This is a genomic window from Luteibacter sp. (genome assembly GCF_036499525.1).
GTDB lineage: Bacteria > Pseudomonadota > Gammaproteobacteria > Xanthomonadales > Rhodanobacteraceae > Luteibacter.
This window is the reverse complement of sequence record NZ_DASYDO010000067.1, coordinates 1-57,671: the sequence shown is the minus strand read 5'-3', so window position 1 is coordinate 57,671 and position 57,671 is coordinate 1. Positions and strand designations below refer to the sequence as shown.

Annotated in this window: 48 protein-coding genes, 1 tRNA gene and 1 pseudogene; 32 read left to right on the top strand and 18 right to left on the bottom strand. The window is 65.8% G+C overall.

The window, feature by feature from the left end; translation table 11 throughout:
* Positions 1-34: 34 nt before the first annotated feature.
* Positions 35-1,069 carry an aminopeptidase gene (locus VGM71_RS13435; protein WP_331545948.1) on the top strand — a complete coding sequence of 345 codons (1,035 nt, stop codon included), beginning with the start codon at positions 35-37 and terminating at the stop codon, positions 1,067-1,069.
* Between the two features lie 105 nt (positions 1,070-1,174).
* On the opposite strand, the gene VGM71_RS13430 is transcribed toward VGM71_RS13435, so the two are convergent.
* On the bottom strand, positions 1,175-1,981 hold the full coding sequence (locus VGM71_RS13430; protein ID WP_331545946.1) for a cytochrome c: 807 nt from the start codon (positions 1,979-1,981) through the stop codon (positions 1,175-1,177).
* Positions 1,982-2,086: 105 nt separating this feature from the next.
* Between VGM71_RS13430 and pncB the strand changes: the two genes are divergently transcribed.
* Positions 2,087-3,295, top strand: a complete 1,209-nt coding sequence (gene pncB / locus VGM71_RS13425; protein ID WP_331545944.1) for a nicotinate phosphoribosyltransferase — start codon at positions 2,087-2,089, stop codon at positions 3,293-3,295.
* Positions 3,296-3,367: 72 nt separating this feature from the next.
* Here the strand turns inward: pncB and VGM71_RS13420 are convergent, their stop codons facing one another.
* From VGM71_RS13420 to VGM71_RS13410, 3 genes are all read right to left on the bottom strand, one after another.
* The gene (locus tag VGM71_RS13420) at positions 3,368-3,817 is read right to left on the bottom strand and encodes a glycine zipper 2TM domain-containing protein (protein WP_331545942.1); all 450 of its coding nucleotides are present in this window, start codon (positions 3,815-3,817) and stop codon (positions 3,368-3,370) included.
* An 85-nt stretch (positions 3,818-3,902) separates the two neighbouring features.
* Positions 3,903-5,078: a cation:proton antiporter gene (locus tag VGM71_RS13415; protein WP_331545974.1), complete on the bottom strand. Its 1,176-nt coding sequence runs from the start codon at positions 5,076-5,078 to the stop codon at positions 3,903-3,905.
* 48 nt (positions 5,079-5,126) lie between these two features.
* Positions 5,127-6,587, bottom strand: coding sequence for an MFS transporter (locus tag VGM71_RS13410; RefSeq protein ID WP_331545940.1), 1,461 nt, complete (start codon positions 6,585-6,587; stop codon positions 5,127-5,129).
* A 99-nt stretch (positions 6,588-6,686) separates the two neighbouring features.
* On the opposite strand from VGM71_RS13410, the gene ligA reads away from it, so the two are divergent.
* The 3 genes from ligA to VGM71_RS13395 are packed head-to-tail and all read left to right on the top strand — an operon-like array spanning position 6,687 to position 10,416.
* Positions 6,687-9,077 carry an NAD-dependent DNA ligase LigA gene (gene ligA, locus VGM71_RS13405; protein WP_331545938.1) on the top strand — a complete coding sequence of 797 codons (2,391 nt, stop codon included), beginning with the start codon at positions 6,687-6,689 and terminating at the stop codon, positions 9,075-9,077.
* The gene (gene epmA, locus VGM71_RS13400; protein WP_331545936.1) at positions 9,074-10,024 is read left to right on the top strand and encodes an EF-P lysine aminoacylase EpmA; all 951 of its coding nucleotides are present in this window, start codon (positions 9,074-9,076) and stop codon (positions 10,022-10,024) included. Before ligA ends, epmA begins: the two co-directional genes overlap by 4 nt.
* Positions 10,025-10,026: 2 nt before the next feature.
* Entirely contained in the window at positions 10,027-10,416 is a 390-nt protein-coding gene (locus VGM71_RS13395; protein ID WP_414675133.1) for a VOC family protein, read from the top strand.
* Between the two features lie 118 nt (positions 10,417-10,534).
* On the opposite strand, the gene VGM71_RS13390 is transcribed toward VGM71_RS13395, so the two are convergent.
* On the bottom strand, positions 10,535-11,221 hold the full coding sequence (locus VGM71_RS13390; RefSeq protein WP_331545934.1) for a DUF2461 domain-containing protein: 687 nt from the start codon (positions 11,219-11,221) through the stop codon (positions 10,535-10,537).
* Positions 11,222-11,231: 10 nt separating this feature from the next.
* A complete protein-coding gene (sbcB, locus tag VGM71_RS13385; protein ID WP_331545932.1) occupies positions 11,232-12,656 on the bottom strand; it encodes an exodeoxyribonuclease I in 1,425 nt (474 codons plus the stop codon).
* 60 nt (positions 12,657-12,716) lie between these two features.
* On the opposite strand from sbcB, the gene orn reads away from it, so the two are divergent.
* The 4 genes from orn to VGM71_RS13365 all read left to right on the top strand — a co-directional run bounded on the left by orn (position 12,717) and on the right by VGM71_RS13365 (position 16,797).
* Positions 12,717-13,283 carry an oligoribonuclease gene (orn, locus tag VGM71_RS13380; RefSeq protein ID WP_331545930.1) on the top strand — a complete coding sequence of 189 codons (567 nt, stop codon included), beginning with the start codon at positions 12,717-12,719 and terminating at the stop codon, positions 13,281-13,283.
* Between the two features lie 4 nt (positions 13,284-13,287).
* Positions 13,288-14,193, top strand: a complete 906-nt coding sequence (gene folP, locus VGM71_RS13375; protein ID WP_331545928.1) for a dihydropteroate synthase — start codon at positions 13,288-13,290, stop codon at positions 14,191-14,193.
* Positions 14,194-14,439: 246 nt separating this feature from the next.
* The gene (gene glmM / locus VGM71_RS13370) at positions 14,440-15,843 is read left to right on the top strand and encodes a phosphoglucosamine mutase (protein ID WP_331545926.1); all 1,404 of its coding nucleotides are present in this window, start codon (positions 14,440-14,442) and stop codon (positions 15,841-15,843) included.
* Positions 15,844-15,861: 18 nt separating this feature from the next.
* Positions 15,862-16,797: an isopenicillin N synthase family dioxygenase gene (locus tag VGM71_RS13365; protein ID WP_331545924.1), complete on the top strand. Its 936-nt coding sequence runs from the start codon at positions 15,862-15,864 to the stop codon at positions 16,795-16,797.
* A 201-nt stretch (positions 16,798-16,998) separates the two neighbouring features.
* On the opposite strand, the gene VGM71_RS13360 is transcribed toward VGM71_RS13365, so the two are convergent.
* From VGM71_RS13360 to VGM71_RS13345, 4 genes are all read right to left on the bottom strand, one after another.
* Positions 16,999-17,895: a DMT family transporter gene (locus VGM71_RS13360; protein WP_331545922.1), complete on the bottom strand. Its 897-nt coding sequence runs from the start codon at positions 17,893-17,895 to the stop codon at positions 16,999-17,001.
* A gap of 177 nt (positions 17,896-18,072) precedes the next feature.
* Entirely contained in the window at positions 18,073-20,223 is a 2,151-nt protein-coding gene (locus VGM71_RS13355) for an AsmA family protein (protein WP_331545920.1), read from the bottom strand.
* A gap of 151 nt (positions 20,224-20,374) precedes the next feature.
* On the bottom strand, positions 20,375-20,977 hold the full coding sequence (locus VGM71_RS13350; protein ID WP_331545918.1) for a PadR family transcriptional regulator: 603 nt from the start codon (positions 20,975-20,977) through the stop codon (positions 20,375-20,377).
* 201 nt (positions 20,978-21,178) lie between these two features.
* A complete protein-coding gene (locus VGM71_RS13345; RefSeq protein WP_331545916.1) occupies positions 21,179-22,153 on the bottom strand; it encodes a thioredoxin family protein in 975 nt (324 codons plus the stop codon).
* 116 nt (positions 22,154-22,269) lie between these two features.
* Between VGM71_RS13345 and VGM71_RS13340 the strand changes: the two genes are divergently transcribed.
* Positions 22,270-23,787: a fumarate hydratase gene (locus VGM71_RS13340; RefSeq protein WP_331545970.1), complete on the top strand. Its 1,518-nt coding sequence runs from the start codon at positions 22,270-22,272 to the stop codon at positions 23,785-23,787.
* A 111-nt stretch (positions 23,788-23,898) separates the two neighbouring features.
* Here the strand turns inward: VGM71_RS13340 and VGM71_RS13335 are convergent, their stop codons facing one another.
* From VGM71_RS13335 to VGM71_RS13325, 3 genes are all read right to left on the bottom strand, one after another.
* Positions 23,899-24,981, bottom strand: a complete 1,083-nt coding sequence (locus VGM71_RS13335; RefSeq protein ID WP_331545914.1) for an acetate/propionate family kinase — start codon at positions 24,979-24,981, stop codon at positions 23,899-23,901.
* On the bottom strand, positions 24,978-27,344 hold the full coding sequence (locus VGM71_RS13330) for a phosphoketolase family protein (RefSeq protein WP_331545912.1): 2,367 nt from the start codon (positions 27,342-27,344) through the stop codon (positions 24,978-24,980). Before VGM71_RS13330 ends, VGM71_RS13335 begins: the two co-directional genes overlap by 4 nt.
* An 87-nt stretch (positions 27,345-27,431) precedes the next feature.
* The gene (locus tag VGM71_RS13325; protein ID WP_331545911.1) at positions 27,432-28,280 is read right to left on the bottom strand and encodes a restriction endonuclease; all 849 of its coding nucleotides are present in this window, start codon (positions 28,278-28,280) and stop codon (positions 27,432-27,434) included.
* Between the two features lie 147 nt (positions 28,281-28,427).
* On the opposite strand from VGM71_RS13325, the gene VGM71_RS13320 reads away from it, so the two are divergent.
* Positions 28,428-28,961 carry a hypothetical protein gene (locus tag VGM71_RS13320; RefSeq protein ID WP_331545909.1) on the top strand — a complete coding sequence of 178 codons (534 nt, stop codon included), beginning with the start codon at positions 28,428-28,430 and terminating at the stop codon, positions 28,959-28,961.
* Between the two features lie 7 nt (positions 28,962-28,968).
* Here VGM71_RS13320 and VGM71_RS13315 read toward each other — a convergent pair whose 3' ends face one another.
* Positions 28,969-30,006 (bottom strand): HDOD domain-containing protein, encoded by a 1,038-nt coding sequence (locus VGM71_RS13315; RefSeq protein WP_331545907.1) that lies wholly within the window; start codon positions 30,004-30,006, stop codon positions 28,969-28,971.
* Between the two features lie 209 nt (positions 30,007-30,215).
* Here VGM71_RS13315 and VGM71_RS13310 point away from each other — a divergent pair, with 209 nt between their 5' ends.
* Positions 30,216-31,082 carry a pseudouridine synthase gene (locus VGM71_RS13310; RefSeq protein WP_331545905.1) on the top strand — a complete coding sequence of 289 codons (867 nt, stop codon included), beginning with the start codon at positions 30,216-30,218 and terminating at the stop codon, positions 31,080-31,082.
* Positions 31,083-31,127: 45 nt separating this feature from the next.
* On the top strand, positions 31,128-32,525 hold the full coding sequence (locus VGM71_RS13305) for an MFS transporter (RefSeq protein ID WP_331545903.1): 1,398 nt from the start codon (positions 31,128-31,130) through the stop codon (positions 32,523-32,525).
* Between the two features lie 152 nt (positions 32,526-32,677).
* On the opposite strand, the gene aat is transcribed toward VGM71_RS13305, so the two are convergent.
* The 3 genes from aat to trxB are packed head-to-tail and all read right to left on the bottom strand — an operon-like array spanning position 32,678 to position 35,518.
* Positions 32,678-33,388: a leucyl/phenylalanyl-tRNA--protein transferase gene (gene aat, locus VGM71_RS13300; RefSeq protein ID WP_331545901.1), complete on the bottom strand. Its 711-nt coding sequence runs from the start codon at positions 33,386-33,388 to the stop codon at positions 32,678-32,680.
* Positions 33,385-34,518: a GNAT family N-acetyltransferase gene (locus VGM71_RS13295; RefSeq protein WP_331545899.1), complete on the bottom strand. Its 1,134-nt coding sequence runs from the start codon at positions 34,516-34,518 to the stop codon at positions 33,385-33,387. The genes aat and VGM71_RS13295 overlap by 4 nt, the downstream gene beginning before the upstream one ends.
* Before the next feature lie 37 nt (positions 34,519-34,555).
* Entirely contained in the window at positions 34,556-35,518 is a 963-nt protein-coding gene (trxB, locus tag VGM71_RS13290) for a thioredoxin-disulfide reductase (protein WP_331545897.1), read from the bottom strand.
* Between the two features lie 165 nt (positions 35,519-35,683).
* Between trxB and ald the strand changes: the two genes are divergently transcribed.
* The 3 genes from ald to lolA are packed head-to-tail and all read left to right on the top strand — an operon-like array spanning position 35,684 to position 39,783.
* Positions 35,684-36,748, top strand: coding sequence for an alanine dehydrogenase (gene ald, locus VGM71_RS13285; RefSeq protein ID WP_331545895.1), 1,065 nt, complete (start codon positions 35,684-35,686; stop codon positions 36,746-36,748).
* 31 nt (positions 36,749-36,779) lie between these two features.
* On the top strand, positions 36,780-39,125 hold the full coding sequence (locus VGM71_RS13280) for a DNA translocase FtsK (RefSeq protein ID WP_414675132.1): 2,346 nt from the start codon (positions 36,780-36,782) through the stop codon (positions 39,123-39,125).
* Positions 39,126-39,135: 10 nt separating this feature from the next.
* A complete protein-coding gene (lolA, locus tag VGM71_RS13275) occupies positions 39,136-39,783 on the top strand; it encodes an outer membrane lipoprotein chaperone LolA (RefSeq protein ID WP_331545893.1) in 648 nt (215 codons plus the stop codon).
* Positions 39,784-39,882: 99 nt separating this feature from the next.
* Here the strand turns inward: lolA and VGM71_RS13270 are convergent, their stop codons facing one another.
* Positions 39,883-42,876, bottom strand: coding sequence for a sensor histidine kinase (locus VGM71_RS13270; RefSeq protein WP_331545891.1), 2,994 nt, complete (start codon positions 42,874-42,876; stop codon positions 39,883-39,885).
* 85 nt (positions 42,877-42,961) lie between these two features.
* Between VGM71_RS13270 and VGM71_RS13265 the strand changes: the two genes are divergently transcribed.
* The 16 genes and pseudogenes from VGM71_RS13265 to VGM71_RS13190 all read left to right on the top strand — a co-directional run bounded on the left by VGM71_RS13265 (position 42,962) and on the right by VGM71_RS13190 (position 57,367).
* The gene (locus VGM71_RS13265) at positions 42,962-45,619 is read left to right on the top strand and encodes a DUF2339 domain-containing protein (protein ID WP_331545889.1); all 2,658 of its coding nucleotides are present in this window, start codon (positions 42,962-42,964) and stop codon (positions 45,617-45,619) included.
* Positions 45,609-46,946 (top strand): DUF3999 family protein, encoded by a 1,338-nt coding sequence (locus tag VGM71_RS13260; RefSeq protein WP_331545887.1) that lies wholly within the window; start codon positions 45,609-45,611, stop codon positions 46,944-46,946. The genes VGM71_RS13265 and VGM71_RS13260 overlap by 11 nt, the downstream gene beginning before the upstream one ends.
* 55 nt (positions 46,947-47,001) lie before the next feature.
* On the top strand, positions 47,002-48,336 hold the full coding sequence (locus tag VGM71_RS13255; protein ID WP_331545885.1) for a replication-associated recombination protein A: 1,335 nt from the start codon (positions 47,002-47,004) through the stop codon (positions 48,334-48,336).
* A 476-nt stretch (positions 48,337-48,812) separates the two neighbouring features.
* Positions 48,813-49,466, top strand: coding sequence for a response regulator transcription factor (locus VGM71_RS13250; protein ID WP_331545883.1), 654 nt, complete (start codon positions 48,813-48,815; stop codon positions 49,464-49,466).
* A 118-nt stretch (positions 49,467-49,584) separates the two neighbouring features.
* The gene (locus tag VGM71_RS13245) at positions 49,585-50,145 is read left to right on the top strand and encodes a glycoside hydrolase family 108 protein (RefSeq protein ID WP_331545881.1); all 561 of its coding nucleotides are present in this window, start codon (positions 49,585-49,587) and stop codon (positions 50,143-50,145) included.
* A 3-nt stretch (positions 50,146-50,148) separates the two neighbouring features.
* Positions 50,149-50,568: pseudogene (locus tag VGM71_RS13240) on the top strand (DUF2589 domain-containing protein); the annotation flags it as partial.
* 167 nt (positions 50,569-50,735) lie between these two features.
* Positions 50,736-51,395 (top strand): DUF2589 domain-containing protein, encoded by a 660-nt coding sequence (locus VGM71_RS13235; RefSeq protein WP_331545877.1) that lies wholly within the window; start codon positions 50,736-50,738, stop codon positions 51,393-51,395.
* A gap of 69 nt (positions 51,396-51,464) precedes the next feature.
* Positions 51,465-51,725, top strand: coding sequence for a hypothetical protein (locus tag VGM71_RS13230; RefSeq protein WP_331545875.1), 261 nt, complete (start codon positions 51,465-51,467; stop codon positions 51,723-51,725).
* A gap of 5 nt (positions 51,726-51,730) precedes the next feature.
* Positions 51,731-52,171 (top strand): hypothetical protein, encoded by a 441-nt coding sequence (locus tag VGM71_RS13225; protein WP_331545873.1) that lies wholly within the window; start codon positions 51,731-51,733, stop codon positions 52,169-52,171.
* Positions 52,171-52,683, top strand: coding sequence for a hypothetical protein (locus VGM71_RS13220; protein ID WP_331545871.1), 513 nt, complete (start codon positions 52,171-52,173; stop codon positions 52,681-52,683). The genes VGM71_RS13225 and VGM71_RS13220 overlap by 1 nt, the downstream gene beginning before the upstream one ends.
* Positions 52,684-52,713: 30 nt before the next feature.
* Positions 52,714-53,097 carry a hypothetical protein gene (locus tag VGM71_RS13215; RefSeq protein ID WP_331545869.1) on the top strand — a complete coding sequence of 128 codons (384 nt, stop codon included), beginning with the start codon at positions 52,714-52,716 and terminating at the stop codon, positions 53,095-53,097.
* A 14-nt stretch (positions 53,098-53,111) separates the two neighbouring features.
* Complete coding sequence (locus VGM71_RS13210) at positions 53,112-53,444, top strand: hypothetical protein (RefSeq protein WP_331545867.1); 333 nt, start codon at positions 53,112-53,114, stop codon at positions 53,442-53,444.
* A 219-nt stretch (positions 53,445-53,663) separates the two neighbouring features.
* On the top strand, positions 53,664-54,260 hold the full coding sequence (locus VGM71_RS13205; protein ID WP_331545865.1) for a hypothetical protein: 597 nt from the start codon (positions 53,664-53,666) through the stop codon (positions 54,258-54,260).
* Positions 54,261-54,376: 116 nt separating this feature from the next.
* Positions 54,377-55,657 (top strand): serine--tRNA ligase, encoded by a 1,281-nt coding sequence (serS, locus tag VGM71_RS13200; protein ID WP_331545863.1) that lies wholly within the window; start codon positions 54,377-54,379, stop codon positions 55,655-55,657.
* A 67-nt stretch (positions 55,658-55,724) separates the two neighbouring features.
* A tRNA-Ser gene (locus VGM71_RS13195) sits at positions 55,725-55,814 on the top strand.
* On the top strand, positions 55,814-57,367 hold the full coding sequence (locus VGM71_RS13190; protein WP_331545861.1) for a DUF6538 domain-containing protein: 1,554 nt from the start codon (positions 55,814-55,816) through the stop codon (positions 57,365-57,367). The genes VGM71_RS13195 and VGM71_RS13190 overlap by 1 nt, the downstream gene beginning before the upstream one ends.
* Positions 57,368-57,671: the final 304 nt, after the last annotated feature.

Below are 57,671 nucleotides of genomic sequence, written 5' to 3'. Positions count from 1 at the left end.
GCGGGTTTTCCAGCGGTGCGGCACAATGTGGCCGATGCGCATAACCGCCGCCATCCTGTTGCTCCTCATCACCGGCTGCCGCTCCATCGGGTACTACGCCCATGTGGCGCATGGGCAGGTGGCGCTGCTCAATGAGCGGCGTCCCATAAGCAAGGTGCTGGGGGATCCGAAGACACCGGACACCGTCCGAAAGCGGCTGGAACTTGCCAGCGAAGCCCGCCGGTTCGCATCGGCGAAGCTCGACCTTCCTGACAATCGCAGCTACACGTACTACGTACAGCTCGATCGGCCGTGGGTCGCGTGGAACGTGTTCGCCACGCCGGAACTATCGGTCGCTCCGGTCACGCACTGCTTCCCGATCGCGGGTTGCGTGGCGTACCGCGGGTACTTTCGCAAGGATCTCGCGGAGCGCGAAGCCGCCCGTGAGACCGCGCTGGGACACGATGCGGCCATCGGCGAGGTGCCCGCGTACTCCACGCTGGGCTGGTTCGCCGATCCCGTCTTGAGCAGCATGCTGCGTTGGGACGACGACGAACTCGCCGGCACGATCTTCCATGAACTGGCGCACCAGAAGCTGTATGTGAAGAACGATTCCTCATTCAACGAATCGTTCGCGACCTTCGTCGAAAGGGAAGGTGTGCGCCAGTGGAGGGCGTCGCGAAACCAACCGCTGCCAGACGGAAAGGACAATGTGCTGGAGCACGCTTTCACACAGCAGGTTCTCGCCCTTCGCGAACGCCTCAAGGCGATATACGCGCAGGAAGGGACGGACGACGCGAAGCGCGTGGCCAAGGCGGAAGCGTTCGAGGACTTTCGTGGGCGCTACCTGGTCTGGCGCGACGGCGAGGCGGGCGGCGACCACCGCTACGACCGCTGGATGTCGCGCCGCCTCAACAACGCCACGCTGCTGCCGTTCGGCCTTTACGACACCTGGGTGTCGTCGTTCGCGAGCTTGTTCGACGAATCAGGCCGGTCATGGCCGGCATTCTTCGCGCGGGTGAAAGCGCTGTCGAAGCTGGAGCCCGAAGAGCGAATGCGAAAACTGGAAAGTTTGCGGCAGTCGTTGTAGGAGCGCGCCCTGCGCGCGACAGACTTTCGCGGCATTCATTGGCGTTTCGCGCCGGTTCGGAGGTTTGGCCCTAGAAGATGTCGCGCGCAGGGCGCGCTCCTACAGCTAACGCTTTGGCCTCCGCCCCGCCATATGCGTCAGGTACGCAATCAGGTCATCAAGGTCTGCGTCCGAAAGCACCTTCCGGTCGAAGCCCGGCATCTTCGCCTGTGGCCAATGGCGAAGGTCCTGGGGGTTGCGCACGAGCGTGCGGAGCATGTCCTCGCGGAGGTATTCGGTGGGGCTGTGCGGGATATTGAGGTCGGGGCCGAGCTTCGCATCGCCCTCGCCATTGAGGGTGTGGCAGCTGAGGCAGTTGCGCTGGAACACGGCGAAGCCGCGCCGGGCCGGCGCGTTCGCGGGCAGCGATGCCGCCGGCTGCATCGCCGGAAAACGCGATGCCGGCGATGCGAGAACGCGGATCGACGCGACCTGGTAAGGCCACTGCTCGGGCCCGACATGACCGGCCTCGGGATGCAGCCACACGAGATAGAACGGCCCGGCGCTGGGTTTGTCCTTGCCGAGAGGCGGCCAGGGTGCGCCCGGCGGCTCGATGGCCAGCCAGGCTTCGGCGCCATGGCCCCGCAGTACCAGCGAAGCAGGCACTTCGGCGGTGAAGCCGTCGAGGGCGACGAACTGCAGGTGCGCATCGGTGGGCACGCCGGCCAGCAAGGCCTTGAGCGGCACGGCTCGGTAGCGCATATCGCGGTGGTACGACACGTCACCCGGCACCTGGATGTCCCTGGCGTCGGGCCGGGCCAGCAGCTGCTCCGTCGTCAGCTTGCCGGGGCCAGCGCCCGTATCGACAGTAAGGGTGGCTGCCGAGGCGAGGCCGGCGCAAAGCAATAGCAAACATCCGAAGAGGAGGCGCACGTGGAGTCCTTGGCAGGCGGTGTCGGACGAAGCGTATCGCGGTACCCTCGGATTATCGCCGCATCGACCCCATGTCGGCTCTTCGACCCGATCACGGATTCATCCATGTCCGATTCCAGCGCCTCCGACTCGATCATCCGGTCGCTGCTCGATACCGATCTCTACAAATTCACGATGATGCAGGTGGTGCTTCACCAGTACCCGGCCGCGCAGGTCGAGTACCGGTTCCGCTGCCGCACACCCGGCGTGGACCTCGTGCCGCTGATCGGCCGCATCCGCCATGAACTCGAGGCGCTGTGTTCGTTGCGATTCACGGAGGAAGAGCTGGCCTATCTCTCCGGCCTGCGCTTCATCGACAGCGACTTCGTCGACTTCCTCGGCCTGTTCCAGCTCAACGCCAAGTACGTGACCATCGAGCCCTCGGCGAAGGCGAACGGCGAGATCGAGATCGTCATCGCCGGCCCGTGGCTGCATACGATCATGTTCGAAGTCCCGTTGCTGGCCATCGTCAACGAGCTGTACTTCCGCGCCACCTGTCCGGACATCGACCTGGACGAGGGCAGGACACGCCTGCGCGCCAAGATGGCGATGCTGCGCGATACCACGGGCTACGAGAGCGTGCGCATCGCCGACTACGGCACGCGCCGGCGCTTCTCCCGGGACTGGCATGGGGAAATGCTGGGCATCCTGCGCGAGGAGCTGGGTGCGCAACTGGCCGGCACGAGCAACGTCTGGCTCGCCATGCGACAGGGCCTGCGGCCCATCGGCAGCATGGCGCACGAATACCTCCAGGCATTCCAGTCGCTGGGGCCGCGCCTGCGCGATTCGCAGACGGCGGCGCTGGAGGCGTGGGCACGCGAGTATCGCGGCGACCTGGGTATCGCGTTGTCCGACGTTTATGGTCTTGAAGCCTTCCTGCGCGACTTCGACATGTACTTCTGCAAGCTGTTCGACGGCGCGCGGCACGATTCGGGCGATCCGATCGTATGGGGAGACCGCGTTATCGCGCATTACGAGGCGAACCGCGTGGACCCGCGCACGAAGACCCTGGTCTTCAGCGACAGCCTGGATATCCCTCGGGTGATGGAACTCTACCGGCACTTCGCCGGGCGCTGCCTGCTCTCGTTCGGCGTGGGCACCAATCTCACGAACGACGTGGGCCCGAAGCCGATCAACATCGTCATCAAGATGACCCGCTGCAACGGCCAGCCGGTAGCGAAGCTTTCGGATTCGCCGGGAAAGAGCATGGGCGTGGAAGATCCCGATTACATCGCCTACCTGCGGCGCGTGTTCGAACTTCCCGTCGATCGGTAGGAGCGGGCCCTGCCCGCGACAGCTTTTCGCGAGGAGCTGTCGCGGGCAGGGCCCGCTCCTACACAGGAGCGATTACTGCACGCGGGACACGTTGCCCTGGTCGTCGACCACCACGATGTCGCCCTGGCGGATCGCCGAAGCGTCCTTGACCTGCACGTTCGTGTAGCCGCCGGTGCCCATCTTCAGGCGCAGCGTGTAGGAATCGCTGCCGCCGCCCTTGCCGATGGCGTTGCCGGCGAAGCCGCCGCCCACCGCGCCGCCGACCGTGGCGAGGGTGCGGCCCTTGCCCTTGCCGACCTGGTTGCCGAGGACGCCGCCAGCGAGGGCGCCGATCACCGCGCCGGCCGTGCCATGTTCGCGGCCCGCGGTGACGTTGTGTTCGATGCTCTGCACCACGCCGCACTGGTCGCAGCGCACGTAGATGCCGTCGCTGCGGGTCAGCACGGCAGCCGAGGCGGGGGCGGCGACCGCGGTGGCGAGCAGGGCGGCCAGCGGAAGGCCGAGGACGGTCTTGATGTTCATGGAAGCTCCTTAGGGACGGCCGGAAAGGTGGCTGTCGGCGGCTACAGTCTAAGCCTGCCGACTGAACCAAGGTCGAGCAGGATTCTCATTTTTCATGCCGGTCGCGCAGCAGCAGGGCCAGCACCGGCGGCGTCACCATGGCCGTGAGCAGCGACATGGCCACGATCACCGCGTAAATTCGCTCGTCGAACACCCCTGCGGCCAGGCCCAGGCTGGCGATCACCACGCCCACCTCGCCGCGCGGCACCATGCCGAAGCCGACGATGGTCGCGCCGCGCGTGCCGAGCTTGAAGGCGCCGAGGAAGCCGCCGGCCAGCTTGGACACGATCGCGATGAGGGTGACCACGGCCAGCATGCCCAGCGCGCTGGCGCTGGCGAGCTCCACCAGGTTCACCTTCGCCCCGGTAACGACGAAGAAGAACGGCGTGAGGAAGGCGAGGAGGGGCGCGGTCTGCTCCTCGAGCAGGTGCCGCTGGCGCGTTTCCGAGGCGATCATGCCGGCCAGGAAGGCGCCGATGATCGCGGCCAGGTGGAACTTCATCGACAGATAGGCAAGGCCCAGGCACAACGCCAGCACGATAGCCAGCGACGACATGGGATTGCTGGGCTTGTCCAGCCAACTCGAACCGCGGCGCATCACGCGCGTGCCGCCCCAGCCGATGACGGCGACGAAGCCGACCGCGCTGAGCAAGGTCATGAGCAGCTTGCCCACGTCCACCGCGCCGCCGCCCTGCAGCGAGGAAACGATGCCAAGGAGCAGCATGGCGAGGATATCGTCGATCACCGCCGCGCCGAGGATGATCCGCGCCTCGCGCCGCTGCAGCACGCCAAGCTCCTGCAGCACGCGGGCGGTAATGCCTGCCGACGTGGCGACGAAGGCGGCGGCCACGAACATGGATTTGATCCAGTCGAAGCCCGAGCCATGCGCCCAGATGGCGCCAAGGCCGAATGGCAGGAGCACACCCAGCACACCCACGAGGAAGGCGCTGGCACCCACCTTCTTCAGGTCGTCCAGCCGGGTTTCGAGGCCCACGGAGAAGAGCAGCAGGATCACGCCGATTTCTGCCAGGACGTCCAGTGGCGTGCCGACGGCGATGTCGGGCACGGTCACCCAACCCAGGGCCGAGGGGCCGATGATGCAGCCCGCCGCGATCTCGCCGACGACGGAGGGCAGGCGCAATCGCTGCGCTATCTCGCCGCCGAGCTGCGCGGCGACGAAGATGATGAACAGGGTCAGCAGGATGCTGGCGGAGTCATGCATGAGATCGATCCCGATCATGCCGCGAAGGAAGGCGCGGTGTCCTTTGAGTTATACCGAGGCGGGCCGCGTATCGTGCAATCTGCCGAAAATCCAGCTGCCGGCGAGGGTGACCATGCCCAGCACGATCACGGACCAGCGGAAGGCCCACACATAGCCGTCGGCGTCGTGCGAGCCGAGGAAGCCGGCCATCAGCAGCGAGGCAAGGGCGATGCCGAAGCTCATCGACAGGTACTGGGCCGTGGAGGCCATCGACGACGCCATGGAAGCATGCTTCACGTCGAGGTCCACATAGGCCAGCGTGTTCATCGACGTGTACTGCAGCGACATCACCGCGCCGTAGATATAGACGAAGCCGGCGATGAACCACGGCGGCGTATGCGGCGAGAGAAAGGCAAACGAGCAGAGCACCACCGACACGGCGATGGTGTTGCCGAGCAGCAACCTGCGGTAACCGAAGTGGGTGAGCAGGCGGTCGATGAAGGGCTTCACCGTGATCGAGCCAATCGCCTGCGGTACCATCATCATGCCAGCGGCCAGCGGCGACCAGCCGCAACCAATCTGCAGGAACAGCACCAGCAGCAGGTACATGCCCGACACACCGAGGCGCGTGAACAGGTTGCCGGCCAGCGACACCCACACGGTGCGCACCTTGAGCAGCGAGAGGTCGGTCACCGGATGCGCGGTACGGCGGCTATGCCGCACGTAAAGCGACGCCAGCACCAGCGCGCCCAGCGCATACCCGGTGATGGCCACCGATTGTCCCTTGCTGCCGATGGTTTCGGCCGCCAGCAGGCAGAGGGCGGAGGCACCGGCGAACAGCATGAATCCGAATGTGTCGAAGCGATGCACGCGGTCGAGCCGGTAGTCCGGCATCTCGCTACGGTTCAACAGGAGCCCGAGGATGCCCACGGGTACGTTGATGAGGAAGATCAGCCGCCAGCTGGTGAACTCCACCAGCGCGCCGCCGAGCAGCGGGCCGAACACCGAGCCGAGCAGGCCGAAGGTGGCGACCGTGGTCATCGATTTGACGAATTCATGGCGGTCGATGCTGCGCACGAGTACATAACGCCCCACCGGCATGAGCGCGGCGCCGCCCAGCCCCTGGATGATGCGCGACATCACCAGCTGCGGCAGCGTCTGGGCCAGGCCGCAGAGCAGCGAACCCAGCGAGAACACGAGGATGGCCCCGCCGAAGACCCGGCGCGTGCCGAAGCGGTCGCAGAGCCAGGGGCTCATGGGAATGAAGATGGCCAGGGTCAGCACGTAGCAGGTGAGGGCCGTACGCATGCTCAGGGGCGTGACGTGCAGCGCGCCCGAGATGACGGGCACGGCCGTGTTCACGATCGTCGCGTCCAGCGCCTGCATGAAGAATGCGGCCGCCACGAGCCAGATGAGGCCCCGATAGCGCGCCGTGCTCGAGGGCTGCGCCGGTGCGAAAGCGGGGCGGTCGGCCGGGAGGACGGGGACGTCGGTGGACTCGGGGCGGGTGCTGACGTCTTCGAGGGGCATGGCCGGTGGATTATAGCGGATGGAATTCTTGCTTTTGCCGCGGCTTCGGCCGAGAGTTCAGGGTCGCGTCGGTCGAACTCACCATCACGGACCTTGCACATGCCCCAAGCCATCGCCCCCGTCGAAGCCATCGAGCGCGCACAGGTCCTGCGCCGCCGTATCGAGGATGCGAATTACCGCTACCACGTGCTTGACGATCCGGATATCGCGGACGCCGAGTACGACAGGCTCATGCGGGAACTGGAAGCACTGGAAGCGGAGTATACGGACCTCGCCAGCGACGATTCTCCGACGCGCCGGGTTGGCGCGCGTGCGCATGGCGGTTTTGCCGAGGTTGTGCACGCCGTGCCGATGCTTTCCCTTGGCAACGCGTTCGAGCAGGAAGGCGACACCGATCGTGAGAAATATCGTGAAGTAGCGGATTTCGAGCGCCGCATCGAACAGACGTTGGACCGCCGGCAACCGGTGTTCTCGGTGGAGCCGAAGCTTGACGGCCTGGCCATCAGCCTGCGCTACGAGAACGGCGTGTTCATGCAGGGCGCCACGCGTGGCGACGGCGCGGTGGGCGAGGACGTCACCGCCAACCTGCGCACGGTGAAGGCGATTCCGTTGCGCCTGCGTGGCGAAGGATGGCCGCGTGTGCTCGAGGTGCGCGGCGAGGTCATCATGCCGCGTGTCGCGTTCGAGGCGTTCAATGAGCGCGCCCGTGCCGCAGGCGAGAAGCCGCTGGCCAATCCGCGCAACGGGGCGGCGGGTTCGCTGCGCCAGCTCGATCCCGCGGTCACCGCGAAACGTCCGCTGGCCTTCTTCGCCTACGCAGTGGGTCGAGTCCAGGAGGGCGACCTGCCGGAGACGCATTCAGCCACGCTGGCGAAGCTGCGCGAGTGGGGCTTTCCGGTATCGCCCGAGGTCTCTACCGCGAAAGGTTTCGAGGGCCTGGTCGCGTACTACCGCCGGATCGGCGAGAAGCGCGACAGCTTGCCTTACGACATCGATGGCGTCGTCTACAAGCTCGACGACTACGAGGGCCAGGAAGAGATGGGCTTCGTGTCGCGCGCGCCGCGTTGGGCCCTTGCGCACAAATACCCGGCGCAGGAGCAGATGACCACGGTGGAGGGCATCGAGATCCAGATCGGCCGCACCGGCGCCGCCACGCCGGTGGCAAGGCTCACGCCCGTGCAGGTCGGTGGCGTCACCGTCACGAACGCCACGCTGCATAACGCCGACCAGATCGCACGCCTCGACGTGCGCATCGGCGATACCGTGATCGTGCGGCGTGCCGGCGATGTCATTCCCGAGGTCGCGCGCGTGGTAACGGAGCAGCGGCCGGCGAACACGGTGCCCTGGAAAATGCCGGCGACCTGTCCGGTGTGCGGCTCCGCACTGCTGCGCGAAGAGGGTGCCGCGGCTTATCGTTGCTCGGGCGGGCTCATTTGCGGTGCCCAGCGCAAGGAAGCCCTGATCCATTTCGCGTCGCGCCGCGCCATGGACATCGACGGCCTCGGCGACCGCTTCGTGGATGCCCTCGTGGAGTTCGACATGGTCCACACGCCGGCCGACCTCTACGGTCTTACCGTGGACAGCTTCGTGCGGATGAAGACGCTGGCCGACGAACGCGACGGTTCCACGCCGGAAACGGTGAGGCAGGGCAAGGTCGCCACGAAGTGGGCCGAGAACCTGGTGGCCTCCATCGAGGCAAGCAAGAAGAGCACCCTTCCGCGCTTCCTCTTCGCGCTGGGCATCATGCACATTGGCGAGAGCACCGCGAAGACGCTGGCCACATGGCTCGGCTCGCTCGCTGTCGTCCGCCGCACGCCCGCACCGGTGTTACGCGCGCTGCCCGATATCGGTGACGAGGTAGCGACCTCCATTGCCGCGTTCTTCGAGCAGGAAGGCAATGAAAAAGTGGTGGACGCGCTCCTGGCGGCGGGCATCGTGTTCGCGGACGAGGGCGCGCCGTCACCGAAACTGCGCGATCGCCTCGGCCTCGACGTGTTGCTTGAGGCCGCGAAGGTGTCGAAGCTTGGCCCGAAGAACACGGCCTTGCTCGCAAAGACATATAAGAGCGTGCACGAGATGGTTTCCGCCGGCGAACACAACTGGATCATCGCAGGCGTGCCGGCCGCGGCTGCGGCCAACCTGTGGGCGCACATCAGCGAGCCGGCGAACTATCGCAAGCTGACCAACGACTTCGTCGACATGGCCTGGCTACTCGACCAGCTACCCGCGAAAGCAGAAACGGCGCTTCCTTTGGAAGGGCACACCTATGTCATCACGGGAACCATGGAAACGCTGAAGCGCGACGACGCCACCGGGCGGCTCGAATCACTGGGTGCGAAGGTCGCGGGCTCGGTATCCAGGAAGACCACGGCCGTGTTCGCCGGTGACGCGGCAGGGTCCAAGCTTGACAAGGCGAACGAACTCGGCGTGCCGGTCTACACGGAGGCCGATCTCATCGCCCTGCTGGCCGAACACGGAGCAGCGCCATGAAAGACATCGAGCAGCTTCGCCTGCGCGCCGCCACGTATGGGCGGATTCGCCGTTTCTTCGCCGGTCGCGGCGTGCTTGAGGTGGAAACGCCGATCCTTTCCGCCGCGGGCAATACCGACCCGAATATCCGGAGCTTCAGCACGCAGTTCAGTGGCCACGTGGACGCCGGCGCACGCGAGCGCTGGATGCGTACCTCGCCCGAATTTCCGATGAAGCGCCTGCTCGCGGCGGGCATCGGGGACTGCTACGAACTGGGCCGCGTGTTCCGCGACGGGGAAGCGGGCGGCCGGCACAATCCCGAGTTCACCATGCTCGAGTGGTATCGCGTCGGCTGGGACGAGGCGAAGCTCGCGCGGGAGGTGATCGATCTGCTTGAAACCCTGCTGCTGGATGCTGGCCGCACTTTCGACGTCGTGGAGACGACCTACCGTGGCCTGTTCCACGACACGGTGGGCGTCGATCCGTTGACCGATCCGATCGAACGCATCGTCGCGCCCTTGTCCGACGCGGGTATCAACGCCGAAGGGCTGGAGCGCGACGACTGGCTCGACCTCCTGATGACCCATCGGATCCAGCCGGTGTTCCCAGTGGACCGGATCACCATCGTCTCGGATTACCCCGCAAGCCAGTGCGCGCTCGCGCGCATCCGCCAGGACGATCCACCGGTGGCTAAGCGCTTCGAGGCCTATGTAGGTCCGTATGAAGTGGCCAACGGCTATCACGAGCTCAACGATGCGGCGGAGCAACGCGAGCGCTTCGAACGCGACAACGTGAAGCGCCGCGCGCGCGGCATGCCGGAAATGCCTATCGACGAGAACCTGCTGGCCGTGCTGGACACCATGCCCGACTGTGCCGGCGTGGCGCTCGGCGTGGAGCGCCTGCTGATGGTGCTGTCGCGTACGGACGCGATCGCCGACGTGCTGGCCTTTCCGTTTTCCGAGGCCTGAGCATCGTGCTGGAAGCCATCCACCATGTGGCACTGATCTGCTCGGACTACGCGCGCTCCAAGGCGTTCTATACCGAGGTACTGGGTTTCAAGGTGATCCACGAGGCGTACCGCGAGGCGCGCGATTCGTGGAAGCTGGATCTCGAAGTGAGCCCCGGTGTGCAATTGGAACTGTTCTCGTTTCCGTCGCCGCCGAAGCGGCCCTCGCGGCCGGAAGCGCAGGGGCTTCGCCACCTGGCGTTCTCGGTGAGCGATATCGACGCGGTAGTGGCGACACTGACCTCGCGTGGGGTTGCGTGCGAGCCCATCCGCATCGACGAATACACCGGGCGGCGTTTTACCTTCTTCGCCGATCCGGACGATCTGCCGATCGAGCTTTACGAGCAGTCGTAGGAGCGCGCCCTGCGCGCGACAGCTTTTCGCGCCAGTGCTCAAGCTGGCGCGCCAACTTCAGGTCTCGGCCTCAAGACATGTCGCGCGCAGGGCGCGCTCCTACACGGCCGCTAGCGCCTCAGAACTCCAGTTCCTGGGCGGCACACAGGTAGTCCACCATCGGCGCCAGGCGCTTGAAGTTATCCATCACGAACGGCAGCAGTTCCGACGAACACGCAAGCGCTTCATCGAAATCCTGCCCGGCGGCAAAATTCTTCCGCTTCAAATCCTCGATCAACTCATGGGTCGCATCGAACCCGCGCGGTGGCCGCGTCAGGCTTTCACCCCGGAAGCTGAAACGCTCGACGAACGCCTTCGAATGCGTCGCGCGCTTCCACGCGCCCGGGTTGTCGGCCAGGAACTCGCGCAGTTTCTTCAGTACCGGCGGCTCCGGATGCCACATGCCACCGCCGACGAAGCATTCGCCCGGCTGGATGTGCAGGTAGAAACCCGGGGCCTGGATCTCGTGGCGACGCTCGTGGAAGAAACGCGAACCCTGCCAGCCCTTGTACGGCTGTTTGTCGTTCGCGAAGCGCGTATCGCGGTGGATGCGGTAGAGCGATCCGCCCACCTTGCGCGGGTCGGCGCGGAAGTGCGGGCTGATCTTCTGCAACGGCGCGGCAAGGTCGCCGATCAGCGCAAGGAACGGCTCGCGCACGTGGCGCTCGTAGTCGTCCTTGTGCTCGTGGAACCATTCGCGGTTGTTGTTGCGAACCAGTGATTTGAAGAAACGGAAAGTGGCGGGCGTGAAATAGGTCTTGGGCATCGTCGGGTGGTCAGCGCAGTTCCCGGCCCCACGCTTCCAGCGCGTCGAGCAGGGCGAGCGGAGCGCCGGGCAGGGCGCGCAAGGTGGCGAGTTCGGTGAAGTAGTCGTCGAGGGTCAGCGTGGTCAGCGGACCGTGATGGGTCAGCCGGTCGCTACGGAAGGCCTCCCAGCGCTCCTGTTCTTCCAGGCTGAGCGTCTGCGGCCAGTTCCGCGCCCGATAGCGGAACAGCAGCTCCGGGTAGCGCGGGTCGCGAAAGTTGAAAGCCCGGCTGCCCAGCTGTTCGGGCGGCGTGGCGCGCACGTCGGCCAGGAGGCGACGGTCGGCATCCGGCAGGAAGCCGCCGTAAAGCGCGAGTTCCGGGTCTTCGGCGGGCGGCAGGTCGCCCGCATGCGCGTAGACGCGGCGCAGCTTCTCGGCCAGGCCGCTGGCGTTCCGCAGCGCGCCCAGGTGCCGCTCCACCGTATCCATGTCCAGTCCGAGCCGGCCATGGTCCGCGTTCTTCAGCACGGACAAGGGCGCCAGTGCGGGCGCATGGTTGGCGCGGACGGTGCGCAGGGCGATCCGTTCCACGCCTTCGGGCAGGTCCGCGCGCGATGTGAAGACGCGGTCGGCGACGTCGCCGTCGGCCAGCGCGAGCAGGTCGGCCGGGTCCGCGGCCAGGTCGTATACGATGACTTCGCCCGCACGCGAAGGATGCGCGGCGAGCGGGACGATGACCGCGAGACAGTGCCGGCTGGCCGGATAGCGCGACGAGACGTGCACGACCGGGGTCATCGCCGCCACGTCCAGCAATTCGAACACCCGCTGCTTGCGACGCAGGGCGAAATACCACTCCCAGAGTTTCGGCTGCTTCTGGCGGATGAGCCGGGCCAGGGCGATCAGCGCTTCCACGTCGGAAAGCGCGTCGTGGGCACGGTCCTGCTTGAGGCCGTTCGCCCTGGCGAGGTGTTCCAGCTTGAAACTCGGCGTACCGTCCTCGCGGGTGGGCCAGACGATGCCTTCCGGGCGCAACGCCTGGCACATGCGCACCAGGTCGATGAGGTCCCAGCGCGAATTGCCGTTCTCCCATTCGCGCCCGTAAGGGTCGTAGAAATTGCGGTACAGGAGGTGCCGGGTGAATTCGTCGTCGAAGCGTAGCGAGTTGTAGCCGACGGTGCAGGTGCCGGGCAGGGCGATCTGCTCGTGGATCGCGGCGGCGAAATCGGCCTCCTTCAGCCCCTCGTGCTCGGTCAATTGCGGGACGATGCCGGTGATCAGGCAGGCGGCCGGCTGGGGCGGGGTGTCCCGCGGCGGCTTGCAGTAGATCATCAGGGGCTCGCCGACCACCTCGAGGTTGGCATCGGTGCGGATACCGGCGAACTGGCTGGGACGGTCGCGTCGCGGATCGGCGCCGAAGGTCTCGTAGTCGTGCCAGAAGAAGGTCGGTTCGGCCATGCCGGATATGATCTCACGATACCTGAACGTTGTAGACTTCTGTCACAGAAGGGAGCACCCATGATTGCCGCGAACGAAGACAACCTCATCTGGATCGACCTGGAAATGACCGGTCTGGATACGGACAACGATTCCATCCTCGAAATCGCCACCATCGTGACGGACAAGGATCTGAACGTGCTCGCCGAGGGACCGGCCTTCGCCATCTCGCACGCAGATATCCGCCTGCAGCAGATGGACGCCTGGAACCGCAACCAGCACATGCGCTCGGGTCTCTGGGGCCGCGCCGTGGAATCCGACACCTCGCCCGAGCAGGCCGAGGAGGCCACCATCGCCTTCCTGCGCGAGTGGGTGCCCGCGGGCAAGTCGCCCATGTGCGGCAACTCCATCTGCCAGGACCGCCGGTTCATGCACCGCGAGATGTCAAGGCTGGAACGTTACTTCCACTACCGCAACCTCGACGTATCCACGCTGAAGGAGCTCTCGCGGCGCTGGTCGCCGGAGGTCGCGCGCGGTTTCGCGAAGGATTCGGCGCATACGGCGCTGTCCGACATCCGCGACTCCATCGACGAACTGCGCTACTACCGCCGCTTCATGGGTGCGCTCGGCGGCCCGCAGCCCGGCTGAGCGCATGAACTTCGATGCTTTCGCCACCGTCCTCGACTGCAACGGCCGCGCGCTCACCCTCGACCGGCCACGCGTCATAGGCATCGTCAACGTCACGCCCGATTCGTTCTCCGACGGCGGCCGGCATGCTTCCCTGGAGGCGGCTTACGCCCATGCGATGACGCTGGCCGAGGAGGGTGCGGACATGCTCGACGTGGGCGGCGAATCCACGCGCCCGGGTGCCGACGAGGTCACGGTGGACGAGGAAATCCGCCGTATCGTCCCGCTGGTCGAGCGACTGGCCGCCGCCACGACGCTGCCCCTGTCCGTGGATACCTCCAAGCCCGAAGTGATGCGCGCGGCCGTCGGCGCGGGCGCGGGCATGATCAACGACGTGTACGCGCTGCGCCGCGATGGCGCGCTGGACACCGCCGCCGAACTGCGCGTACCGGTCTGCCTCGTGCACATGCAGGGCGAACCGCGGACGATGCAGGACGCACCGGACTACGACGACGTGGTCGGCGACGTCCACCGCTTCCTCACCGACCGCCTGTTCGCCTGTGAACTGGCGGGTATCGAGCGGCGCAGGGTGCTGGTCGATCCGGGCTTCGGCTTCGGCAAGAACCTGGAACACAACCTGGCCCTTCTGCGCGCCATGGCGCGCTTCGCGGAACTGGGCGCGGGTGCTTACGTGGGCGTGTCGCGCAAGGCGATGATCGCCACCCTCACGGGGCGCCAGGACAATGCCGCCCGGGTGCACGGCTCCGTCGCCGCCGCCCTGATCGCCGTGCAGCGCGGCGCCGTCATGGTCCGCGTGCACGACGTGGCCGCCACCGTCGATGCCCTGGCCGTGTGGGCCGCCGTCAAAGCGGGCGACACCGCCCCGCGCAACGACAAGCCCGCCATGCCGCGCTGGCCCGACGACGACTGAGCCGCCTACCTTGACCTACCTTGGGGTGGTCTACCTTGGGGTGTAGGAGCGCGCCGTGCGCGCGACAGCTTTTCGCGCCAGTCCCAAAGTCTGCGCGCCAGCTCCGGGTCACGGCCCCAAAACATGTCGTGCGCAGGGCGCGCTCCTACACCCGGAGGTAGGCAGCCTGGCTAGCGCATCGGGCCTATCCGGCTCGTTCACTGCGCCGGAGTATCATCTGCCGACATCGGAAGGAACGATAAGACCATGAGCGAACGCAAGTATTTCGGCACCGACGGCATCCGTGGCCACGTGGGGACCTACCCGATCAGTGCCGATTTCATCCTTCGCCTGGGCCGCGCCGCCGGTGCCGTCCTGGCCCGGAGGCGCGCCGCCGACCTGCGTGGGCCCGGGGGCGGCCCGGACCGTCGCGACCACAGCCGCAAGGTCATGGTGGTGATCGGCAAGGACACCCGGGTTTCCGGCTATATGTTCGAAGCCGCGCTTGAAGCCGGCCTGGTCGCCTCCGGCGCGAACGTGCGCCTGCTCGGCCCGATGCCCACGCCGGGCGTGGCCTACCTCACGCGCTCCCTGCGTGCGGACGCCGGCATCGTCATCAGCGCCTCGCACAACCCGCACCAGGACAACGGCATCAAGTTCTTCTCCAGCCAGGGCGAGAAACTCGACGACGAACTGGAAGCCGAGATCGAGGCCGAGCTCGAGGCTGACTTTGCCACGGTGGCTTCCGAGTCGCTGGGCAAGGCCAGCCGCGTGGACGACGCGGTCACCCGTTATGCCGAGTTCTGCAAATCCACCGTCTCGGACGATTTCTCCATCTCCGGCATGCGCCTCGTGCTGGACTGCGCCCACGGCGCCACCTATCAGGTCGCACCGAAAGTCTTCCGCGACCTCGGCGCCGAGGTATCCACCATCGGTACCGAACCGGACGGGCTCAACATCAACCGCGGTGTCGGTTCGACCGATCCGGAAGGTCTCGCCCGCGCCGTGGTCGAACGCGGCGCCGACCTCGGCATCGCCTTCGACGGCGATGGCGACCGCGTGCGCCTGGTGGACCGCGACGGCACGGTGACCGACGGCGACGACATGCTCTACGTCATCGCGCGCCACTGGAAGAAGCGGGCGTCGCTGCCGGGCCCCGTGGTCGGCACGCTGATGAGCAACTACGGTCTGCAGCGCGCGCTGAAGCAGCTGGACATCCCGTTCGTGCGCGCCAATGTCGGCGACCGCTATGTGTTGCAGCAGCTCAAGGAATACGGCGGCGTGCTTGGTGGCGAGACCTCCGGCCACGTGCTCTGCCTCGACCGCTTCACCACGGGTGACGGCATCGTCGCGGCGCTGGCCCTGCTGGAAGTGCTCGCGGATTCGGGCGAGACATTCGGCCAGGCCCGCGCCGACCTGGTCAAGCTGCCGCAGACCATGGTGAACGTGCGCGTACAGGGCGCCAAGGCCGCCCTGGGCACGGACACTGTCCGCCAGGCGCTGGCGGACGTGGAGGCCACGCTCGAAGGCCGTGGCCGCGTGGTACTGCGCGCCTCGGGCACGGAGCCGCTGGTGCGCGTCACCATCGAGGCCGCCGACGCCGTCGAGGTGGAACGGCTGGCGGGGCAACTGGCGGACGCCGTAAAATCGGCGGCCCAGGCCGCGGCCTGATCCCGCCCGAGACGATGCATGAAGAAGGTTCCCACCCTCGATATCCGCCGCTACGAAACCGATCGCGATGCCTTCGTGGCCGAGCTTGGGGCGGCGTACCGTGAATTCGGCTTCTGCGGCATCAGCGGCCATGGCATCCCCCAGGAGGCCATCGAGGGCGCTTACGACGCGTTCAAGCGCTTCTTCGCGCTGCCGGACGAAGTGAAGCGCAAGTACCACATCCCCGGCGGCGGTGGTGCTCGCGGCTACACGCCGTTCAAGGTGGAAACGGCGAAGGACAGCAAGTTCGCCGATCTCAAGGAGTTCTGGCACATCGGCCGCGAGATTCCGCGTGACTCTAAATTCGCCGGTGTGATGCCGCCGAACGCGTGGCCCACCGAAGTGCCCGGCTTCAGGGAAAACGGCTACGGCATCTACGAGGCGCTGGACCAACTCGGTGCCCGCGTTCTGCGCGCGCTGGCCCTGCATATCGACCTGCCGGAGCACTTCTTCGACGACAAGATCGATTCCGGCAATTCGATCCTCCGCCCGATCCACTACCCGCCGATTGAGCAGGCCGACGTGCCCAACGTACGCGCCGGAGCGCACGAGGACATCAACTTCATCACGCTTCTCGTGGGTGCCAGCGCGGCGGGCCTCGAAGTGCTGACGCGCGAAGGCGGGTGGCTGCCGATCACCACCGAGGGCGACGCCGTCGTGGTGAACATCGGCGACATGCTGCAGCGCCTGACCAACCACGTGTATCCGTCGACCACGCACCGCGTCACGAATCCGCAGGATGCGAATGCACGCAAGCCGCGCTACTCGGTGCCGTTCTTCCTGCACCCGAATCCGGATGTGGTACTGGATGTGCTTCCGTCCTGTGTCACGCCGGACAACCCGAAGCGTTATCCCGAGCCGATCACGGCGCATGAATACCTTCAGGAACGTCTGCGCGAAATCAAGCTGATCTGACATCACGTTTGCAGGTTTTTCACCGGGAGGGTCGGAGCATCGACCCTCCCGGTTCCGTTTCCGGAGACAGCAGTGAAATCTTCAAGCCCGCCTTCGCGAGCCCAGCGTTCGTCACCCCGTAAAAAGCCCGCCGGCCGCTCCCCGGCCCAACGCGCCCGCCGCGCCCGCACGATGCGGGCCCGCGGTCGCGCGTAAAAGGGATCACGGTGCGACGAGGTCCGCAGGCTCTGCCTTTTCACCCCGATGAAGCCACGGATGCGCGAACACCGCGATCAGGATGATCGCCACGCCCGCATAGAACGTCCAGCCCAGTTCACGCTGTTCGCCAAGCAGCGGAATGGCGAACACGATCGCGTACACCGGCTCCAGGTTTGTCACCATCTGCGTCGCGAAGGCGGAGAGGTAGCGCAAGGCCGCGAGGGCGAGCGCGAACGGCAGCAGGGTGCAGCCGTAGGCGAGCAGCAGGAGCAGCGCGCCGTCGCGCGTGCCGGGTATGACGAAGGCGGGCGAGGCGAAGAATGGCGCGAGCAAGGTAAGGAACAGCGTGCCGGTGCCGAGTTCGACGCAGGTGACCGTGAGTGCGTCCGAGCGGTCGATGAGCCGCTTGTTGAGTGCGCTGAAAAAGGCGACGAACAGTGCGGAGAGCACGCCCACGGCAAGGCCCAGTCGCATGCTGCCCGGCAGCCCGCCCGCGACCAGCGCCACACCGGGAATCACCGCCGCGCCGATCATCAGCTCGCGAGGATCGAAACGCCGCCCGGCCACCCAGGGCTCCACGATGGCCAGGAAGACGGGGCAGAGCGCGATGCACGTCGCGGCCACAGAGGCATTCGCGAGCTTGATCGCCCCGTAGAAGGTGAGCCAGTGCAGCGCCACGATCACGCCGATACCGGCATAGGACAGCAGCAGCCGCGGTGGCATCGCCCGCAGCCCACGCCACACCCGGGGTACGCAGAGCAGGGTGGCCGACACCAGCAACATGCGCCACCACACCAGCGGTAACGCGGGCAGGGCGATCAGCTTCCCGAGGATGGCGGTAAAGCCCCAGAGGAGGACGCAGAAGTGGATCTGTAGGTGGGCTTTGCGGGAAGGCGACATGGCGCGAAGCTTGCCCGATTGCGCGGTCCTTTTCACGGACCTCGTGGGATGCCGCGCCCTCGTAGGAGCGCGCCTGCGCGCGACAGCCTTTGGGGCCGAGCCTAGGAGCTGTCGCCCAAGGCCTGGGCCTGAGTCGAAAGGCTGTCGCGCGCAGGGCGCGCTCCTACAACCTCGATGCTAGCTTTTGCTGGTCTTCCCGGCCGGTGGGGCTTTCGGCGGAGTTCTACGCAGGTCTTCCAGCAATGGCTGGCACTGGGTCGCGTCGGCTTTGCCGCTTTCCGGTACGGCCAGCGCAGCCAGGGCCGCCACCGGCGCCGCGAAGACGGCCAATGCCACGGCTCCGCCACCGCGCAGGATCAGCGGACCCGCATGCACTCCCACCGCCGGATTCTTCATCGTCCCGTGCACGTACAACGGCGAACGCAGCGAGAAGAGCCGGAAGCCCTTGGTGTGCGGAACGATGTCCAGGTTGAGCTTTTCCTCACGGAAGTCGATATTGCCGCTGACATTGATCAGCGCCTTTTCCGTATCGAAGGCGAATAGCTTCGACTCCATCACGCCGTGGGTGGCCACGAGATCCGCCGCCATGCAGTTGATCTTCACCACCTCGTCGCCGAAGAGTTTGTTCACCGCGTAGCTGCCCACGTTGAGGCCGGCCAGTTCCAGCAGCGAACTGCTGATCGCGCCGTCGTTGATGAGCAACTTCACCTCGCCATTGGAACTGCCCAGCAGTGCGGCCGGCGAATTGCCGGTGGCGGTGAGGGAGGCGTCGCCGTTGAGCTCGCCGAAGCTCGTCTGCATCGGCGCGAAGGTGGGGAACAACTCCTTCAGTTTCAGGTGGCGAGCGCCGAGGTTGAAGCCGCCCTTCATCGGCGTCGCCGAACCGTCCAGGCGGATGTTGCTGCCTACCGTGCCGCCGGCCACGCCGAACTTCAGCGGGTCGAGCGTCAGCACACCGTCCTTCATGAGGAGGTGCGTGGACAGATTGTCGATCGGCAGGCGTTCGCCGTGCACGATCTTTACGCCAGTGAAGCGCACATCGGCGTCCATGGCGTTCCAGCGGTCTGTCTTGAACGGCTCCACGGGCAGCACCTTGTCGGCGGGCTGCTTCGTGACATCGCCGCGTTCGGCCTTCTCCTCGTTGGAGCCGCCGCCCACGAGGGGCGCCAGATCGCTGAAGAGCAGCTGATTCGACTTCAGGGTGCCGGTGAGGCCGGGGCGCTTGCCATGGGTATCGAAGACCAGGCTGCCGCCGAGATCGCTGCCGCCCACGCGGCCGGTGAAGTTCTCATAGGTGTAGACGCTGGCACCTTTCCTGAGGTTCGCCTTGAGGCGCCCCTCGGTGGCAAAGGGCGGCGTGTCCGGCAGGGTGATGCCGGTCAGGTCGTAGAGGTGCGACATGCTCGTGCCGGAGAACCATAGGCGCACGTCCAGCGCACCCATGTTCAGCGGATCGGTGAGGGTGCCCACGAAGGCGATATGCGTGTCCCCGAAGCGGGCGTCCGCCTGCACCGGGAACGGGCGGTTGCCGTCGCGCAGTGCCAGGACGCCGCCCGTGCGGGCTTTGGCCGAGACGGTGGATTTCTTGTATGTGCCCTTCGCATCCCAGGCAAAGTAATAAACCTGCTTCTTCCTGATCTCGTCCTGCCGGTCCTTCTCGCCGGCGTCGCTCTTTGCCAGGGTCTTCGCGCTGGCGCCCGTGGTCTTCTTCGCCTGCGCGCGAGCGTCCTTCTCCTGTTCCGCAAGGATCTGGTCGAAGGGAATGCCCTTGCCCAGCGGCGTCACGTCGATCCCCATGGCGATCTGGTTCATGGCATCGGAAAAGTCGATGTGGCCCTTGTCGAAGGCGATGGCGTTGAGCTCGAGTTGCCATTCGGAAGGACCGGTGCTTTCGGGGAGCTTGAAGGTCCAGGTGTTGTCGCCGTTCTTCTGCCGTTGCAACGATATCCGCGGCTGGCCCAAACGGATCTCCGGCACCACGATGCGATGCGCGATGAGTGGGAACGGCGACAGCCGGAACTGGATCGAATCGAGGGTGGCGAACTGCTTGTCCCTGGCCCAGTCCGGATTGGCCACGGTAATGTCGCGTGCGGTGAAATGTGGCCAGGGGACGATGCTTGCCAGCCCGCCTTCGCCCGGTTCCCGCGACCAGTGCGCGGAAAGGTCGCCGTTGATGGCGAAGGGCCTCCCGATGGCCTCCGATACGTTCTCGTTGATGGTGGGCTTCAGCCTGTTCCAATCGAAGAAGGCGATGAACAGCACGATCGCCACGATCAGCAGGAGCAGAATGCCAAGAGCCCAAGCCAGTATTTTCCTGCCGCGCCGCATCGTGCCGCCTCCTATCCGGGAACGCACGTCTAGGGGTAACGCGCTGGACGGCAAGGTTATGTGTTCATGAAGCGGTTGGCATTAAGCGAGGTGGAGCTTCCGTGAGGAGCCGCCTCGTTTGGTGGGAGCTGACCGATCGCATGGCGCTCGCTCATCCCTGGCGCTCCGCGACCGCGCGGGCAGTGGCTTCGATCAGCTTCGCCACGCGACGCACTTCATCATCGTCCCAGCCCTTGTGGTGGTTCATGAGCTGGTGCTTCAGCGCATGCATGGCATCGCGGATGGGATGGGGCACGCTCATCCGGCGCATGTGCCGTGACATCACCTGCAGGCGTTCGGTGAGCGCCTCGAGGCTGTCGCGGTTCTCGGCGAGAAAGGCGCGGCCGGCGTCAGTGATGGCATAGAGCTTCTTGCCGCCGGTCTCGGCCTCGACGCGGGCGTAGCCCAGTTCCTCGAGCATGGTGAGGGTGGGGTAGATGGCGCCGGGGCTGGGGCTGTACTGGCCGTCGAACATCTCCTCGATGGTTCGGATCAGCTCATAGCCGTGGCGCGGCTGCTCCTCGATCAGGGCCAGCAGGAGCAGGCGCAGGTCGCCGGTGCCGAACATGCGGCCGCCGAACCGGCCGCCGCCGCGGCCGCCACGCATGCCTTCACGGTCGTCGAAGCCGAACGGGCCGCCGCCGAAGCGGGCGCCACGGCCCACGGCCTGCATGTGATCCTGGAAGCCATGGCGGGCATGGTGGAAAAAGTGCATGGGCGCTCTCCGATATATCGTACGTAGTGGTCGTACGATATATCTTAAGAAACACTCTTTACAACCCCGGCGTAGGAGCGCGCCCTGCGCGCGACAGGTTTTCGCCCCTGTTCCCAGCTGGCGCGCCAGCTCCGGGGGCACGGCCTCAGAAGCTGTCGCGCGCAAGGCGCGCTCCTACCGCGCAAGGCGCGCTACATGGCCTTAGCCGAAGGTGAAGGTGAACGCGTGGAAATTCGCCTTCGGCACGCGGATCGTCAGCACGTGGTCCTTGTAGTCCTGGCCGCTGTAGAGCGTGTACAGCATGGATTTCTGCACCGTCACCGGGGCCAGCGGCTTGCCGTCCAGCAGGACCTCGACGGTCACCGGGTCGTTGGCGCTGGCCACCATGTGCACCTTCTTCGCCTTGAAATGCAGGCGAATCTCGCCGGTGGGGCCGACCAGGCTCGCGTTCTGGCGGCCGATTTCCCAGCGGCCCACCAGCGCGAAGCGGTTGAGGTCGAGGCGGGAGGGGGCGGTGAAGTCGCGCGTACCCGAGCGATTGCCTTCCGGGCTGGCGTTGTTCTGGCCGCGGTCGCTGCCGAAATACATCTCCGGGGAGCCCAGCTGGCTGAAGTCAGGGGCGTCCTTGTCCGCCCCCTGCGCGCCGGCGTCCGTCAACCGGGGCAGGCCGAGCAGCGTGCGGATGGCGTTCTCCATCTCCATGTAGTTGCCTTCGCCGAAGTGGTGGGCGATGACATTGCCGCGCTGGTCCACCAGGTATTCCGCGGGCCAGTAGTGGTTGTCCCAGGCATCCCAGGTGGCCAGGTCGTTGTCCTGCGCCACCGGGTAATGGATGCCATAGCGGGCGATGGCGTCGCGAACGTTGCCTTCCTGTTTCTCGAACGGGAATTCCGGCGAGTGCACGCCCACCACCACCAGGCCCTTGTCCTTGTACTGGTCGTACCAGCGGGTGACGTGGGGCAGGGTACGCAGGCAGTTGATGCAGGAATAGGCCCAGAAATCGATCAGCACGACCTTGCCGCGCAGCTGGCGCATGGTCAGCGGCTTGGAATTCTGCCAGGCGGCGATGCCGGCGAACTCCGGCGCGGTCTGGGCGGCGGCGGCCGGGAGCGCCATGCCCACCGCCGTGACGGCGAGGACGCAGGCGAGGAAGGCGTTGCGGAACGAGTGGCGCATGGAAACTCCGGGTTCTCGGGGGTGCCGGAAGAAGACCGGCCCTCACGGCGGCACCTTACACCGGCCCGGTGCGCTAAAATTGGCGTTTGCCAGCCTCGCGAGCCAGCCGTAGCGTCATGACCTCGATCAAGCAGGATGACCTCATCACCAGCGTCGCCGACGCCCTCCAGTACATCTCGTACTACCACCCGGTGGACTACATCCGGAACCTCTCTGCCGCTTACGAGCGCGAAGAGTCCCCGGCGGCGAAGGATGCCATCGCGCAGATCCTCATCAACTCGCGCATGTGCGCCGAGGGTCATCGCCCGATCTGCCAGGACACCGGCATCGTCACCGTGTTCCTCAAGGTGGGCATGAACGTGCGCTGGGACGATGCCACGATGGGCGTCGAGGACATGGTGAACGAGGGCGTGCGCCGCGCCTACAACCACCCGGACAACAAGCTGCGCGCCTCGGTGCTCGCGGATCCGGCAGGCAAGCGCATGAACACGCGCGACAACACGCCGGCGGTGGTCAACGTGTCCATCGTCCCGGGCGACAAGGTCGACGTGATCGTCGCCGCCAAGGGCGGCGGTTCGGAGGCGAAGTCGAAGTTCGCCATGCTCAATCCTTCCGATTCCATCGTGGACTGGGTGCTGAAGACCGTCCCGACGATGGGCGCCGGCTGGTGCCCGCCGGGCATGCTCGGCATCGGCATCGGCGGTACCGCCGAGAAGGCGATGCTGCTGGCGAAGGAAGCGCTGATGGAGCCGATCGACATCGTCGACCTGATCGCGCGCGGTCCGTCGAACCGCGCCGAGGAACTGCGCCTGGAGTTGTACGAGAAGGTCAACGCGCTGGGTATCGGAGCACAGGGCCTGGGCGGCCTCACCACCGTGCTCGACATCAAGGTCAAGGATTACCCTACCCACGCGGCCAACCTGCCGGTGGCGATGATCCCTAACTGCGCCGCCACCCGCCACGCGCACTTCGTGCTCGACGGTTCCGGCCCGGTCGCGCTCGATCCGCCGTCGCTGGAAGACTGGCCGAAGCTCACCTACGACGCCTCCAAGGGACGCCGCGTGAACCTCGACACGATCACGCGCGAGGAAGTGCAGGACTGGAAGCCCGGCGAGACCATCCTGCTCAACGGCAAATTGCTCACGGGCCGCGACGCCGCGCACAAGCGCATGATCGACATGCTCAACCGGGGCGAGACGCTGCCGGTGGATTTCACCAATCGCTTCATTTACTACGTGGGTCCGGTGGATCCGGTGCGCGACGAGGTCGTCGGCCCCGCCGGTCCGACCACCGCCACGCGCATGGACAAATTCACGCGGCAGATGCTTGAGTCCACCGGGTTGCTGGGCATGGTCGGCAAGTCCGAGCGCGGCCCCACCGCGATCGAGGCCATTCGCGACAACAAGGCCGTGTACCTCATGGCCGTGGGCGGCTCGGCATACCTCGTTTCGAAGGCGATCAAGGCTTCGCGCGTGCTCGCGTTCGAGGACCTTGGCATGGAGGCGATCTACGAGTTCGAGGTGAAGGACATGCCGGTGACGGTGGCGGTCGACAGCGCCGGCACGTCGGTGCACGAGACGGGGCCGAAGGAGTGGCGCTCGAAGATCGGCAAGATCCCGGTGGTTGTGGTCTGACCAGCCACCCGTAGGAGCGCGCCCTGCGCGCGACAGCTTTTCGCGATGAGCAACAGGTCCTGCCACGTGATCGCGAAATGCTGTCGCGCGCAGGGCGCGCTCCTACAGTGGTCAATGAGATGCCAGGCGCCAGGTGTGCCTCGCGATCTGTGCGTCTTCTTCGGTGGGGATCACGCGTACCTCGAACGATCCCATCCAGCGCAATCCATCGACGATCGCGTTCCGCGTCACCGCATCGTTCTCACCGATGCCGCCGGTGAACACCAGCAGGTCGATGCCGCCCAGCGAGGCCGCCATCGCGGCCACATGCTTCCGCGCCACATGCACGAACACGTCCTGCGCCAGGCGAGAGGCCTCGTTCCCCATCGTATGCAGCTTGCGCATGTCGCTGGTTCCGCCCGAGAGGCCCTTCAACCCGGACTCGCGATCCACCAGCACCTCGAGCCGCTTCGCGTCGTAACCGCGCTCGCGCATCAGGTACAGCAGCACACCGGGATCCAGGTCGCCCGGCCGCGTGCCCATGACGATGCCGCCGGTCGGCGTCAGCCCCATCGTCGTATCCACGGATTTGCCGCGATGCACTGCGCACAAACTGGCGCCGTTGCCAAGGTGCGCGACGACGACGCGCTCCGGTATCGCATCGCCCAGCTGCCGCACGATCGATTCGTAGGACAGGCCATGGAAGCCATAACGCTCGATGCCGCCCTCGCGCAGGTCCGCCGGAAGGGGCAATGTCTTTGCCACTGCCGGCAAGGTGGCGTGGAAAGCCGTGTCGAAACAGGCGACCTGCGGAACATCGGGGAACGCTTCCTGCGCGCGTTTCACCATCGCGACGGCGATCGGTACATGCAAGGGCGCGAATGCCTTCGCTTCCTCCAGGTGTGCCATCAACGCATCGTCGATCCGCGCGTGCGCCCGGATTCTCGGTCCGCCATGGACGATGCGGTGGCCGACGGCGTCGGGTCTCGGCAACGATCGCTTGTGGAGGGCGTCCACGACCGTCGCGATCGGATCGGCGGCGGCACTGGCGGCATCGGCTTGCGCGGCCAGTAACTCCTCGCAGACATTGTCTGTCACGCGGTACAGGCCGTACTTCAACGACGACGACCCGGCGTTGAGTGCGAGGACATGTCCGGGCGCGGTCATACGCCGCCCCCAATCAGCGACCGCCGCGCCACGGGCAGTGGGACTCATGCGGCTTCCCCGGCCTTCCATTGCCAGTTGCGAATATCCGGCAGGTCCTGCCCGTGCTCGCTCACGTACAGCTTGTGCCGTTCGATGTCGGCCCAGTAACGCTGTGCCGCTTTCTCGCGCTGGTCCGCGAGACGCGGAATGCGGTTGATCGCGTCTAGCGCCAGTTGGAAGCGATCCATGTTGTTCAGCACCATCATGTCCAACGCCGTCGTGGTGGTGCCTTCTTCCTTGTAGCCGCGTACATGGATGTTGTCGTGGTTGCGGCGACGGTAAGTGAGCTTATGAACGATGCCCGGGTAGCCGTGGAAGGCAAAGATCACCGGGCGATCCCTGGTGAACAGGTCGTCGAAGCGATCGTCGTCCATGCCGTGCGGGTGTTCTTCCGGCGGCTCCAGTGTCATGAGGTCCACCACGTTGACGACGCGAATACGAATGTCCGGCACGTATTCGCGCAGGAGCATCACCGCTGCCAGTACTTCAACCGTGGGCGCGTCGCCGGCGCAGGCCATCACCACGTCGGGGTCGTCGCCGCCACGGCCCGCCCATTCCCAGATACCGGCGCCGGCCGCGCAATGGCGCATGGCGCTTTCCATGTCCAGCCACTGCCAGTCCGGCTGTTTGCCGGCGACGATCACGTTCACGTAGTGCCTGCTGCGCAGGCAATGGTCGGCTACCGAGAGCAGGCAGTTCGCGTCCGGTGGCAGGTAGATGCACACGATCTCCGACTTCTTGTTGGCCACGTGGTCGATGAAGCCCGGATCCTGATGCGAGAAGCCGTTGTGGTCCTGGTGCCACACGTGGGAGCTCAACAGGTAATTGAGTGAGGCGATGGGCGGCCGCCAGGACATCTTTCGAGTTACTTTCAGCCACTTGGCGTGCTGGTTGAACATCGAATCGATGATATGGATGAAGGCTTCGTAGCAGGAGAAGAAGCCATGGCGACCGGTGAGCAGGTAGCCCTCCAGCCAGCCCTGGCACTGGTGCTCGCTCAGCACTTCCATCACGCGTCCGGCGGGCGAGAGGTCCTCGTCGACGGCTTCCGTCCTGGCCAGCCACGTCTTGCCACTCGCCTCATAGACCGCCTCGAGCCGGTTGGAGGCTGTCTCGTCGGGGCCGAACAGCCGGAAGGCCTCCATGTTCCGGCGCATCACCTCACGCAGGAACCGGCCGAGCACACGGGTGGCCTCGGCCTTGTGATCGCCCGGCGCTTTCACGTCCTCGGCAAAATCGCGGTAATGCGGCATGTGCAGAGGCTTCAGCAACAGGCCGCCGTTGGCGTGCGGGTTCATGCCCATGCGGCGGCGGCCCTTCGGCGCCAGTGACGCGAACTCCTCGCGGAAGCGGCCGTTCTCGGCGAAAAGTTCTTCCGGCTCGTAGCTCTTCATCCACTGCTCGAGGATGGCCAGGTGCCCGTCGTTTTCGAATTTAGCGATGGGTACCTGGTGTGCGCGCCATGTACCTTCCACGGGCTTGCCGTCGACTTCCTTCGGGCCGGTCCAGCCCTTGGGGCTGCGCAGCACGATCATCGGCCAGCGCGGCCGCTTCGCATTTTCGGCGCTGCCGGTACGCGCTGCCTGCTGGATGCGCGCGATCTCGTCCAGGCAATGATCGAGCGCAGTAGCGAAGGCCTGGTGCATCGGCTCGAATTCGTGGCCTTCCACGAAGTGCGGCTCGTAGCCGTAACCGCGCATGAGGTCGCGCAATTCGTCCGGTTCGATGCGCGCAAGGACGGTGGGGTTGGCGATCTTGAAGCCGTTGAGGTGGAGGATGGGCAGCACGGCACCGTCGCGTGCCGGATTGAGGAATTTGTTCGAATGCCACCCCGTCGCGAGCGCACCCGTTTCTGCCTCGCCGTCACCCACGATGCACGCCACGACCAGTTCGGGATTGTCGAAGGCCGCGCCGAACGCGTGCGACAGCGAATAACCGAGTTCGCCGCCTTCGTGGATGGAGCCGGGCGTTTCCGGCGCCACGTGGCTGGGAATGCCGTACGGCCACGAGAACTGGCGGAACAATTCGCGCATACCCGAGGCGCTTCGGTCGAGGTGAGGATAGATCTCGGTGTACGAGCCTTCGAGGTAGGTGTGCGCGACGAGGCCGGGACCGCCATGGCCGGGGCCCGCGATGTAGATCATGTCGAGGTCGCGTTCGACGATCGCGCGGTTGAGGTGGGTGTAGATGAAGTTAAGGCCCGTTGTCGTGCCCCAGTGGCCGAGCAGGCGGTGCTTGATGTGCTCCTTGCGCAGCGGTTCCTTGAGCAGCGGGTTGTCGCGGAGGTAGATCTGTCCGACGGTGAGGTAGTTGGCGGCACGCCAGTACGCGTGCATGCGGCGAAGGAGGTTGGGCGCGAGCGTCTCGGTCATGTGGGAGTCCAGCCGACAGGGTCGCCCTTCAGCGTATGACCGGCGGTATCCGGGTGGCGTGAAAGAATCGCCCGCGAATGGGGTGCTTCAGTCGGACGAGCCCACTTCGCGCGTGTTGTGCTCCATGACCTTCATGGCGTCTTCGGACTGGCGGCGCGAATCACGCGCCTTCGACTCGGTGGCCTCACGCAAGCGCGCCCGCTCCGCCAGTTCCTTCGAGAGCGACGGTTCCGTCGTGGACGTGGCCACAGGAGCGGCAGCGGGTACCGCAGCGGACGCCGGCGTAACGGGCGGCGGTACCGCGACTGGCGGCATGACATGGACCGCGTCGTCAGGAGCAGGCTCGGCCACGGGTTCGGTATGCCGGGACATGGCGTGCCAGACGAAGAGGCCGAGCAGGACGGCGATGATCGTGACGAGGAGCAGCGGCACGAGGCGCGAACCCGTGCTGTCCGAACGTCGGCGCTGCCTGCCGGCCTTGCGCGACGCGACAGTGGGCAAGGCTACGCCGGGAATCGAGGTATCCAGGTGATCCGGCAGCTTGAGCATCACGCGCAGTACATCGCCGTCGATCAGCTGCAGGCGCGGCTGGCGCCGTGGCACGGCGCGGGCCTCGGCACTGTAGTGACCCCGGGTGACCAGCACGCCGCGCGTGGCCGCTTCGTTGAGCATGGTGCCGAGGAGTTCGTTCACTTCATGCAACTGCACTTCCGCCGCGTCCCAGTGCTTGCACTGGACGATGACGGTCTCATGGCCGCGATGGAGCCGGAGATCCAGGGCGCCTTCGAGTTGCTTCAGCGACGCCGGGGGCGAGTGGTATTCCACCCGCCAGCCCTGGTCACGGTAGTGTTCGGCGAGCAGGTGCTCGAAGTCGTGCCAGCCGAGCCGTGCGAGTGCGTCCGTGCCGGGGGGCGAAGGCGTTCGCGACGAAAACATCGATCTGTGGTACCTGCCGGGGTGGACCGCAATGATACCGTCTCGGACTGTCGATCAGAACACGCTTTTCACATACGTGACGATTGCCGGCCCGCCCGCCCTCCCGGTACATTGGGCGATTGTGTTCGGGGAATCCGGGGGAATGAAGTGATCAAGCAGGTACTGACCGTGGCCGCCGTCCTGGCGCTGTCCGGCTGCGGCGGCAAGACGGTGATCGAGAGCGACATGAGCCGCATGGTAGATGCCAGCCCGGCGTCTCCGTGGCTTACGGTGGAAGGCAAGACGGGCTCCATGGTGACGGTTACCGGCCTGGACGAGAAAGCCAAGGTGCAAGTGGCGCCGGATATCGCATCGGTGGTCCAGGCGCGCGTGCGCACCACGCTGCAGCCGAGGTACTTCACCGACCTCATCATCAACTGCCGCGACCTCGAGGTACTGGTGTCGGCGAAGGTGGACGACGAGACCGCGCCGCCGGTGGCGAACCTGGACCTCGCCGTGAACTGCCGGATCGTCGCGCGTGGGCCTGTGGTGTCGAAGGCATACCGCCTTCGCCAGACCTCACCGTTCAATCCCACCTCGCCGCGGTTCGACATGTTGGTGCCGAAGTTGATTGAGGCTTCTGCAAACGAACTGGCCGAAAAGCTCTGGGCCGACGTCCCGGTGACGACCGCCAGGCGCTGAATCGGGCTCATGCCTCTGCGACGGCCGTCGCGCGCAGGTCATCGCGGCAGGCTAGCAGCCGCGCCTGGCTGAAGCCCTGCGCCGGGGTCGCCAGCAGCACCGCATCCGCGTCGGCGGCGCCTCGTTCCACCAGCACGTCCAGCATTGCCATGCGGCTCGAGGCCAGGAGCGCGCGGCCCAGGGGCGTGCGGGCACCGGCGTCGGCGGGATCGGCCCGCTCGGCCAGCGCCTGCACCACGCGCGACGGGAAATTCCAATGCCGCGCCGCATGCAGCGACAGGCGCTCGATCTGTTGCCTGAGCGCCCCGACGAACAGACGGCTGAATGCCAGCGCAGCAGAGTCCGGCGCCCGTTCCACCTCGCGCAGGATCGCTTGCGCGCCGGTCTGGCTGGCAAGACCGGCGAGGAAGGCCTCGAACGGATCGCAGACGCCGCGGCCAAGGAACACGCAGGCGCGAGCACAGCGTTCGGCATGCTCCCAAAGCCGCTCGCCGGCCTGCCGCCCGGCCTCGCTGTCGTCGGTGCGCAGGATCGGACGCATCACCATCTGCATCACCACGCGTCGCAGGCCGTCGTGGCCGAGCAGGGTGATGGCCTGCGGCAAGCTGGCCACGGGTCGGGCGGTGCGGAAGTACGCGCTGTTGGCGACACGGATAACCTCGCCGACCAGCACCGCGTCCCGCGCGATCTGTTCGGCCAGCGCGCGGCTGTCGGTATCGTCGTTGCGGAGCGAGCGCATGAGTTGCGGCACCACGGCCGGGAGGCGGGGCAGGGACCCTACGTCGAAGCGTTCGCCGCCGAAGGCATCGCGGACGCGTCGCAGCGTGGTCTGCTCGGCGGGTGTCATGCCCTGATCGTGCGAGGGGCCGATGCCGAAGACGAGGCGGTAGAACCGGTCTTCGATATCTTCCGCGGGCAAGGCGCCGGGCGCCGCCTCGTCGTCGATCGCGACGACCGGCACAGCCACGGGTGGGACAAGGCGCTCCTGCGTGACGCCGGCCTTCGCACGGACGCCGAACCACTTCCTGAAGAACCGGCCGATCACGGGGAAGCTCCGGGGTGTGGGGTGGGACGATCGGGTTGAGTATATGCCGCAAACAACATCGTAGGAGCGCGCCCTGCGCGCGACATGTTTTGAGGCCGAGACTGGGAGCTGGCGCGCCGGTCGGTGACTGCTGCGAAAAGATGTCGTACCCGACGCGGGCATAAACGCGCAGGGCGCGCTCCTACGGGTCCGGGCTCTTACAATGCGCCATGGAACAGCCGCTTCCCGTCAGCCGCATTGTCCTCCCACCCGGCGGATGGGCCTCCGTGCTCGACTTCCTCTGCGAGCGGTTCCCGGCTGTCGGCCGGGATGTCTGGATCGAACGCATGGCGCGTGGCGTCGTCACGGCAGATGGCGTCGAGGTACACCGGCTGGCACCCTACCGGCCCGGTGCGGTGGTTACCTACCGCCGTGAGGTTCGTGATGAACCCCGCATCCCCTTCGAAGAAACCATCGTCCACATCGACGACGACCTTGTAGTGGCCGACAAGCCACATTTCCTGCCCGTGATGCCCGCCGGGCGGCATGTGGAAGAGACCTTGTCGGTGCGCCTCGTGCGGCGCCTGGGCAACCCGGACCTTGTGGCACTGCACCGGCTGGACCGGGCCACGGCGGGGCTCGTCGTGTTCTCGGCCCGGCCTTCCAGTCGCGATGCCTATACGCGCCTGTTCCGCGACCGTGTCATCGCGAAGACCTACGAAGCCCTGGCCCCACCGCTGCCCGGGCGTGACTTCCCTTTCGTCCACGAAAGCCGCCTCGAGCGTGGCGAGCCGTTCTTCCGCATGCGCGAAGTGCCGGGCATGCCGAACTCGCGCACGCGCATCGACGTCGTCGAGCGCGGCGAGCGGTACTGGCGCTACCGCCTCGAACCGGTGACCGGACGCAAGCACCAGTTGCGCGTGCACATGGCCTCGCTGGGCGCGCCGATCCTGGGCGACGCGGTCTACCCGGAGCTCCGCGACGAGACCCCCGGTTTCGCGGAACCCCTGTGCCTGCTGGCCCGCGAACTTCGCTTCAAGGATCCGTTCACCGGTCTCGAGCGAGTGTTTTGTAGCGAGCGCCATCTCGACCTTTGATCCGCGCAGGCGCAAACTATGCGCCTCCCCGTTGCCCGTTCCCGGATGAACTCCGCCCCAGGCTTCCGCACCATTGCCCTGATCATCGCAAGCGCGATGTTCATGGAACAATTGGATGGCACCATCCTGGCCACGGCGCTGCCGGCGATGTCGGAGTCGTTCGGCGTCTCGCCGCTGAACATGAGCGTGGCGCTTACTTCGTACCTGCTCAGCCTTGCCGTATTCATCCCGGCCAGCGGCGCGATCGCCGATCGCTATGGTTCGCGCAACGTTTTTCGGGCTGCGATCGCGCTCTTCACCGTGGGTTCGGTCCTCTGTGGCATTTCCGGCAGCCTGCCGCTACTGGTGTTGTCGCGCCTGCTGCAAGGTATCGGCGGCGCGATGATGGTGCCGGTGGGGCGGCTCGTGCTGCTGCGCTCGGTGCCGAAATCCGAACTGGTCTCCGCCATGTCCTGGCTGCTGGTGCCGGCGCTGATCGGACCGGTGGTGGGTCCGCCGCTCGGCGGTTTCATCGTCACCTGGGCCTCGTGGCGCTGGATCTTCTACATCAACGTGCCGATCGGCCTGGTCGGCATGTGGCTGGCCTCGCGTTATATCCCCGACATACGACTGCCCGACAAGGTCCGCTTCGACACGCTGGGTTTCGTGCTCTCGGGCGCCTCGCTGTCCTGCCTGGTGTTCGGCCTGGAGATGGCCAGCCATGGCGGAACGTCGGCCTTCGCTTCCACCGGGCTTGTCGTCTGCGGTCTCGCAGTGGGCGCGTTGTACGTGTGGCATGCGCGCCGGGTGGTGAACCCCATCCTCGACCTGTCGCTGATGCGCTTCACCACGTTCCGCCTGTCGGTGGTGGCCGGTTCGCTCACGCGCATTACCGCGGGGGGCATGCCGTTCCTCCTGCCCCTGATGATGCAGCTGGGCTTTGGCCTTTCCGCCGCGCACAGCGGCGTGGTCACCTTCGTCTCCGCGCTCGGCGCGATGGTGATGAAGGCCACCTCCACGCCGGTGCTGCGGATGTGGGGATTCCGCGCCACGCTGGTCTGGAACGGCGTGTTGTCGGTGGTTTGCGTCGCGCTGTGCGCGGCGTTCCGTCCGGACTGGCCGTTGTGGACGATCTACACGATCCTTCTGCTCAGCGGTTTCTTCCAGTCGCTGCAATTCAGCGCGTACAACACCGTGGCGTACGCGGAGGTGCCGAGCGAGCGGTTCTCCAGCGCCACGAGTTTCTACTCGACCTTCCAGCAGCTGATGCTGTCGCTGGGCATCTGCGTGGCCGCGGCGGCGCTGCATGCGTCGGTGGCGTGGCACGGGCACGAACGCGCACAGTTGCCGGACTTCAGCGTTGCCTTCATCGTCATCACCCTGATTTCGCTGGTGGCGGCACCGGTGTCCGCGTTGTTGCCGCGGAACGCCGGCGCGGAAATGAGCGGCCACCGCTCCCGTTGACACGTAGGAGCGCGCCCTGCGCGCGACAGCTCTTCGTCTCAGTCCACAGGTTCACGCGCCAGCTCCGGGGCTTGGCCTCAACACATGTCGCGCGCAAGGCGCGCTCCTACAGTCAGGGCAGGACATGTCGCGCGCAAGGCGCGCTCCTACAGTCAGGGCAGGGCGAGGGGGTATTTCACCCACGGGCCGACAACGCCCGGCATCGCCGCGAGCTGCCTGGCCTTCGCCACGAACTCGCGGCGCGGGATTTCTATCGCACCCATGCTCAGCAGGTGGTCGTTGGTTACCTGGGCGTCGAGGTAGGGAAAGCCCCATTCGTGCAGTAGCCCGCACAAGGCGGCAAGCGCCGCCTTGGAACCGCCGGAGCGCGCGCTGAACATCGACTCGCCGCAGAACAGCCGGCCCACGGCCACGCCGTAGATACCGCCCACCAGCGAGCCGCGATCCCACACTTCCACGCTGTGCGCGTGGCCGCGCCGATGCAGTTCCTCGTAGGCGGCGATCATGTCGTCGCCGATCCACGTGCCCGGCTGGCCATTGCGCGGGGCAGCGCAAGCGCGCATCACCCGGTTGAAGGAGGTGTCGGCAGTCACGCGCCAGCCGGACGCGCGCAACTGCTTACGCAGGCTCCGGCTGACATGCACGCCATCGGTACGAAAGACACAGCGGGGATCGGGCGACCACCAGAGGATCGGCTCGTCCGCGTTGAACCACGGAAACACGCCCTGGCTGTACGCCGCCAGCAAACGCTCCGGCGACAGGTCGCCACCCCAGGCCAGCAGTCCGTTCGGATCGACCAGCGCGGATTCCGGGTCTGGAAACAGCCCAAAGCGCGTGCGATGCAGTTGCGGCAGCTGGATCATCGGTCGGCGTAAGGCGAGTGGGCCATGAGTTCTTCGCGATAGGCCTCGCGATGCGCGGCCTCCTGACGCAGCGCATCGGCGACGGCACGGCGGAAGCCCTCATGGGCTATGTAGTGGCGCGAATGCGTCAGCGCGGGCAGGAAGCCGCGGGCTAGCTTGTGTTCGCCCTGCGCGCCGGGTTCGAAACGGGCAAGCCCCTCGCGGATGGCGTAGTCGATGCCGCGGTAATAGCACAGTTCGAAATGCAGGCCGGACACGTCCACGCTGGCGCCCCAGTAGCGCCCGTAAAGCGTATCGCCACCGCGCAGGAACAGCGCCATCGCGACGATGTCGTGCGAGTCGCGCGCCAGCGCCACCTGCACATTCGGTCCGAGCGTGCGTCCCAGGTACTGGAAGAACCGCGCAGTCATCGCTGCGTGGTTGCCCTTCATGTCGAAGGTAAGTTCGTAGAGCGCGTGGATCTGCCGCCACTCGGCATCCGAGAACGTGTCGCCGCCGCGCATCTCGAGCGTTAAGCCGGACGCCTGCGCATGCGCCCGCTCCTGGCGGATGTTCTTGCGCTTCTTCGAGGTCAGCGCCGCGAGGAACGCGGCGAAGTCGGCATAACCGCGGTTGTGCCAGTGGAACTGGACATCGGAACGGGCCAGCCAGCGATCGTCGAAGGCATCCAGGTCGGTTTCGGGAAGGAAGTTCGCATGGATGGAAGAGAGGCCCAGCCGGTCGGCCTCGTCGACGAGGGCGGCCGTAAGCCGGTTGCGCATGACCTCCGCTGCCAGGCCCTCGCGCACCAGCAGGCGCGGCCCGGGAACGGGCGAGTAGGGCGAGGCGACGAGCAGCTTGGGATAGTAATCGCCGCCCGCGCGCTCCCACGCGGCCGCCCAGCTCCAGTCGAAGACGAACTCGCCGTGCGAGTTGCCCTTGAGGTAGGTGGGAGCGGCGGCGACGAGCCGCCCGTCCTCGAAGATGCCCAGGTGGTAGGGCTGCCAGCCATAGTCCTCGCGCAGGCAGCCCTTCGCCTCCATGCCGTGCAGGAAGGCGTGGGAAACGAAAGGGTTGCCGTCGGGCACGAGGGCGTCCCAGTCGGCGGCTGGAATGCCGCCGAGGCTCTCGAGGAAGCGTATTCCGTTCATGCGGGGAGAGCCCCGCGCGGACCGCGGGGCGATGCCGTCAGGCGAGCAGGTGCTGCTGGTCGAGCCAGCGCTCGGCGTCCAGCGCGGCCATGCAGCCGAAACCCGCCGAGGTGATGGCCTGGCGGTACACGTGGTCCGCCACGTCGCCCGCGGCGAACACGCCCGGTACCGAGGTGACCGTGGCCATGCCGCTCAGGCCGGACTGGATCTGGATGTAACCATCCTTCATCTGGAGCTGGCCTTCGAAGATGCCGGTGTTAGGCGTGTGGCCGATTGCCACGAAGAAACCCTGCACATCGAGGTCGCGCTTGATGCCGGTGTTCACGTCCTTCACGCGCACACCGTTCACGCCCGAGTCGTCGCCCAGCACCTCGTCGATATGGTGGTTCCAGAGAAGCTCGATCTTGCCGGCCTCGGCCTTTTCGAACAGCTTGTCCTGCATGATCTTCTCGGCGCGCAGCTTGTCGCGGCGATGCACGAGGTAGACCTTGCGGGCGATGTTGGACAGGTACAGGGCCTCTTCCACGGCCGTATTGCCGCCGCCGACCACGGCTACGTCCTGGTCGCGGAAGAAGAAGCCGTCGCAGGTGGCGCAGGCGGAGACGCCGCGGCCCTTGAACTTCTCCTCGGACGCGATGCCCAGGTACTTGGCCGTGGCGCCGGTGGTGATGATCAGCGCGTCGGCGCTGTATTCGCCGCCGTCGCCCTTCAGGCGGAAGGGGCGGTTGGACAAGTCCACGCTATGGATGTGGTCGAACACCATTTCCGTCTCGAAGCGCTCGGCGTGCTCGGCCATGCGGCGCATCAGGTCCGGACCCTGGACCCCGTTTTCGTCGCCTGGCCAGTTGTCCACCTCGGTGGTGGTCATCAGCTGTCCGCCCTGCTGCAGGCCGGTGATCAAGGTCGGCTTCAGGTTGGCGCGCGCGGCGTACACCGCCGCCGTGTAGCCGGCGGGACCGGAGCCGAGGATCAGCAGACGGCTGTGCTTGGGGGTGCTCATGTATAATCCTTGAGTTTACTGCGGCGTGATTCAGTCGTACGGACGTTGTCGACCCGGAAGAATGGGGAAGACGGGGGTGCGATTCAAGACATTCGCCTCAAAGACGGCGGTCGCCCCGTCCCCACGGAGCGGCTTTATTCTGTACTTTCAGGATCCTCCCATAAGATGCGCATCGGTATTCCCTCCGAAACAAAGACCCTCGAAGGCCGCGTGGCCCTCATTCCCGCCGCCGCCGCCGACCTCGTCCGCCGCGGCCACGAGGTGTTCATCCAGGCCGGCGCCGGCACCAAGAGCGGCTACGCGGACTCCGATTACGCTTCCCTGGGCGTGACCGTGGTGGCCGACGCCGCCGCCGTCTACGAGAAGGGCGAGCTGATCGTCAAGGTCAAGGAACCGATCGAGGGCGACCTCAAGCTGCTGAAGAAGCACCACCTGCTGTTCTGCTACCTGCACCTGGCCGCCGAGCCGGCGCTCACCAAGAGCCTGCTGGACATCGGCCTGACCGGTGTGGCCTTCGAGTCCGTCGACGAGAACGGCGCGCTGCCGCTCCTGCTGCCGATGTCGGTCATCGCCGGCCGTATCGCCACCCAGATCGGCACCACCCTCCTGCACCAGCCCAACGGCGGCAAGGGCAAGCTGCTGGGCGGCATGGCCTCCACCCCGCGCGGCAAGGTCGTGGTGCTGGGCGCCGGCGCGGCCGGTGGCAACGCCGCGGCGCTGGCCGCTTCGGCGGGCGCCAACGTGGTGGTGTTCGACAAGCGTCCGGACCGCATGGCCGAGATGATGGCCCTGGGCCCGAACGTCACCGCCCTGTACGCCTACGAGTCGTCGGTGGCCGAGGAAGTACGTAACGCCGACATCGTCGTCGGTGCCGTGCTGATCCCCAGCGCCAAGGCGCCGCGCGTGGTCACCGAAGACATGGTCAAGACGATGGAGAAGGGCTCGGTGCTCGTCGACATCTCGATCGACCAGGGCGGCTGCTTCGAGACGTCGCGCCCGACCACCTGGAAGGAGCCGACCTACACCGTTCACGGCGTGACGCATTTCTGCGTGACCAACATGCCGGGCGCCGTGCCGCAGACCTCCTCGACCGCCATCTCCGCCGCGATCCTGCCGTACGTGCAGCGCCTGGCGGCCGGTAACGAGTGGCGCGACTACGCTCCGCTCGCCGCGGGCATCAACATCGAGAACGGCAAGATCGTGCACCCGGCCCTCCAGGCCATGGCATGATGCCGAAAACCGGGACCGAGGTCGTTCGTTAGTGGCGCGAAGCGCGAAAGTCGTGAAAAGGCAGGCCAAGGCGCAGGTCAAGGCCCAGCGGGAGGGCTTGAGCGAAGAGCTCAAGCGCCGCCTGCGCGAAGCCGGGGCGCTGCTCCTGTTGCCGCTTGCCCTTTACCTCCTCGTATGCCTGCTCAGCTACAACGACCAGGACCCGAGCTGGGGCCATATGGGCGTTGCCGACCATGCCACCAACTTCGGTGGCGCGGTCGGCGCGAACATCGCCAACCTGCTCAGGTACATCTTCGGCCTGGTGTCGTACGGCTTCCCGTTGTTGCTCCTCGCGCTGGGGATCCAGGTGATCCGCCAGCGCGGCGAGCGCGACGTACAGCCCTGGGAGCCGTCGCTGCGGCTCATCGGTTTCGTTTTCTTCTTTATCACCGCGCCGGCGCTGGTTTACCTCAACGTCGACGCGGCGGTGTTGCCCGAAGGCCCCGGCGGCATTGTCGGCAAGTGGGTGGGCCACGGACTGCATAACGCCTTCGGCGACAAGGGCGCGCCCCTGCTGCTGCTCGCGGTGTGCCTTATCGCCATCACCCTCGCCACCGGCCTTTCCTGGTTCCGCCTGATGGACGCCACGGGCGAACTCGTCATGCGCATCGCCGGCTGGTTCGGCGGCAAGCTGCGCCGCGCGCCCGACGTCATGGCGGCGCGTTCCGCCCGTGCCGAGCGCGAGGTGGTCAAGAAGGCCGAGGCGGTCAAGCAGGCCAAGCGCGAGCCCGTGCGCATCGAGACCCCCACGCCGATGGTGGTCAAGAGCGATCGCGCCACGCGCGAGAACCAGATCCCGCTGTTCACCGGCGCCTCGATGGACGGCGAGATCCCGCCGCTGTCACTGCTCGACGAAGCACCGCCGCAGGGCCCGGGTTATTCCGAGGAAACCCTGGAGGTGCTGTCGCGCCAGGTAGAGCTGAAGCTCAAGGATTTCCGCGTCGACGCGCGCGTGGTCGGTGTCTATCCGGGCCCGGTCATTACCCGCTTCGAACTCGAACCCGCCGCCGGCGTGCGCGGCAGCCAGGTGTCCAGCCTGGACAAGGACATCGCGCGCGGCCTCTCTGTGGTCAGCGTGCGCGTGGTGGACGTCATTCCCGGCAAGAACGTCATCGGCCTGGAAATCCCGAACACCAAGAAGCAGATCGTCTACCTGTCCGAGATCCTGCGCTCCGAGCGCTACGACCAGGTGAAGTCGCCGCTGGCGCTTGCCTTGGGCAAGGACATCGGTGGCAAGGCCGTGGTCACCGACCTCGCGAAGATGCCGCATCTGCTCGTGGCCGGTACCACGGGTTCGGGCAAGTCCGTGGCGGTGAACGCCATGGTGCTGAGCCTGCTGTACAAGTCCAGCCCCAAAGACGTCCGGATGATCATGATCGATCCGAAGATGCTGGAGCTCTCGGTATACGAGGGCATTCCGCATCTGCTGGCGCCGGTGGTCACGGACATGAAGGAAGCCGCCAACGCGCTGCGCTGGTGCGTGGCCGAGATGGAGAGCCGCTACAAGCTCATGGCGGCGGTGGGCGTGCGCAACCTCGGCGGCTTCAACAAGAAGGTGAGGGACGCCGAGAATAACGGCCAGCCGTTGCTCGATCCGCTGTTCCGCGCCAACCCGGACATGCCGGGCATGGTGGCCGAGCCGCTGCAACCGCTTCCGCATATCGTCATCATCATCGACGAATTCGCCGACATGATGATGATCGTCGGCAAGAAGGTGGAAGAGCTGATCGCGCGTCTCGCGCAGAAGGCCCGTGCCGCGGGCGTGCATCTGATCCTCGCCACGCAGCGTCCGTCGGTGGACGTCATCACCGGCCTCATCAAGGCCAACATTCCCACGCGCATCGCCTTCCAGGTGTCCTCGAAGATCGATTCGCGCACCATCCTCGACCAGTCGGGCGCCGAAGCGCTGCTGGGTCATGGCGACATGCTCTACCTGCCGCCGGGCACGGCCACGCCGGAACGCGTGCACGGCGCCTTCGTGGACGACCATGAGGTGCACAACGTCGTGGAGTGGCTGCGCGCGCAGGGCACGCCGAACTACATCGAAGGCGTGCTCGAGGAAGTGCAGTCCACGGGCGACGGCAAGATCATCAACGACTCCGGGCTGCCGCAGGATGCCGACGGCGACAGCGACAGCGATAACGCGCTTTACGACCGCGCCGTGCGCGTGGTCACCGAGACGCGCCGCGCTTCCATCTCCGGCGTACAGCGCCACCTGCGCATCGGCTACAACCGTGCCGCCCGCCTCGTCGAGCAGATGGAGCAAGAAGGCATCGTCAGCGCACCGCAGCACAACGGCAACCGCGAAGTAATCGCGCCGCCGCCCCCGAAGGATTGATCCCCGCATCATGAAACATTTCCTGCTTGCCGCGACGCTGTCCTTGCTCAGCCTGCCTGCCTTCGCCGCCGGCACGGCACGTGAGCGCCTCGATGTCTTCGCCAAGGGCATGCACTCGCTGAGCGGGCGCTTCAGCCAGACGATGTCCAATGCCAACGGCGACGCGGGCAAGACCAGTTCGGGCACGATGGCGCTGCAGGCGCCGCGCCAGTTCCGCTGGGAAACCACCGCGCCGTACAAGCAGACCATCGTGGCCGACGGCAGCCGCGTATGGCTTTACGACCCGGACCTGGAACAGGTCACGGTGCGTAAGCAGAGCAGCGAGGAAGCGCAGAGCCCGCTCACGGTGCTTACCGACCTCTCGCTGCTGGACAAGGATTTCAAGGTGACGGAGCAGGGCGAACGCGACGGCCTGCAATGGCTGCGCCTTACGTCCACCGGCAAGGACCCGCAGTTCGAGTATGCCGACCTCGGCTTCGACGCCGATGGCCTTGCGCGCATGGTGTTCCGCGACCAGCTCGGCAACACCACGCAGATCAGCTTCGCCGGCTGGAAGCGCAATGCCGACCTGCCGCCGGAAACCTTCTCCTTCGTGCCGCCGCAGGGCACCGACGTGATCGGCGACGCCCCAGTCCTCCAGACCCAACCGGTAAGGTAGGAGCGCGCCCTGCGCGCGACAGCTTTTCGCGTCTAGTCTTCAGGTTGCGCGCCAGCTCTAAGTCTCGGCCTTAAAAACTGTCGCGCGCAGGGCGCGCTCCTACGCTTTCCGGGTGTAGGCCACGCGGCCGGGGATCTTCACTTTTACCACCACCCCGCGCTGCGGTGTGGACACCACGTCGAGCTTTCCGCCCATGCGCGCCGCGCGTTCGCGCATGCCCATGATGCCGAAGTGGTTGTCGTCCCGCGGTTTGCCCGCTTCCGTCTTGAAGCCCTCGCCGTCGTCGCGCACGCATAGGCTCAACGATCGGCGGCCGTATTCCACCGTGATGCGGATCGACCGCGCATGGCTGTGCTGCGAGGCATTGACCACTGCCTCGCGCACGATGCTGTGCAGTTCGTCGACGATCACCGGATCCACGTCGCGACGCCGGTGCTCCGATTGCACGGATAGATAGACCGGCCGGTCCATTTCTTCCACGAGCGCGGCGATGCGCTGCTCGAGCGAACCTTCCTCCGACGCGTGGCCACGCAAGCCCTTCACCCGGTCGCGCCCCTCGACCAGCAATGCCTCCGCGCGGTCGATGGTGCGCTCCAGAGCGACACGCGATCGATCGTCTCTCGCGAGCCCGTCGGCGAAGGCCTGGAACCGCAGGATCAGCCCCTGCACGCCTTGCAGCAGCGTGTCGTGCAATTCGCGCGCGATGCGTTCGCGTTCGCGATGACGTTCGTTCAGCCGCCAGCGCAGGCGCCGGGTGAGGAGGCGAACGCGCCAGCGGTGGGCGAGCCATGCCAGCACAATGATGCAGAGCGCGAGGAGTATCTGGAACGGCTTGCGTTCGAACAGGCGCGGCGCCACCGTCACGGTGAACGGTTCGGAGCGGCTCCAGCGCTGACCGTCGTAGGATGCTTCCGCCACGAACATATAGCGGCCAGGCGCCAGATCGGTATACATCGCCTCGCGACGCCCACCCGCGTCCTGGAATGTGGCATCCACACCTTCCAGGCGATAGCGGAACGTCAGGCCGCGTGACTTGCCCGGTGCCAGCGCCGTGTAAGCCACATGCAGATTCCGGTTGTCGCGAAGGTCCACGACGGCGCCCGGCTTGAATGCCGCGCTGCCCGAGGTCACCGATCGGATCGCCACCGGCGGTGGCGAGGGCGGCGGGGGCTCCCGCATCGGATCCAGCCAGGCCAGGCCTTGCGACCCCGCGAACCAGAGACGGCCATCGCTCGTGGCCAGCACGGTCGGCAACGGACGCACGAGTTGCGCGGGGCCGGGCAAGCCGTCGTCCATGCCCAGCAGGCGTATGGCGACCGGTACCGCGGGATGGTCCAGCGCTTCCTTCCATGCCTCGGCGCTGAAGCGGATCAGGCCGGCCACGCCGTATGCCCAGACGCATCCGTCCTTGCTCTGCACGATGCCGGTGACGGAGTTGAACCGGTCCAGTGGCTGCGCGGCCAGCGTGCGGAAGCGACCGGCGTCGAAGAGCGACAGGCCGTGCTCGGCACCGACGACGAGGCGTCCGCCAATCGTCGAGATGGAGGCAATGGGGCCCACGTCCAGTCCGTCGGCGGGTCCGAACCGGCGCAACGCGTTGCCGTCGAGCATCGCGATCGTACCGTCGAGGTAACCAAACCATGCGCGCCCCGTGGGATCGCCGTGGATCACGGACGGTGCGAGGGAAGGGAACGCAGCAATGGTGGATGCGGGCAACCAGCCCTCGGCGGCCTGCATGTACACGCCGCGACTTCGCAACGAGATCCACAATCGCCCGGCACCGTCGCGGGCGATCGCCTGGACGGTCGTGCGCTGCTCGGCTGCGTCGCCGGGCAGTGGCACGGGCTGGGGCTTGCCGTCGCGCATGTGCCAGAGCTTTCCGTTGCCGCCGAGCCATACCGAACCATCGGTGTCGCGGTACGCCGAAGTCACCGCACCCTCGAAGCCGGGCAGCAGCACGGGATCCGGTGTCAGCTGCCAGAACTGGTCCGGGTAAGAAGTACGTGAGGCGGTGCCGGCCCAGGTACGTCCGGCACCATCTTCCACCAAGGCGAAATACACCTCGAGCTTCGGAAAGCGCACACGCGAAAGCCAGCTGTCGCGGAAGACATCGAGGCCGGACTTCGTGCTCACCCACATATGGCCTTCGCGATCCTCCATGAGGTTCATGGTGGCTTGCGAGGTCATGCCGAGGGCGTCGGAGTACTTCTGCATGTGCGGTTCTTCGACATCGCCGGTGGTCGTCGCATCGACGTACTTGCCAGGCATGCGGCACAGGTTCACGTCGCAGGCCACGCTCCACAGGTTGCCGTCGCGGTCGAAAATGGTGGTGGTGCTGTTCGCGCGGCGCGGCGGTGCATGCGGAAACGGTTTTCCCCATTCGCGCGGCAAGGGGTGAATGCCCTTGTCGGTCCGGAGCCATACGCTGCCGTCCGGGTGATTGATCAAGTGCCCGGACCTCGGGTACGGAATGCCGGAATCCTCGAAGTGCGTGGCGCCCTTGCTCAGCAGGTAGAGCGTGTCCTTGGTCGATAGCCAGAGGTTTCCGCGCGCGTCCTCGAGGAATTCGTCCACGGCTTCCTGGATGCCCCAGGCCGCGGAAACCTTGTTCCAGCGCGTGCCATCGAAGCGGTAGAGGCCCGTGTCGGCGGATGCCCAGAGATGGCCGTCACCGTCGCTGCCGAACTCGTTGAGGGCTACGTTATCGGGCAGGCCGTCCGCTGTGCCGTACAGGGTGACCTCATCATGCCGCAGGCGAGCGAGGCCGCCATACGCACGACTGACCCAGAGATCGCCACCCGGCGCGGCGTAGATGGTCCCGGTGGATTCGCTGCCACTGCTCCCGGGCGGCAGGAGCGAGACTTTCTCGAACGCAAACCCGTCGTAGCGATACAGGCCCGTGCGCGTGCTGACCCATAGCCAGCCGTCCTCGGTCTGCGCCATGGACCCGGCACCCACAGGCGCGCCGTCGTCCCCGCGAAGGGCGGCATGGTGCAGTTGCGCGAGCGTGCGCTCCGGGTCGGTCGCGCTGGCAGTCGCGCTCCAACACACCAGCGCAACCGCGAAAAGCACGAGGCGACAGACGAAAGACATGGCGCCATGATCGCCTGTTCCGCCTACGACGTCACGGTTCATGCCAGACTGACCCAAACATCGGACGTGTCAGGGGAGCAAGGGCATGTATCTGGTCTGGGCAATCGTCGGCGCAGTGATCGGCGCCTTCGTGGGGCAAGGCGTGGCGGGCGGCGTGGCGGGCTTCGCCATCGGTTTCCTGTGGGGCCGCACCTCGCAGCTTCGCAACGACCTCGACGAGGCCCGTCGCCTCGTCGACCAGCTGCGCCCCGCGTCCGAAACCCGAGCGACCACGTCCGAAGCCGCCCCAGTCCGCACGAGCCAGCCCCAGGCCACACAGCCAACAGGCCCGGTGGGAGCCGACCCTGTCGGCGATGCACGCCGGCGACTCCCCCCACCGATGCCCACCGGCCCCACCTGGACCGATCGCCTGATCGCCTCCGTCAAACGCTGGTTCACCGAAGGCAACGTCCCAGTCAAGGTCGGCATGCTTGTCCTCTTCGCCGGCGTGGCCGCCTTCCTCAAATACGCCGCCGACACTGGCCTCCTGCGCGTACCCGTATCCGTCCGCCTCAGCCTGGTAGCCCTGGCAGCTATCGCCGGCGCAGCTTTCGGCTGGTGGCAACGCGACAGGCGCAGGGCGTTCGCGCTCTCGCTGCAAGGCGGGGCGATCGGCGTGCTGGTGATGACGGTGTTCGCGGCGTATCGCCTGTACGGCCTGCTGCCGGCGGGGTGGACATTCGTCCTGCTGGTCGTCTTCGTCGGCGCGCTGGGTGTCCTGGCCGTCTTGCAAGATGCACTGGCACTCGCCGTCCTGGGCCTCGTCGCCGGCTTCGCCGCACCGATCATCGCCTCCACGAACGAGGGTAACCACGTCGCGTTGTTCTCCTACTACGCGGTGCTCAACCTCGGCATCCTGGGCATCGCATGGAAGCGCGCGTGGCGCGTGCTCAACGTGCTCGGCTTCGTCGCCACCTTCGGCGTGGGCACCGCATGGGGCGTGCTTCGCTACCAGCCGGATCTGCTTGCCAGCACCGAGCCGTTCCTCATCCTGCATTTCCTGCTTTATCTGGCGGTGCCATGGCTGCACGTGCTGCGCTCGCCCAGGCGCAATCGCGCGATCCTCGACGGCTGCCTGATGTTCGGCAACCCGATCGCCAGCCTGTTGCTGCAAGGCGCATTACTGGACTGGCGCCCGATGCCGCTCGCGCTGACGGCGCTGGTGGCCGCGGCCATCTATGTGGCCATCGCATTTGCCATCCGGCGCCGCGACGACATGTCGCTGCTGCGCGACACCTGGGCCGTGCTCGCCGTGGCATTCGCCACCATCGCGGTACCGCTGGCGCTCAGTGCAAGTGTTACCGCGAGCGTGTTCGCGCTGGAAGGCGCGGGGCTGATCTGGCTTGGCTTCCGCCAGGGACGCCGGCTGCCGCGTTGGGCGGGCGTCTTGCTGCAACTGGCGGCCGGTACGGCGTGGGTGATCGCGTCGCTGTTCCACCAGCACGCCGACGATGCGCCACTGCTCAATGCGTCCCTCATCGGTAGCCTGCTGCTCGTGGCCGGCGCGGTTGCAGGCGTATGGCAGTTCGACCGGCATGGCATGTCGCGCGGCGTATCGAGCCTGGCGCGCATCGGCCTGCTGGTATGGGCGGTGCTCTGGTGGCTGATCGGGTTCGCCAACGAGATCGATGCGTTCGTGATCGAGCCCGCGCCCGCAGCTGCCTGCCGGCTGGCCCTGTTATCGATAACGGGACTTCTGCTCGCGCTTGCGTGCCCGCGGGTGCGCAAGCTGGATCTGGGCGTGGTGTTGGCATTCGCGCTGCCAATGTTCCTGTTCGGTGGCATGCTCGTGGTGCTTTCGGCCGCGAACGCCGGCGTCCAGTGGCTGCGTGGCTGGCCGTTGGCAAGCGTGGTCGTCATGGCCGTCGCGGGCTGGTTCGCGTTGCGCGACGTCGCGGCTCATCGTGTCGCCGCCGTCGCGGCGGCTACCGTGTGGTGGGTGCGCTGGCTGGCGGTCTTCACTGCCGCCATGTCGATCGCGCTCGATGGAGCGTCGCGACTGGGCGATGGTTGGCAGCTGTTCGCCCGAGTCTTGCCGACGTTGCTGCTCGCCGCGCTGGCGATCTGGGGCGAACGCTGGCTGGTCTTGCCGCTGCCGGTCTATCGACGCGATATACGCGTTGCCGTCGGGGCCTGCGTGGCCCTCGCCATGCTCGTCGCGGGCGCCGTGGCGCTCGGTGCACCCGGTGCGGCCTTGCCGTTGCCTTTCGTGCCCGTGCTCAATCCGGTCGACCTGCTGCTGGTGGCGGCGTTCCTCTTCGTCGCGCGGGCGCTGTCCGACGAAGCGATGCCGGGCGAGGTGCGCATGACGCGACCGGCGGTGCTGGCCACCTTGCTTTTCGTGGTGGCGACAAGCATGACGCTGCGTGCGGTGCATCATCTCGGCGGCGTGCCCTGGGACGGCGCGATGGCGGGGTCGAGCCTTGCCGAACTCTCGCTCACCGTCGTATGGAGCGTCATCGGCGTGGTGGCCTGGGTGCTCGGGTCGAAGCGCGGACAACGGATGCTCTGGCTCGCCGGTGCCGTTACCATGGCCCTGGTGTTGTTGAAGCTGCTGCTCGTGGATCGCTCGCACCTCGGCAACCTGTTCGGCATCGCTTCGTTCATCGCCTATGGCCTGCTTTGCACGGTCATCGGCTACCTCGCACCCGCGCCGCCGCGGCTGGTCGCCGCCGAACCCCCGGAGTCGTCGCATGCGTCGTGACTGGCGTGTCTGTCTGCTGATCCCTAGCCTCGCGGCACTGGCCGCCCACGCGGAAGCGCCGCCATCTTTCGCGGTGTCGTATCCGCTCAGCCTCCAGGCTGGTGCGAAGGCTTATGTCGTGGAACTCCCGCTGAATGCGTACGCGTGGGCCAGCCGGGATGCAGGGCTAGGCGATGTGGTGGTCATCGATGCGAAGGATCGCCAGGTGGCTGCCGGGTTATACGCGCCGGCAGCGCCCACCGCGCATCCGGTGACGCTCGATGCGCCGCTGCTTGCCGTGCCGCAAAGCGCCAACGGAGTGGCGGGTGCACACATCCTGCGCAGCACGAACGGCGACATCGTGATCGAGCCGGGTGCCGCGGCGGCGACCGTTGCGGCAAGCGACTGGCTCTTCGACGCACGCCAGCCCGTTGCACCCGAAAGGCTGGCTTTCGCGCCGTCGGGTCGCGACGTGGACCTGCGGATCGATGTCGACGCCAGCTCCGACCTCCAGGAATGGACGGCGCTTGTTCGTGGCGCCACGGTCGTCACGCTCGGACAGGGCGATGGCGCAGTCGACGCGCGCGTGGTGAAACTCAGCGGCGATCCCGCACGCTACTACCGCGTGCACGTCGCTCGCGGCGAAGCGCCCTGGGCCGACGTTGCCGGATTCAGCGTGACGCTCTCCGGCACAGCGGAAGACGCGGCGACAAAGGATGAAGCGGCGCGCCGCTGGCTGGACCTTGCATCGACGGCAACGGTGCAGCGCGGGCAGGGCGTCGATTACGACTATCGCCTTCCAGCGGCACTGCCGGTGACGGCGTTGCGCGTAAAGCTGGGCAAGGGCGACACCGTCGCCCGCTTCGACGCCATCGCCGTCGAAGGAACGATGAGCGGCGAGCAACTCGGCACCCTGGTGGTGACGCCGCCGCGGACTGGCGACGACCACGATCCACTGGACGTCGTGCCGGGCAGGCGCGACGTGCTTCGCCTGCATTCGGCGACGCCGCTGCGCGAGCCGCCGCACCTCCTGGTAGGTTGGCAACCCGACCGCATTGTTTTTCTCCCGGAAGGCGACGGCCCTTACCGTTTGCTGGTCGGCAGCCATTCCGCCCGCCGCGCGGCATGGCCCATCGCCGACGCCATCGCCGCCCTGCGCAAGGACGCTGGCCCCGCGTGGCGCCCCGGGCAAGCAACCACCGGCAACCTGCAGGAACTCGCCGGCCGCACGGCCCTGGACGCCTCCCAAGCCCCCTTCGACTGGACCCGCCCGTTGCTGTGGGTGGTGCTCCTGCTGGGCGCGGCCCTCGTGGCAGGGATGGCGGCGAGCCTCCTGCGCAAACGTTGAGGCGCCGTGCACGGGGACGCGCGATAATGGGCGCTTATCGACTATCCCGAGTCCCATGCCTTTCCAGTCTCCCGGCCTGTTTGCCGAACCCGAAGCCCTGAAGCCGCTGGCCGAGCGTATGCGGCCGCGTGCGCTCGACGAGATCGTGGGGCAGCAGCGCGTCGTGGGCGAGGACAAACCGTTGCGCCGTGCGCTGGAAGCCGGCCGGGTGCATTCGATGATCCTGTGGGGCCCGCCCGGGTGCGGAAAGACCACGCTGGCCTTGCTGGTAGCGCGCTATGCCGATGCCGACTTCCGGGCGATTTCCGCCGTGATGAGCGGACTGCCGGACGTACGCAAGGCCCTGGCGGAAGCCGAGGGCAACTTCGCGCAGGGCCGTCGCACGGTGCTGTTCGTGGACGAGGTGCACCGCTTCAACAAAGCGCAGCAGGATGCTTTCCTGCCCCATATCGAACGCGGCGTCATTATCTTCGTGGGGGCCACCACCGAGAACCCCTCGTTCGAACTGAACTCCGCGCTGCTGTCGCGCTGCCGCGTGCACGTGCTGGACTCGGTGGGCCCCGACGACATCGTGGACGCGCTGCACCGTGCACTCGCCGACAAGGAACGCGGCCTCGGCGACCTGGCCCTCTCCGTGGACGAAGCGTCGCTGAAGCTGATCGCCAGCGCCGCCGACGGCGATGTCCGCCGTGCGCTCACGCTGCTGGAAATCGCTGCCGAACTGGCGGAGGACGGCCGCATCGACGATGCCACGCTCGAACAGGTGCTTGCAGACCGCACGCGCCGTTTCGACAAGAGCGGAGAGCAGTTCTATGACCAGATATCCGCGTTGCACAAATCCGTGCGCTCGTCCGATCCCGATGCCGCGGTGTACTGGCTTACCCGCATGCTCGACGGTGGCTGCGATCCGCTCTACCTTGCAAGGCGCATGACTCGCATGGCGGTGGAAGACGTGGGCCTGGCCGAGCCCCGCGCGTGGCGCATGGCCCTGGATGCGTGGGACACCTACGAGCGCCTCGGCAGCCCCGAAGGTGAACTCGGCTTAGCCCAACTGGCGATCTGGCTGGCCATTTCGCCCAAGAGCAACGCCGCCTACATGGCGTACAACAAGGCACGTGCCACGGTGAAGCAGATGGGCAGCCTGGCGGTGCCCATGCACCTGCGCAACGCGCCCACCAAGCTCATGAAAGGCCTCGGCTACGGCAGCGGCTATCAGTACGACCACGACGCCGAGGGCGGCATCGCGCTCTACCAGCAATGCCTGCCCGACGAACTGATCGGGATGGCGTTCTACGAGCCCGTCGATCGCGGCCTTGAGGCAAAGCTGCGCGAGAAGCTCACCGCGTTGCGTGCCGCCCGCTCCGCCGCGCGCGACAAGCCGGGCAAATAGAAAAGCGAAAATCAGGTTCTGCCTGATACGGCCGGTGGAGACCGTAGCATCTCGATGTCCTGAATTCGCTCACCGCCTGCGTGACGAAGCTGGGCGTGAGGTTCGTGGTGATGGCGATCTCGTAGATGTTCCAGCCGCCGAGTGATTTCGAAAAGATCCTCGAAGGCATGAAGAACCTTTGACCCGACCCGATCTAAAAATCAGCATTTAGCTGATACGGATTCGAAGTGCCGCAACATAACGTTGCACGACGGACCACGGACGGTATCAGGCATTCACGAGAGGGAAGGACGCCCGGATGCGGCGGCCGCCGGGGGAGCCCGGCGGCCGGGAATGGCAGGAGTAGCGTCGGTCTGGGGAGCCGGCGGGAGAGCTAACCGGAGGGGGGCCAGGATGCGTTCCCATGACCACGCCACCGCTTGCCGCGGCGGCGCATTCCTTTGTGTACCCACGGCACGGTGCCAGGAGCGTGAAACGTGACGCCCGTGACCGTCTTGCTGGCCGACGAGCAGGCGCTGCTGCGCGAAGGAGTGGCGTCGCTGCTGGCCGGATCGCCGCGCTACGAGGTGATCGGCAGTATCGCCGATGGACGCGAATGCGTGCGACGGGCACTGCGATGTCAACCCGGCCTCATCGTTTTCGATTGTGCCATGCGTGGCCTGAGCGGACTGGAGGCGATACGCCGTATCGTTCCACGCTGCCCGCAGACGAGGCTGCTCTGCCTGTCCGCCTACGAAGACTCACGGTGGGTACGAGCCGCCTTCGACGCCGGCGCCCAGGGCTACGTGCTGAAGCGCGACGGCTTCGAGGTGCTGCGCGAGGCGATCGAAAGCGTGATGCGCTCGCGCTACTTCATCAGCCCGGATATCGCCCACTTGCTGGTTGACGGCCTGCGCCGCCACGACGGTCCGGCATTCGCACAGGGGATGCTGCTAAGCACTCGCGAGCGCGAAATCACCCAGCTGTTCGCGGAAGGCCTGAGTGCGCGCGATATCGCCGAGCGCCTTCACGTCAGCATAAAAACGGTAGGCACGCACCGCGAACACATCATGGCGAAGCTGGGCATCAACGGCATCGCGAAGCTGACGCGCTATGCGCTGCGCGAAGGCCTCACCACGCTCGAGCCCTGAGTTGTCGCTATCAGCCATCGCAAGCGCGGGAATCAGGAATTTCCCGATCCCGTGCCATCGAACGCAAGCGGAAAGTACATCGGCCGGCGCCATCGCGCCGAACGGGGAGTAAACGTCAATGGCCGACTTCTACAGCTTTTTTCCCACGCTGCTCAAGCACGAGGGTGGCTTCGTCAACGATCCCGTCGATCCCGGTGGCGCCACGAACAAGGGCGTCACGATGGCGACCTTCAAGCTGTGCGCCAAGGATATCCTTGGCATCGAACCCACCCTGGATGCGCTGATCAGGCTGACCGATGAACAGGCCGGCAAGATCTACAAGAAGCTTTACTGGGACAAAGTGCGCGGCGACGAGATCGCGCTGCAGCCGCTAGCCAACATCGTGTTCGACTTCCAGGTAAACGCCGGTTCGAACGCGTCGCGCCTGCTCCAGCGCGTGCTGAACGCGCAGGGCGCGACACCGCAGCTGATCGTGGACGGAGCGATCGGGCCGGGCACGATGGCTGCCCTGGTGAATGTCGATGCCCGCGCCGTCTACGCCGCCTACAAGAAAGGCCGCGCGGACTACTACAGGAACCTGGTGGTCCAGCGTCCTTCGTTGGGAAAGTTCCTCAAGGGTTGGCTGAATCGTGTGGACTCGTTTCCCGATCTGGCAGCCACGTCGACGGGAGGCGCGTGAGCCATGGCCGCCCAGACGTCACTGAATACCCTGATCGCGGCGATCGCCAGCGCCGTGGTCGATGCGCAGGACCGCATCGAGCAACACCAGATGTCCCACCTCAGCGACTTCTTCGACGAGGACAACCGCCCGAAGAGCGTGGTGATCCGCATGCCGTCGCTGCATCCGAAAGCGGGCGAAAGCGACGAAGACCTCTACCGCGCGCCGATTCTGCCGCTGGTATCGACCAACGTACTGCGCATCAAGGATGTGGAGATCACCTTCGATGCCGACATCGGTCCGCTGGTTGAGGGCGACGTGCCCGCCGAAGAACATCTGGAGCCCGGCTGGAAGGGAAAGGCCGCGACGAATCGACCGCACCTTAGTGTGGACCCGAGCGCGGGCGGCAACGATCGCAAGTCTGGCAGCGTGCACGTGGTGCTGCGCGTGGAGGGGAGCGAGCCCACCGACGGTGCGGCGCGCCTCATGAACCACCTGGCGCAGACGCAAGGGGTGTTCAAGACGTTCAAGCCGGGCGACTGAGGGGTCGACCGTGTTGAACCGCGGCGCGCATATCGCTCGCCGCGTCAACTATCACAAGGAGTCACATCATGGCTGACGAACTCGTCAACATGTCGAGCCAGTTCAAGGGTCTTCCCATGGGCGACCTGATCGGATCGCCACTTCAGGCCGCCTGCGAGGCGCAGGTGAAGCTGGCCCAGGCCACGGCGGATTTCATCAAGGTCATCGGCTTCATGCCGCCGGCCGCGAACGATCCCACCGGCGTGGGCGCCACCCGTACCGCGCAGTTCCGCTTCAAGCGTCCCGTTGACGATCCGACCAAGACGGGCGGCATTGCCGAGGAAGATGTCGAGCTGGAAGTTCCGCTGCTTGCCATCGTGAAGGTTCCCAACCTGAGCATCACCCGCGTGGACATCCTCTTCGATATGGAAGTGCGCTCTTCCTTCAGCTCGACCGAGAGCGAAGACAAGAAGGGCGAGTTCAGCGCCGAGATGTCCATCGGCTGGGGCATCTTCAAGGCCACCGCGAAGGTGTCGGGTTCGGTCGCGACGCACAAGGAAAACACCCGCAAGTCCGACAACTCCGCCAAGTACCACGTGGAAGTGCACGCCGAGGACAACGGCATGCCGGAAGGCCTGGCGCGTGTCATGGACATCCTGCAGTCCGCCTGTGCCCCGCGCAGGATCAGTGCCCCGACGCCGGTGCCCGAGACGGATCCGAAGCAGCCGGTTGCAGATGACACCAAGTAATACGCGGTTCGATCCACGTACAGGTCGCGGCGCCCGTGAGGTCGTCGCGATTCCTTCCAGGAGAAGAGGATGTTCGACCTGACCGACGTGAAGTTCGTGAAACGCGTGATTGTCGGAAGCGACAATCCAACGCAGATGAGCAGCGAGGCGCAGATCGAGGACGCGCGCGCCTTGCTCAACCGCTGTCTTACCGATACGCCGAAGGGCGCCATCATCGGCATCGAGAAGAGTTTTACCGTGTTGCAGCTGGGCGAGCACCAGGTGGTGCTGCAATGGCTGTGCTACCACATTGGCTTTCCGCGGAAGCCGGTGTGGCTTGGCGAGGGGTAGGGCGAATGGCTACCTGCACGTTCAATCAATTGTTGTATGCGCTGCGCGTTTCCGTGGAAGCGGCCAACGAAGCGCTGCAGCGTCGCCGCGTCATGCAGTACGAATACGGGAACACCGGCGGGCTCGGCCTGCACGTTGACGTGCCGCGCGACTCGGCCGCCGACGCGCCGCTGGAGTCGGTGGTGATTCCCCTGAACTGGTTCCGCGATCCGCATGTGCCCCAGGTGACCGAATTGTCCGTGGAGTTCGACTGCCGCCTGCGCTACGAGCGCGGCAGCGGTAGCACGGGCGGCCTGGTGATCGACATGCGACCGCCGCGCCTTACCTTGTTCCGGCGCAGGCCGTTGCACCGCCTGCGCATTGCCTTCCGCGCCGTCGACGCCTGGCAAACCAATGTATCTATCGACGGACGTGTGGTGGACATTCCAATGACGAGGAGAGGGTAATGGAAAGACTTTCGATGCTTCGTTTGTCTCCCGAATGGGAGAGTGCCTTGGTGGCTAGCCTGGACGAGCCGCCGCGGCGTCGTCGCGACCGCCGGCTTGGGTGGATCGCGATCCTCGCGTTCCTGCTTGCCGGCTTGCTCACGCTTCTGTGCCTGTTGCCGAACGTGGCCTTCGCCGCGCAACCCCTGGGTGCCTGGCGGGGTGCGATCCAGTCGGACGACGGACGGAAAGTGGACGTGCTCGTCCGCTTTACCGCGAAGGGTGCGGAATTTCGTTTCCTGGGCGAACTTGGTTGCCGTGCCACGGCCCGGTTCGTGGAGGACAACGGCGCGTCTCTGCACTACTTCTTCGACTGGATCCATGGCGGTGAAAGCTTCTGCGACCGCCTGCAGGACCGTGCTCTATGGATGACCCCGACCGCGGATGGCGGCCTGGCGTTCGATCACGGAATGGACCTCGTCACCTGGCATGGAGTGCTGCATCGGAAAGAACTGAAGTCACCGACTCACTAGCGTCAACCACAACTACGCAAGGAGAACATCATGCACGTGCATAACCTGAAGAACCTGTGTGTCGCGGCATTGCTCTGCGTCCTTCCCGCAGCAGCCTTCGCCAATCCGCTGGGCGTGTGGGCCGGATCGGTAGCGCAGGGCACCGAGACGATTTCGGTCAGCGCGACGTTTACAGAGAGGAGCGTGGACATACACTTCGCGGGAGCAGCGGCCTGCCGGGTCAAGGCGACGTATCAGAAAGCCGATGGGCGCGCGCTGCTCTACGGGTTTGAGATATCCACCAACGGCGGGCCGTTCTGCGACAACCTCTGGAGGAATGTCCTGGAGGTTGACTACGCAGAGGGCGACGACACCCTGAAGATATCCTTCGGTTCGTCCGGCAAGTGGAGCGGAACGCTCGATAAGCAAGGCTGAAAGGTGAGGTCACCATGGACACCATGCTGCTTTTTACCCGCTTCTGGCTCCTGCTGGCGGCGATCGGTGGCGCCATCCTTCCGGTGGCGCTGGGTAACGAACCTTCGCGCAAGCGTGCCGTCATGCAGGTGGTGTGCGGCGCGATGCTGGCGATCTTCCTCGCACCGGCGCTGGAAGAGCGCTTCCTTCCCGATTCGCCGGCACAGGTACATGCCGGCGTGTCGTTCCTCATCGGCTGTTTCGGGCTGAGGGTGACGATGATCGTGCAACGGCTCATCGATGCTCGCGGCGACTCGCTGGCCAACCGCGTCATGGCTCGGGGCCCTTCTCGGATTTCGGAATATTGACTACGGCCATGTCTGGCCCGGCGAGGTCGTGTCCAATTTCGGCACGGCCATGCTGCTGAGCTACTGGGTCTGGCGCTCCGCGCGCAGGCGACGGGCCTCCCATTTCCCCAAGGGCGCCGAGCAAGCGCTCCCCGAATAGGCCAACCCTGCCAAAAGTCCGATACCGGCCATGGCAACGCAGTCGTACCCTCGGGCCACCACTCGGGGAGGAGAGGAACGATGCGTATCGTCATTGCGACACTGATCGGTGGGCTGATCATGTTTTTCTGGGGTGCGTTCGCGCACATGGTGCTGCCGCTGGGCGAGCTTTCCATGCGTGCACCCACGAACGAGGATTCGGTACTTACCGCCTTGCGCGATGGGCTGCCAGCCGAACACGGCATTTACGTGCTGCCGCACTTCGATATGGCCACCATGCACGGGAACGAGCAGGCCACGAAGGCGTATTCGGAAAAGGCCAAGGCCAATCCGTATGCCTTCATCGTGTATTCGCCGAACGGCAAGGATCCGGTCGCCATGGGCGGCAACTTGTTCCACCAGTGGCTCTCGGACACGCTGGCGGCGCTGCTGGTTGCCCTCGTGCTGATCCGCATGGCCGGCGTCGGTGTGGTCCGCGGCCTCTGCATCGGGCTGGCTTTCGGCGTCTTCGCCTGGCTGTCGATCAGCGTGCCGTACTGGAACTGGTACCGGTTCCCGGGCGCGTTCACCGCCGGCTACCTCGTCGAACAAGGCTTCGGCTGGCTGCTTGCCGGTGCGGCGATGGGATGGTGGCTGGGGCACAAGGCGCATAACCCCGCGGTCAAACCCATGCCCTGACCCTTCACGGGTACCGGGCACCCCGGTACCCGTCGTCCCCGCGAAGGCAGGGACCGCAGCGACTTCCGCCCCGTTTTGCGATAATCCCGCATTCGACACCCACGGAAGCCAAGAACATGCTGGATCCCGCCCTCCTGCGCGGCCGCCTTGCCGAAACGGCAGAACGCCTCCGCGCCGCCCGGAACTTCGACCTCGACGTCGCCACGGTCGAGCGTCTCGAATCCGAGCGCAAGGCGCTTTCCACCGAGACGCAGGAGCTGCAGAACCTGCGCAACACCCGTTCCAAGGCTATCGGCCAGGCCAAGGCCAAGGGCGAGGACGTCGCGTCCCTGATGGCCGAAGTCGCAGGCATCGGCGACAAGCTCAAGGCCAACGAACACGCCCTGGCCGACGTCCAGGCCAAGCTGGCCGACATCGCCCTCGGCATCCCGAACCTCCCCGACGAGACCGTGCCCTTCGGCAAGGACGAGAACGACAACCTCGAACTCCTCCGCTGGGGCCACCCGCGGCCGTTCGACTTCCCCGTGAAAGACCACGTGGACCTGGGCTCGCGCCACGGCTGGCTCGACGCCGAAGCCGGCTCGAAGCTCTCTGGCGCCCGCTTCACCGTCCTCCGCGGCCAGCTCGCGCACCTGCACCGCGCGCTAGCGCAGTTCATGCTCGACCTGCACACCACCCAGCACGGCTACCTTGAACACAACGTGCCGCTGATCGTGAATGCCGCCGCGATGGAAGGCACCAGCCAACTGCCCAAGTTCGAGGACGACCTCTTCGGCACCCAGGTGGGCGACGCGAAGCGCTACCTTATTCCCACGTCCGAAGTGGCCCTGACCAATCTTGTGCGTGAGAGCATCGTTGAAGCCGATGAGTTGCCGATGCGCATGACCGCCCATTCCATGTGCTTCCGGGCTGAGGCCGGTAGCTATGGTCGGGATACTCGCGGCATGATCCGGCAGCACCAGTTCGAGAAGGTGGAGATGGTGCAGATCGCCACGGCGGAGACCAGCTTCCAGCAACTGGAGGAAATGGTAGGGCATGCCGAGGCTGTGCTGCAGGCGCTGAAGCTTCCTTATCGGAAGGTGCAGTTGTGTACGGGCGATATGGGCTTCGCTGCCGCGAAGACTTACGATCTCGAGGTGTGGCTGCCCAGCCAGAATACCTATCGGGAGATCAGTAGCTGCTCTAACTGCACGGACTTCCAGGCTCGGCGGATGCATGCTCGTTGGCGTAATCCGGCTACGGGGAAGCCGGAGCTGGTGCATACGCTTAACGGGTCTGGGTTGGCCGTGGGGCGGACGCTGGTCGCGGTGATGGAGAATTTCCAGCAGGCGGACGGGTCGATCGAGGTGCCGGAAGTGTTGCGGCCGTATATGGCGGGGCTTGAGGCTATCGCCTGAGGTACAATCGGGCGCGTTCGAAGAGGCAAGCCGGCTGGGTGCAATGCCCTGCCGGTGCGATAGATACGGAGAGATGGCCGAGTGGTTTAAGGCAGCAGTCTTGAAAACTGCCGTAGGTGTAAGCCTACCGTGGGTTCGAATCCCACTCTCTCCGCCATGACACTCCAAGGTGATCGTTTTCAGCCACTTAGATGCGGCTGGAGAAATTCGGTGGTAGGCACTCGCATAGGCACTTCTATGCGGATAGCACATCACTTGGACCGTTCCCCGACCGGGGTATTTCAGTTTCGGCAAAAAGTGCCGTTAGACCTTCGAGGGGTGTTCCGACTCACGGTGATTCGCCGTAGTCTTGGGACGCGAGACCCTCGGATGGCGCAGGTGCAGGCGTATGCCCTGTCCGCGCGCTACGCGGCACTGTTCGACCAGGCAAGGAAGCTGAAGGGGATGAAAAAACCAGCACCCAACGACCCCTTCCTTCTGGATGTGGACGACCCCGGGCACCCGCTGCACGTTGCGCCGTGGAAGCTGGAGCGAACCCCCAACGGCTTTACCTTGGCGACGGAGGGTGACTCCGATAAGGAACATGCCAAGGCCGTCGAGGTGCTGCGCGTGTTGATGGGCGCCCAGGTTTTGCCGACTCCGTCGTTGCCGGTCGATGCAGCTGTTCGTCCAATAGGTCGCTCCGCGCGCGCCACGGCAGGCATTACGGTCGGCGAAGCCGCACGGAAATATCTGCTCACGCTCGATTCGGCGTTGCTGCCGGATAAGACCCGCAGCCAGAAGAAAGCGGCAGTCAATAGTTTTGCTCGATGGAAGGGGCTGAAAGCGCCGCTAACGGAGGTCATGCGCACTGACGTATCAGAGTGGGTGCAGTCGTTGCGCGCCGACCAATTGGCGACGCCCACCATCGTCAACAAATTGAGTTACCTGAAGGCGTTTTTCGTCTGGGCGCAGAATTCCGGGCACTATGCGCGCGGCGACAATCCAGCCGCCGGGCAGCTGACGTATGGCATCCGTGAGAAACGCCTCCGACGAAAGTTGGGCTTTGAGCCTTTCAGTTCAGAACAATTGCGCATCATTTACGCACCAGTAACTTTTTCGAAGTTGCGCCCCGAAATTCGGTGGGGAGCACTCCTGGGCCTCTACAGCGGCGCAAGAGTTAGTGAGGTCGGCCAACTACACCTGGAAGATTTCTTCGAGGAAGATGGCATCCCTTGTGTTCGAATCACCTCGACTGGTGAAGGTCAATCGCTGAAAACGGACGCGAGCGAAAGAGTCGTACCCATCCATCCGGAGCTTGTTGAACTAGGATTGCTAGAGCATGTTCAGGCACTGCGCGATGCCGGAAAGACCAGGCTTTTTCCTCGGACGAAAGTTGGGAGCGTGAACGGCGCTGGTAACTTTTTAAGCGCTGCCTTCGGACGCTACATCACGGGGTTGAACGTAACGCCGAAGGTCGGGAAAGTCGGTTTTCATTCGCTACGAAAAACCGCCATCCAACAGATGCAAGCCAGCGGTGTCGCCTCAGAAGTGAGGGCCCAACTCGTCGGCCATGAATTGGGCGATGAGCACCACGCTTCGTATTCTCGGAAATATCGACCCTCGGAGATGCTCTCGATGATTGAAGCGGCGCTAGCGCACAAAGATAAGCTTCAATTGACCTACTTAAATACTATTCTTCCAAAAGCGCTGGGAAAGACAAAGAAATGACGAACGCTCAAGGAACGTCAAAGCGAGAGAGCCTTCTTGTCAGCTTTATTTATCGGTCTGGAACGAATCTTGGCTTCTGGATAGTCACTATTCTTTTCGTGGTCTGGGGTGTGCCATGGCTTGGCACCGTTCTCTTTAAATTGCAAACAACGCCGGAGCCGTTGGCGGTTTCAAGGTCCACGCGCAACACAGTCAGTGCATCGTAGCCGGATCGGCCTCGCTTAGTTGGCGGAGCTCGGTGTAGACCTGCAACGGCGTGCGAAACCCATGCCGCTGCCGCGGGCGGGTGTTGAGACTCAAGGCG

Bases quoted from the DNA above. Each gene is read 5' to 3' on its own strand.
- VGM71_RS13365 (WP_331545924.1), top strand. From the start codon at position 15,862: ATGAAGAAGGTTCCCACCCTCGATATCCGCCGCTACGAAACCGATCGC.
- VGM71_RS13325 (WP_331545911.1), bottom strand. From the start codon at position 28,280: ATGTTTTCGTCGCGAACGCCTTCGCCCCCCGGCACGGACGCACTCGCA.
- VGM71_RS13230 (WP_331545875.1), top strand. From the start codon at position 51,465: ATGTTCGACCTGACCGACGTGAAGTTCGTGAAACGCGTGATTGTCGGA.
- VGM71_RS13255 (WP_331545885.1), top strand. From the start codon at position 47,002: ATGCCTTTCCAGTCTCCCGGCCTGTTTGCCGAACCCGAAGCCCTGAAG.
- lolA (WP_331545893.1), top strand. From the start codon at position 39,136: ATGAAACATTTCCTGCTTGCCGCGACGCTGTCCTTGCTCAGCCTGCCT.
- VGM71_RS13215 (WP_331545869.1), top strand. From the start codon at position 52,714: ATGCACGTGCATAACCTGAAGAACCTGTGTGTCGCGGCATTGCTCTGC.
- aat (WP_331545901.1), bottom strand. From the start codon at position 33,388: ATGATCCAGCTGCCGCAACTGCATCGCACGCGCTTTGGGCTGTTTCCA.
- VGM71_RS13355 (WP_331545920.1), bottom strand. From the start codon at position 20,223: ATGCGGCGCGGCAGGAAAATACTGGCTTGGGCTCTTGGCATTCTGCTC.
- VGM71_RS13340 (WP_331545970.1), top strand. From the start codon at position 22,270: ATGACCTCGATCAAGCAGGATGACCTCATCACCAGCGTCGCCGACGCC.
- VGM71_RS13330 (WP_331545912.1), bottom strand. From the start codon at position 27,344: ATGACCGAGACGCTCGCGCCCAACCTCCTTCGCCGCATGCACGCGTAC.
- VGM71_RS13225 (WP_331545873.1), top strand. From the start codon at position 51,731: ATGGCTACCTGCACGTTCAATCAATTGTTGTATGCGCTGCGCGTTTCC.
- VGM71_RS13350 (WP_331545918.1), bottom strand. From the start codon at position 20,977: ATGCACTTTTTCCACCATGCCCGCCATGGCTTCCAGGATCACATGCAG.
- VGM71_RS13295 (WP_331545899.1), bottom strand. From the start codon at position 34,518: ATGAACGGAATACGCTTCCTCGAGAGCCTCGGCGGCATTCCAGCCGCC.
- VGM71_RS13345 (WP_331545916.1), bottom strand. From the start codon at position 22,153: ATGCGCCACTCGTTCCGCAACGCCTTCCTCGCCTGCGTCCTCGCCGTC.
- trxB (WP_331545897.1), bottom strand. From the start codon at position 35,518: ATGAGCACCCCCAAGCACAGCCGTCTGCTGATCCTCGGCTCCGGTCCC.
- VGM71_RS13305 (WP_331545903.1), top strand. From the start codon at position 31,128: ATGAACTCCGCCCCAGGCTTCCGCACCATTGCCCTGATCATCGCAAGC.
- VGM71_RS13190 (WP_331545861.1), top strand. From the start codon at position 55,814: ATGACACTCCAAGGTGATCGTTTTCAGCCACTTAGATGCGGCTGGAGA.
- VGM71_RS13390 (WP_331545934.1), bottom strand. From the start codon at position 11,221: ATGCCCAAGACCTATTTCACGCCCGCCACTTTCCGTTTCTTCAAATCA.
- VGM71_RS13410 (WP_331545940.1), bottom strand. From the start codon at position 6,587: ATGCCCCTCGAAGACGTCAGCACCCGCCCCGAGTCCACCGACGTCCCC.
- VGM71_RS13270 (WP_331545891.1), bottom strand. From the start codon at position 42,876: ATGTCTTTCGTCTGTCGCCTCGTGCTTTTCGCGGTTGCGCTGGTGTGT.
- VGM71_RS13335 (WP_331545914.1), bottom strand. From the start codon at position 24,981: ATGAGTCCCACTGCCCGTGGCGCGGCGGTCGCTGATTGGGGGCGGCGT.
- ald (WP_331545895.1), top strand. From the start codon at position 35,684: ATGCGCATCGGTATTCCCTCCGAAACAAAGACCCTCGAAGGCCGCGTG.
- VGM71_RS13260 (WP_331545887.1), top strand. From the start codon at position 45,609: ATGCGTCGTGACTGGCGTGTCTGTCTGCTGATCCCTAGCCTCGCGGCA.
- serS (WP_331545863.1), top strand. From the start codon at position 54,377: ATGCTGGATCCCGCCCTCCTGCGCGGCCGCCTTGCCGAAACGGCAGAA.
- VGM71_RS13265 (WP_331545889.1), top strand. From the start codon at position 42,962: ATGTATCTGGTCTGGGCAATCGTCGGCGCAGTGATCGGCGCCTTCGTG.
- VGM71_RS13435 (WP_331545948.1), top strand. From the start codon at position 35: ATGCGCATAACCGCCGCCATCCTGTTGCTCCTCATCACCGGCTGCCGC.
- epmA (WP_331545936.1), top strand. From the start codon at position 9,074: ATGAAAGACATCGAGCAGCTTCGCCTGCGCGCCGCCACGTATGGGCGG.
- VGM71_RS13415 (WP_331545974.1), bottom strand. From the start codon at position 5,078: ATGCATGACTCCGCCAGCATCCTGCTGACCCTGTTCATCATCTTCGTC.
- VGM71_RS13205 (WP_331545865.1), top strand. From the start codon at position 53,664: ATGCGTATCGTCATTGCGACACTGATCGGTGGGCTGATCATGTTTTTC.
- pncB (WP_331545944.1), top strand. From the start codon at position 2,087: ATGTCCGATTCCAGCGCCTCCGACTCGATCATCCGGTCGCTGCTCGAT.
- VGM71_RS13220 (WP_331545871.1), top strand. From the start codon at position 52,171: ATGGAAAGACTTTCGATGCTTCGTTTGTCTCCCGAATGGGAGAGTGCC.
- sbcB (WP_331545932.1), bottom strand. From the start codon at position 12,656: ATGGCCGAACCGACCTTCTTCTGGCACGACTACGAGACCTTCGGCGCC.
- VGM71_RS13245 (WP_331545881.1), top strand. From the start codon at position 49,585: ATGGCCGACTTCTACAGCTTTTTTCCCACGCTGCTCAAGCACGAGGGT.
- VGM71_RS13210 (WP_331545867.1), top strand. From the start codon at position 53,112: ATGGACACCATGCTGCTTTTTACCCGCTTCTGGCTCCTGCTGGCGGCG.
- ligA (WP_331545938.1), top strand. From the start codon at position 6,687: ATGCCCCAAGCCATCGCCCCCGTCGAAGCCATCGAGCGCGCACAGGTC.
- folP (WP_331545928.1), top strand. From the start codon at position 13,288: ATGAACTTCGATGCTTTCGCCACCGTCCTCGACTGCAACGGCCGCGCG.
- VGM71_RS13235 (WP_331545877.1), top strand. From the start codon at position 50,736: ATGGCTGACGAACTCGTCAACATGTCGAGCCAGTTCAAGGGTCTTCCC.
- orn (WP_331545930.1), top strand. From the start codon at position 12,717: ATGATTGCCGCGAACGAAGACAACCTCATCTGGATCGACCTGGAAATG.
- glmM (WP_331545926.1), top strand. From the start codon at position 14,440: ATGAGCGAACGCAAGTATTTCGGCACCGACGGCATCCGTGGCCACGTG.
- VGM71_RS13360 (WP_331545922.1), bottom strand. From the start codon at position 17,895: ATGTCGCCTTCCCGCAAAGCCCACCTACAGATCCACTTCTGCGTCCTC.
- VGM71_RS13310 (WP_331545905.1), top strand. From the start codon at position 30,216: ATGGAACAGCCGCTTCCCGTCAGCCGCATTGTCCTCCCACCCGGCGGA.
- VGM71_RS13420 (WP_331545942.1), bottom strand. From the start codon at position 3,817: ATGAACATCAAGACCGTCCTCGGCCTTCCGCTGGCCGCCCTGCTCGCC.